The organism is Chryseobacterium sp. CFS15 (genome assembly GCF_031118795.1).
In the GTDB taxonomy this organism is placed as follows: Bacteria; Bacteroidota; Bacteroidia; order Flavobacteriales; family Weeksellaceae; genus Chryseobacterium; species Chryseobacterium indoltheticum.
In genome coordinates this window covers 346,028-403,698 of record NZ_JAVHYL010000003.1, presented here as the reverse complement: position 1 = coordinate 403,698, position 57,671 = coordinate 346,028, and the positions used below count along the sequence as shown (strand labels likewise).

56 protein-coding genes, 1 tRNA gene and 2 pseudogenes (1 of these 59 cut by a window edge) are annotated in these 57,671 nt (G+C 33.4%); 37 read left to right on the top strand and 22 right to left on the bottom strand.

Translation table 11 applies throughout. The features are described 5' to 3' along the window. Positions 1-596, top strand: partial view of a hypothetical protein gene (locus OH814_RS06905; RefSeq protein WP_308827654.1) — the 3' portion only. 7 nt of this gene lie to the left of the window's left edge; the window shows 596 of its 603 coding nt (coding positions 8-603); its start codon lies beyond the left edge, outside the window; the stop codon is at positions 594-596. Between the two features lie 357 nt (positions 597-953). Beyond that, the gene (locus OH814_RS06900; protein WP_123885476.1) at positions 954-1,331 is read left to right on the top strand and encodes a GreA/GreB family elongation factor; all 378 of its coding nucleotides are present in this window, start codon (positions 954-956) and stop codon (positions 1,329-1,331) included. 79 nt (positions 1,332-1,410) lie between these two features. On the opposite strand, the gene OH814_RS06895 is transcribed toward OH814_RS06900, so the two are convergent. From OH814_RS06895 to OH814_RS06880, 4 genes are all read right to left on the bottom strand, one after another. Beyond that, on the bottom strand, positions 1,411-1,971 hold the full coding sequence (locus tag OH814_RS06895) for a DUF417 family protein (RefSeq protein ID WP_308827653.1): 561 nt from the start codon (positions 1,969-1,971) through the stop codon (positions 1,411-1,413). Positions 1,972-2,032: 61 nt separating this feature from the next. Continuing rightward, positions 2,033-2,866: a helix-turn-helix domain-containing protein gene (locus OH814_RS06890; protein ID WP_308827652.1), complete on the bottom strand. Its 834-nt coding sequence runs from the start codon at positions 2,864-2,866 to the stop codon at positions 2,033-2,035. A gap of 43 nt (positions 2,867-2,909) precedes the next feature. Continuing rightward, positions 2,910-3,470, bottom strand: a complete 561-nt coding sequence (locus tag OH814_RS06885) for a YdcF family protein (protein ID WP_308827651.1) — start codon at positions 3,468-3,470, stop codon at positions 2,910-2,912. Further along, positions 3,470-5,017 (bottom strand): S41 family peptidase, encoded by a 1,548-nt coding sequence (locus OH814_RS06880; protein ID WP_308827650.1) that lies wholly within the window; start codon positions 5,015-5,017, stop codon positions 3,470-3,472. Before OH814_RS06880 ends, OH814_RS06885 begins: the two co-directional genes overlap by 1 nt. Before the next feature lie 323 nt (positions 5,018-5,340). Between OH814_RS06880 and OH814_RS06875 the strand changes: the two genes are divergently transcribed. Further along, positions 5,341-6,432 (top strand): MBL fold metallo-hydrolase, encoded by a 1,092-nt coding sequence (locus OH814_RS06875; protein WP_308827649.1) that lies wholly within the window; start codon positions 5,341-5,343, stop codon positions 6,430-6,432. A 1-nt stretch (position 6,433) separates the two neighbouring features. Here the strand turns inward: OH814_RS06875 and OH814_RS06870 are convergent, their stop codons facing one another. Next, a complete protein-coding gene (locus tag OH814_RS06870; RefSeq protein ID WP_076559263.1) occupies positions 6,434-6,721 on the bottom strand; it encodes a GNAT family N-acetyltransferase in 288 nt (95 codons plus the stop codon). 253 nt (positions 6,722-6,974) lie between these two features. Between OH814_RS06870 and OH814_RS06865 the strand changes: the two genes are divergently transcribed. Then, complete coding sequence (locus tag OH814_RS06865) at positions 6,975-8,159, top strand: MFS transporter (protein WP_308827648.1); 1,185 nt, start codon at positions 6,975-6,977, stop codon at positions 8,157-8,159. Between the two features lie 356 nt (positions 8,160-8,515). Here OH814_RS06865 and OH814_RS06860 read toward each other — a convergent pair whose 3' ends face one another. Then, positions 8,516-10,735, bottom strand: a complete 2,220-nt coding sequence (locus tag OH814_RS06860) for an NADP-dependent isocitrate dehydrogenase (RefSeq protein WP_308827647.1) — start codon at positions 10,733-10,735, stop codon at positions 8,516-8,518. A gap of 171 nt (positions 10,736-10,906) precedes the next feature. Here OH814_RS06860 and tpx point away from each other — a divergent pair, with 171 nt between their 5' ends. The 7 genes from tpx to OH814_RS06825 all read left to right on the top strand — a co-directional run bounded on the left by tpx (position 10,907) and on the right by OH814_RS06825 (position 19,301). Next, positions 10,907-11,404, top strand: coding sequence for a thiol peroxidase (tpx, locus tag OH814_RS06855; RefSeq protein ID WP_308827646.1), 498 nt, complete (start codon positions 10,907-10,909; stop codon positions 11,402-11,404). A gap of 87 nt (positions 11,405-11,491) precedes the next feature. After that, positions 11,492-13,828, top strand: coding sequence for an adenylate/guanylate cyclase domain-containing protein (locus OH814_RS06850; protein ID WP_308827645.1), 2,337 nt, complete (start codon positions 11,492-11,494; stop codon positions 13,826-13,828). Between the two features lie 10 nt (positions 13,829-13,838). Beyond that, positions 13,839-15,890 carry an adenylate/guanylate cyclase domain-containing protein gene (locus OH814_RS06845; protein ID WP_308827644.1) on the top strand — a complete coding sequence of 684 codons (2,052 nt, stop codon included), beginning with the start codon at positions 13,839-13,841 and terminating at the stop codon, positions 15,888-15,890. A 162-nt stretch (positions 15,891-16,052) separates the two neighbouring features. Beyond that, positions 16,053-16,637 carry an HD domain-containing protein gene (locus OH814_RS06840; protein ID WP_308827643.1) on the top strand — a complete coding sequence of 195 codons (585 nt, stop codon included), beginning with the start codon at positions 16,053-16,055 and terminating at the stop codon, positions 16,635-16,637. A 7-nt stretch (positions 16,638-16,644) separates the two neighbouring features. After that, a complete protein-coding gene (locus OH814_RS06835; RefSeq protein WP_308827642.1) occupies positions 16,645-17,526 on the top strand; it encodes a YitT family protein in 882 nt (293 codons plus the stop codon). 84 nt (positions 17,527-17,610) lie between these two features. Next, positions 17,611-17,958: a VOC family protein gene (locus OH814_RS06830; protein ID WP_308827641.1), complete on the top strand. Its 348-nt coding sequence runs from the start codon at positions 17,611-17,613 to the stop codon at positions 17,956-17,958. 131 nt (positions 17,959-18,089) lie between these two features. Continuing rightward, a complete protein-coding gene (locus OH814_RS06825) occupies positions 18,090-19,301 on the top strand; it encodes a DUF763 domain-containing protein (protein ID WP_308827640.1) in 1,212 nt (403 codons plus the stop codon). 210 nt (positions 19,302-19,511) lie between these two features. Here OH814_RS06825 and OH814_RS06820 read toward each other — a convergent pair. Next, positions 19,512-19,682: pseudogene (locus OH814_RS06820) on the bottom strand (hypothetical protein); the annotation flags it as partial. Positions 19,683-19,972: 290 nt separating this feature from the next. On the opposite strand from OH814_RS06820, the gene OH814_RS06815 reads away from it, so the two are divergent. The 17 genes from OH814_RS06815 to OH814_RS20635 all read left to right on the top strand — a co-directional run bounded on the left by OH814_RS06815 (position 19,973) and on the right by OH814_RS20635 (position 34,748). Next, positions 19,973-20,563, top strand: a complete 591-nt coding sequence (locus OH814_RS06815) for a Crp/Fnr family transcriptional regulator (protein ID WP_308827639.1) — start codon at positions 19,973-19,975, stop codon at positions 20,561-20,563. Between the two features lie 76 nt (positions 20,564-20,639). Further along, positions 20,640-21,053, top strand: a complete 414-nt coding sequence (locus tag OH814_RS06810) for a VOC family protein (RefSeq protein ID WP_279195472.1) — start codon at positions 20,640-20,642, stop codon at positions 21,051-21,053. Positions 21,054-21,086: 33 nt separating this feature from the next. Next, complete coding sequence (locus tag OH814_RS06805; protein ID WP_308827638.1) at positions 21,087-21,497, top strand: VOC family protein; 411 nt, start codon at positions 21,087-21,089, stop codon at positions 21,495-21,497. 37 nt (positions 21,498-21,534) lie between these two features. After that, positions 21,535-22,059 (top strand): DinB family protein, encoded by a 525-nt coding sequence (locus OH814_RS06800; protein ID WP_308827637.1) that lies wholly within the window; start codon positions 21,535-21,537, stop codon positions 22,057-22,059. Positions 22,060-22,062: 3 nt separating this feature from the next. Continuing rightward, positions 22,063-22,839 carry an alpha/beta hydrolase gene (locus OH814_RS06795; protein ID WP_308827636.1) on the top strand — a complete coding sequence of 259 codons (777 nt, stop codon included), beginning with the start codon at positions 22,063-22,065 and terminating at the stop codon, positions 22,837-22,839. 261 nt (positions 22,840-23,100) lie between these two features. Continuing rightward, positions 23,101-23,532: a VOC family protein gene (locus OH814_RS06790; RefSeq protein ID WP_308827635.1), complete on the top strand. Its 432-nt coding sequence runs from the start codon at positions 23,101-23,103 to the stop codon at positions 23,530-23,532. A 71-nt stretch (positions 23,533-23,603) separates the two neighbouring features. Further along, positions 23,604-24,017, top strand: coding sequence for an SRPBCC family protein (locus OH814_RS06785; RefSeq protein WP_308827634.1), 414 nt, complete (start codon positions 23,604-23,606; stop codon positions 24,015-24,017). Positions 24,018-24,051: 34 nt separating this feature from the next. After that, positions 24,052-24,291 carry a hypothetical protein gene (locus OH814_RS06780; protein WP_308827633.1) on the top strand — a complete coding sequence of 80 codons (240 nt, stop codon included), beginning with the start codon at positions 24,052-24,054 and terminating at the stop codon, positions 24,289-24,291. A 136-nt stretch (positions 24,292-24,427) separates the two neighbouring features. After that, a complete protein-coding gene (locus OH814_RS06775; RefSeq protein ID WP_308827632.1) occupies positions 24,428-25,291 on the top strand; it encodes a VOC family protein in 864 nt (287 codons plus the stop codon). A 135-nt stretch (positions 25,292-25,426) separates the two neighbouring features. Continuing rightward, positions 25,427-26,260, top strand: a complete 834-nt coding sequence (locus OH814_RS06770) for an SDR family oxidoreductase (protein ID WP_308827631.1) — start codon at positions 25,427-25,429, stop codon at positions 26,258-26,260. Between the two features lie 45 nt (positions 26,261-26,305). Next, a complete protein-coding gene (locus OH814_RS06765; protein WP_076559226.1) occupies positions 26,306-26,734 on the top strand; it encodes an ATPase in 429 nt (142 codons plus the stop codon). A 66-nt stretch (positions 26,735-26,800) separates the two neighbouring features. Continuing rightward, entirely contained in the window at positions 26,801-27,253 is a 453-nt protein-coding gene (locus OH814_RS06760) for an SRPBCC domain-containing protein (RefSeq protein WP_076559224.1), read from the top strand. Positions 27,254-27,379: 126 nt separating this feature from the next. Then, the gene (locus OH814_RS06755) at positions 27,380-27,838 is read left to right on the top strand and encodes a DoxX family protein (protein WP_308827630.1); all 459 of its coding nucleotides are present in this window, start codon (positions 27,380-27,382) and stop codon (positions 27,836-27,838) included. A gap of 121 nt (positions 27,839-27,959) precedes the next feature. After that, positions 27,960-29,387 carry an adenylosuccinate lyase gene (purB, locus tag OH814_RS06750; protein ID WP_066678116.1) on the top strand — a complete coding sequence of 476 codons (1,428 nt, stop codon included), beginning with the start codon at positions 27,960-27,962 and terminating at the stop codon, positions 29,385-29,387. Positions 29,388-29,556: 169 nt separating this feature from the next. After that, positions 29,557-30,024 (top strand): transposase, encoded by a 468-nt coding sequence (locus OH814_RS06745; RefSeq protein ID WP_308827629.1) that lies wholly within the window; start codon positions 29,557-29,559, stop codon positions 30,022-30,024. 239 nt (positions 30,025-30,263) lie between these two features. Then, on the top strand, positions 30,264-33,962 hold the full coding sequence (locus OH814_RS06740) for a phosphoribosylformylglycinamidine synthase (protein ID WP_308827628.1): 3,699 nt from the start codon (positions 30,264-30,266) through the stop codon (positions 33,960-33,962). A gap of 303 nt (positions 33,963-34,265) precedes the next feature. Further along, entirely contained in the window at positions 34,266-34,748 is a 483-nt protein-coding gene (locus OH814_RS20635; protein WP_374990562.1) for an RNA polymerase sigma factor, read from the top strand. Between the two features lie 559 nt (positions 34,749-35,307). On the opposite strand, the pseudogene OH814_RS20630 reads toward OH814_RS20635, so the two are convergent. After that, positions 35,308-35,412 (bottom strand): annotated as a pseudogene (locus OH814_RS20630) (hypothetical protein); the annotation flags it as partial. A gap of 305 nt (positions 35,413-35,717) precedes the next feature. On the opposite strand from OH814_RS20630, the gene OH814_RS06730 reads away from it, so the two are divergent. From OH814_RS06730 to OH814_RS06720, 3 genes are read left to right on the top strand one after another with little or no spacing between them, the layout of a single operon-like run. Further along, entirely contained in the window at positions 35,718-36,515 is a 798-nt protein-coding gene (locus tag OH814_RS06730) for a DUF4097 family beta strand repeat-containing protein (RefSeq protein ID WP_308827626.1), read from the top strand. After that, complete coding sequence (locus OH814_RS06725; RefSeq protein WP_308827625.1) at positions 36,512-37,234, top strand: hypothetical protein; 723 nt, start codon at positions 36,512-36,514, stop codon at positions 37,232-37,234. The genes OH814_RS06730 and OH814_RS06725 overlap by 4 nt, the downstream gene beginning before the upstream one ends. 15 nt (positions 37,235-37,249) lie before the next feature. Beyond that, positions 37,250-37,657, top strand: coding sequence for a barstar family protein (locus OH814_RS06720; RefSeq protein WP_201134786.1), 408 nt, complete (start codon positions 37,250-37,252; stop codon positions 37,655-37,657). Between the two features lie 14 nt (positions 37,658-37,671). Here the strand turns inward: OH814_RS06720 and OH814_RS06715 are convergent, their stop codons facing one another. Then, on the bottom strand, positions 37,672-38,025 hold the full coding sequence (locus OH814_RS06715; protein WP_308827624.1) for a diacylglycerol kinase family protein: 354 nt from the start codon (positions 38,023-38,025) through the stop codon (positions 37,672-37,674). A gap of 116 nt (positions 38,026-38,141) precedes the next feature. Here OH814_RS06715 and dnaN point away from each other — a divergent pair, with 116 nt between their 5' ends. After that, positions 38,142-39,272 (top strand): DNA polymerase III subunit beta, encoded by a 1,131-nt coding sequence (dnaN, locus tag OH814_RS06710; protein ID WP_076559420.1) that lies wholly within the window; start codon positions 38,142-38,144, stop codon positions 39,270-39,272. Positions 39,273-39,893: 621 nt separating this feature from the next. On the opposite strand, the gene OH814_RS06705 is transcribed toward dnaN, so the two are convergent. The 7 genes from OH814_RS06705 to OH814_RS06675 form a co-directional block, all read right to left on the bottom strand. Beyond that, a complete protein-coding gene (locus OH814_RS06705; RefSeq protein ID WP_308827623.1) occupies positions 39,894-40,679 on the bottom strand; it encodes a GLPGLI family protein in 786 nt (261 codons plus the stop codon). A gap of 115 nt (positions 40,680-40,794) precedes the next feature. Next, positions 40,795-41,142 carry a hypothetical protein gene (locus OH814_RS06700; RefSeq protein WP_123885440.1) on the bottom strand — a complete coding sequence of 116 codons (348 nt, stop codon included), beginning with the start codon at positions 41,140-41,142 and terminating at the stop codon, positions 40,795-40,797. Further along, positions 41,135-41,392: a hypothetical protein gene (locus tag OH814_RS06695; protein WP_123885439.1), complete on the bottom strand. Its 258-nt coding sequence runs from the start codon at positions 41,390-41,392 to the stop codon at positions 41,135-41,137. Before OH814_RS06695 ends, OH814_RS06700 begins: the two co-directional genes overlap by 8 nt. 125 nt (positions 41,393-41,517) lie before the next feature. Beyond that, positions 41,518-42,237 (bottom strand): ATP-binding protein, encoded by a 720-nt coding sequence (locus tag OH814_RS06690; RefSeq protein WP_308827622.1) that lies wholly within the window; start codon positions 42,235-42,237, stop codon positions 41,518-41,520. Between the two features lie 184 nt (positions 42,238-42,421). Continuing rightward, positions 42,422-42,925, bottom strand: coding sequence for a MepB family protein (locus tag OH814_RS06685; RefSeq protein ID WP_308827621.1), 504 nt, complete (start codon positions 42,923-42,925; stop codon positions 42,422-42,424). An 844-nt stretch (positions 42,926-43,769) separates the two neighbouring features. Then, positions 43,770-44,396: a class I SAM-dependent methyltransferase gene (locus tag OH814_RS06680; RefSeq protein WP_308827620.1), complete on the bottom strand. Its 627-nt coding sequence runs from the start codon at positions 44,394-44,396 to the stop codon at positions 43,770-43,772. Positions 44,397-44,454: 58 nt separating this feature from the next. After that, the gene (locus tag OH814_RS06675; RefSeq protein ID WP_308827619.1) at positions 44,455-45,186 is read right to left on the bottom strand and encodes a DNA-formamidopyrimidine glycosylase family protein; all 732 of its coding nucleotides are present in this window, start codon (positions 45,184-45,186) and stop codon (positions 44,455-44,457) included. 70 nt (positions 45,187-45,256) lie between these two features. Between OH814_RS06675 and OH814_RS06670 the strand changes: the two genes are divergently transcribed. Together OH814_RS06670 and OH814_RS06665 are read left to right on the top strand one after the other, a co-directional pair. Next, a complete protein-coding gene (locus OH814_RS06670; protein ID WP_308827697.1) occupies positions 45,257-46,612 on the top strand; it encodes a deoxyguanosinetriphosphate triphosphohydrolase in 1,356 nt (451 codons plus the stop codon). Between the two features lie 73 nt (positions 46,613-46,685). Continuing rightward, complete coding sequence (locus tag OH814_RS06665) at positions 46,686-47,624, top strand: SPFH domain-containing protein (protein ID WP_308827618.1); 939 nt, start codon at positions 46,686-46,688, stop codon at positions 47,622-47,624. Positions 47,625-47,680: 56 nt separating this feature from the next. On the opposite strand, the gene OH814_RS06660 is transcribed toward OH814_RS06665, so the two are convergent. The 4 genes from OH814_RS06660 to OH814_RS06645 form a co-directional block, all read right to left on the bottom strand. Continuing rightward, on the bottom strand, positions 47,681-48,028 hold the full coding sequence (locus tag OH814_RS06660; protein ID WP_308827617.1) for a DUF4377 domain-containing protein: 348 nt from the start codon (positions 48,026-48,028) through the stop codon (positions 47,681-47,683). A 125-nt stretch (positions 48,029-48,153) separates the two neighbouring features. After that, the gene (locus OH814_RS06655; RefSeq protein WP_076559176.1) at positions 48,154-48,498 is read right to left on the bottom strand and encodes a DUF962 domain-containing protein; all 345 of its coding nucleotides are present in this window, start codon (positions 48,496-48,498) and stop codon (positions 48,154-48,156) included. A 299-nt stretch (positions 48,499-48,797) separates the two neighbouring features. Further along, entirely contained in the window at positions 48,798-49,283 is a 486-nt protein-coding gene (locus tag OH814_RS06650; protein WP_308827616.1) for a hypothetical protein, read from the bottom strand. Between the two features lie 129 nt (positions 49,284-49,412). Beyond that, entirely contained in the window at positions 49,413-51,086 is a 1,674-nt protein-coding gene (locus OH814_RS06645; RefSeq protein WP_308827615.1) for an amino acid permease, read from the bottom strand. Positions 51,087-51,338: 252 nt separating this feature from the next. Here OH814_RS06645 and OH814_RS06640 point away from each other — a divergent pair, with 252 nt between their 5' ends. The 3 genes from OH814_RS06640 to OH814_RS06630 all read left to right on the top strand — a co-directional run bounded on the left by OH814_RS06640 (position 51,339) and on the right by OH814_RS06630 (position 56,293). After that, positions 51,339-54,302: a tetratricopeptide repeat protein gene (locus OH814_RS06640; protein ID WP_308827614.1), complete on the top strand. Its 2,964-nt coding sequence runs from the start codon at positions 51,339-51,341 to the stop codon at positions 54,300-54,302. Between the two features lie 81 nt (positions 54,303-54,383). Continuing rightward, a complete protein-coding gene (locus OH814_RS06635; protein WP_308827613.1) occupies positions 54,384-56,153 on the top strand; it encodes a TonB-dependent receptor in 1,770 nt (589 codons plus the stop codon). Positions 56,154-56,219: 66 nt separating this feature from the next. Further along, positions 56,220-56,293 (top strand) — tRNA-Arg (locus OH814_RS06630). A gap of 136 nt (positions 56,294-56,429) precedes the next feature. Here OH814_RS06630 and OH814_RS06625 read toward each other — a convergent pair. Next, positions 56,430-56,591, bottom strand: coding sequence for a hypothetical protein (locus tag OH814_RS06625; RefSeq protein WP_164462479.1), 162 nt, complete (start codon positions 56,589-56,591; stop codon positions 56,430-56,432). A gap of 240 nt (positions 56,592-56,831) precedes the next feature. Next, positions 56,832-57,392: an N-acetylmuramoyl-L-alanine amidase gene (locus tag OH814_RS06620; RefSeq protein ID WP_308827612.1), complete on the bottom strand. Its 561-nt coding sequence runs from the start codon at positions 57,390-57,392 to the stop codon at positions 56,832-56,834. Between the last annotated feature and the right edge of the window lie 279 nt (positions 57,393-57,671).

The window sequence follows — 57,671 nt, the reverse complement described above, 5'->3', positions numbered from 1 at the left end:
TAGATGACCTAAAAAACGCCTGGAATGATGATGTTTCTGATGAAACACCCGAAATCAGCATTGAACATAAAAATAAAATCAATCTTCCGCTAGAAAAAATCAGAAAAAACATGCGAATGGAATTTTGGTCAACCGTTGGAATATTAATTTTCGGCTTTGCATTAGTCTGGATATCTGTTCCTGAAGCTCCATTTAAGTTTAAATTTTATTTGACAGTATTGTTGGTTTCAATGCTAATTGTGGTTTCGTTCTTCTTCAGTAAGTTTTTTAAATTATATAATGACATCGGCAACCCGATGATGAAAACTTACGATTCACTGAAAGACCTCATGTACCAATTTGACCTTAATAAGCAGTATTATTTATCATTTATGCTTTCATTTGTTCCGTTTTTGGTTTGTGAACTGATTATTGTGATCGAGTTTCTCCCACATCGTAAACCGTTGAGTGATCTCCAGGTAGCTACCACAATTATTTCTATGCTTGCTGCTGGTCTTTTTGGTCTCTTCTTGTTAGCAAAATATTGGTACAGAATTTTTTATGGAAAATATGTTCAGCAGATAGAAAATTTATTGAAAGAATTCCAAAAGAAATAATAAAGAAAATTGTGAAAATACCTAACGAAGATGCAGCTTTTTAATATCAATTATAAGTTGTATCTTCGTGTCAATATCAATTAAATGACAACAAAGTACTTTTTTCCGGTGCAGTATTCTTCGATTACGCTTTCGTTGTCTTTGTCATATCTGCATGATGACAAATTTTTAAAAAATTCTAAAGAGTTTATTTAATATCCCTGTCAAGACTCAGGGCAGGGCATTGTTAAGTATTTAACCCAATTTATTTTTTCTGAATGTGCATTCTGCATACCTTATCACAAATTTTTTGTGAGCTATGGCTATGTCTGAGTCAATATTCGGCATTCGGAATTTTCATTTTTTAAAAATAAAATTATGTCAGAACAGATTATTTTAACCACAGGAGTATATGATTTAATAAAAGACCATTTAAGAAGAAAAAAAACAACGGCTGAAGAAGAGAAAATACTTCTTGCGCAACTGAGAAATGCAAAACAGGTATTACGCCGTGATTTACCAAAAGATATCGTAACCATCAACTGTGAAGTAAAAATAAAAGATTCTTCACATCCTCAAGAGCAAAAATTTACGATTGTTTCCGATGACAAGGCAAAAGTGAAGAAGGGGAAATATTCTGTACTTTCTGATATTGTATTGGCCATTGTAGGAAATAAAGAAGGTGAAGTTATTGATTGGCCTTTTAAGGAGGGAGACAGAAAAATCGAAATCCTTAGCGTAGAACATATCAATTAATTGAAAATAATGATATTGAAAGCTCCCAAGTTGGGAGCTTTTTTAGGTTTCGATGCCGCTGAAACCTAAAAAAATATAATCAATCCTTTTTCAAAATACTTTTCGCAGAATCTGATGCAATAATCAAACCTGCACCCAACATAATAATATCTTTAATAACTAATCTTCCCGCTCCGGATAAATAAGGAAAACCATGCTGATCTCCACCCAAATCCGGAACCCAGGTTTCTGGTGTTGTAATAAGAAAAGACAGCGTAATTATCGACATTCCGGCGGTTAAAATTCCGCTTAAAACTCCAACTTTAGGATAGAAAATTCCTAAAAGCACCAGAATTCCGATGATACAGATTACACTTCCTAGAGCGTAAGAAAAAATATAAGTATCGTTGGTTTTGTGCCATTGAATATTTTCAGGAACTACTTCGCCTTCTTTATTTTTGTGAAGTTTGTAATTATCGGTGTCAGAAACGTTTTTTTGGAGAAAAAAGCTCATAAAAGGAGAATTGGCTACAAAAGGAATAATACCTTCCGCTTCATATTGAAAAGCTTTGAGACCTCCGATCCAGGCCATTACAACAAAAATACTTATTCTTAAAAAGTGGATGAAGTTTTTATGTGAGTTTGCTAAAAGTTCCAGCATAATTTATTTTTTGACAAAGTTATGCCGAACTAAAAGCTAATAAAATGGATGATTGTGGAAGTTATTTGTATAAATCTGCCACGATAGAAATTCCTGTTTCTTTTCTGAACTGTGTTGGTGAAATTCCTACGTATTTTTTGAAATATTTGCTGAAATGAAATTCATCATTAAAATTGAGTTCCACAGCGATTTCTTTAATTGATTTTCGGGTAAGATGAATCTGTTTTTTAGCTTCCAGAATTACCCGTTCCTGAATAATCTGAGAAGGAGTTTTATTAAATTTAGATTTAATTTTCTTGCTTAAGGTATTTGAGGTTACATGCAGCAAATCCGCATAAAAAGAAAGATTTTTTTCTAAGATAAAATGTTCTTCTACAAGATTTTGAAATAATTTCAGTTCATTAAAATCATCTTTGATGATTTCCTTATCAGGAAGAAGCTTATTCTTTTCCCTGCTTGAAATCGCCAAAATTAACTGAAGATATGACTGTAAAACCGAACCTGAAAAATCTTCGTCATAATTTACTTCCTTAATTTTCAAGAAATAATCTGAAATCTCCTGATAAACTTCTTCGGTTAACGAAAAATGTGGGAAAAGATAAATGTTGTTGAAAAGTAAACCGTTACACGCCACTTCTTTTTTATGAAATTCTATACAGTAAAAGTCACCATGAAAGTTTAACACTTCAATCTCAATCTCAGTCTCACTTAAAATCTGAATATTCTGAAAAGGTGAAGTGAAAAATACCGTTTTTCCTGTAAAATTATATTCTATAAAATCAACAATGATTTTTCCGTTTCCATTAAACAAGAAAATATGATACACTGAGTCACTGAACGTATTTTTAAAATACGCCGAACTCTTTTTCTGAACGGAAAAAAATGTATTTTTCATATCCTAAAACTACAGAATTTTCTTTTAAACATTTATGAAAACTCTACTGAGTATAATAAGCTGGAAATTCTCTCAAAATAGAATACAAATCTCGCCATTCAAAATATTTCGGACTTACACTTTTTACATTCATAAAACCTTTTTCTTTAAAAAGTTTTTTTGTGCGGGTCACATGAAAATACTGCGAAACAACGATGATGCTTTTAAACTTATATTTTTGATGAAATTTTAAAGCGTTTTCAACGGTCAATCTTGTGTTATTGCCGTAATTATCCACCAGAATTACAGATTCAGGAATTGCATTGCTGATTAAAAATTCTTTCATTTTATCAGCTTCATAAAAACCTTCTTTACCTAAACCACCACTTACCAGAATTTTTTTAACACGATAATTTTTGTACAGTTCAATTCCGGTTTCCAAACGTTTTTCAAGCCTTGCAGATAGAGTTCCGTCTTCATTTACTTTATTTCCGAGAATGATGGCAATATCTGCTTTTTCACCGCTGTCAGACAATCCATCAATGATGATGTAGATGGTGTGAATTGTAAACCAAGACATAAAGAAGATGACAACAAACTTTAAATATTTAATCAAGTTTTTCATCAATCTGCAATTTTTAAACTTTCTTTCTCCTTCTTAATTTCTGCTTTCACCCAATCAAGCTGCGAATCTTTTTGATCAATAATATTCTGCATGCTTTGCTCAATTTCCACATCGGGAGTGACTCCTTTTTTTGTATTTTCAAAGGTAATATTGGGTTGTATTAAAAGTAAACCAATCGGTAAATCTATTTTAGAATTGGGGAGCTGTTGATAAGAGTAAAACCCTGCAACCGTTCCGTCATTTGCACCGCCGGTTTCTTCGCCAACTAATGTTGCTCGTTTGTCAAATTTTAATTTAGATGAAATAACGGATGATGCCGAAAAACTTCCGCCATTAATCAAAACATACACTTTCCCTTTGAAAGCATTTTCTTTAGGCTTTGTCGGCTTATTTTCTTTCATTTTATAGTAAGCAACACCATCTTTTCCTTCGTAAACATTCAATGCCTGATAAAAGAAATATCCCGGATAAGCCAGACTTTTAACAGTATATTGCAACGGATTTGACTTTCTGAAATAATTGGTTTTAAGCGGCGTTACTCTTGATGTAAGCTGTGAAGGTTTTATCAAAACAAAGGGGTCAGGAGCAAGATAAGAATAGAGTTGATTGATTTCGTACAGCGAACCACCATAATTTTCGCGAATGTCGATGATGAGGTAAGAAGATTCCGCATTTTTGATTTTTGTAAAAGATTCTTTGTAAAATTTATCTGAAAATGATCTTGAGAAACTTTTGATTTTCATATAAGCAATTGTACTATCTTTATCTAAAAACTTAAAACTTCTGTTGTAAGAACTCGTTGAAGCAACATAATCGTTGATCTTTTTTTCAGGAGTTCGTTTTTTATCAGCTTTGTCTTTTTCAATTTCTTGTTTGTTTTTGCTTTCCCGTTTTAAAATCAGAGTTTGTTTTTTATCATTGTAAAGAGTTTCAATTTTTGCACTGTCCATTATTCCTTTTTCGGCAACAAAAAAGTTAAAGAAAACATCCTTAAGATAATAAGAATAAAAAGTGGTGTTGTAACCGTCACTGCTTATCAATTCACGGTATTTCTTGAGATAGTTTGAAACAGGAACATCATTAATACTTAAAAGCTCAGTTCCCGGTTTGATGTTCTGAATAGAATCTTTGTTTTCGATAAAATACAAATGATCATTTTCTACATGATATTCAAATCTTCCAAAGAGCCCTTTCTTATTCTTTAAAACTTTAATTTCTTTTTTTGAAAATCTTTTTGCCGGAATCTTTAATGATAAATGACCTTCACGGATTTGTGCGATGACAGGTTGTAGTTTAAAATAAAACTGAGTTGGGGTTAAAGGTTTGTTGATGGTTGCTTTTAAACTGTCAAATTTAAAATCCAGTTCTTTTTTTGAAATATACCAGTTTAAATTCGGATGCATTTCCTGAAGTTTTTTGTAAGCAAAATCAACGTCATGACGTAGTTTGTCAGGAGAAATTATGTTTAATCTTTGTTCGTTATATTTCTTTACAGAAGTGCAGGAAGCAAAGCTTATAAGGAATAATGTAAATATTAAATATTTCAAAGGATATAGTTTTTGGTAAACGAATTTAAAAACTTTTAAATATAATTTGGATAATATTTCTTTTAACCGCAAAAGAATCAAAAGATTTTATTTCGTTGAAGTTCTTCAAAAGTTTACCAAACTAATATAACTATAAGTTTTCTACATTTTGTAAGCTTTTAAATTTCTATTTTTAAGATTATTCTTTTGCCTCTTTTGCGGTAAAATAATTTTTACTTATCAAAAATTAAAATAAAAAAAGTAAAATTCACTTTCATGCGTCATTGATGAAAGAGTATTAAACTTAAAGAAAGTTTTTTACATTTGAATATCAAATTTTAATGATGATTTATTTAATTATATTGATCGCCTTATTGGTTGCAGCCACATATTTTGTAATGTCTCAAGAAGTTTTTGGAGCAGCACCGAAAGGAAAACGTTTGGAAAAAATACTCAATTCTAAGAATTATAAAGATAAGCAGTTTCAGAATCAAAGTTTTACTCCACAGATTGCTGAAGGTTTTTCTATGCCAAAAGTAATGTTCGATTTTTTATTTGGTACAAAAGATCCGTTACTGAAGCCTTTACAGGCAATTCCGGCAATTCATACAGATTTAAATAGTATTTCAGCTAACGAAGATGTTTTCATTTGGATGGGGCATTCTTCTTATTTTATAAAAATCGATGGAGTTTCATTTTTGATTGATCCGGTTTTAAGTACATTTGGTTCGCCTTTTAAGTTTTTCAATAAAGCTTTTGAAGGTTCAGATTTGTTTAAACCTCAAGATATTCCGAATATTGATTATCTGGTGATTACACATGATCATTACGATCATTTAGATTTTCCGACAGTAAAAGCAATCCATGAGAAAGTAGGAAAAGCGATTATGCCTTTAGGAGTGGGAGCCCATTTTGAAAGATGGGGATATTCTGAAGATCAGATTATTGAAGAAGATTGGGGCGCAAGTGTTGCTTTAAAAGATGGTTTTAACATCACATTTACTCCGGCAAGACACTTTTCGGGAAGAAAATTCCAAAGAAATACAACGTTATGGACTTCTTATGTTCTTGAAACGCCTACAAAAAAAATATTTTTAGGCGGCGACAGCGGTTATGATACCCACTTTAAAGCAATTGGTGAAAAATACGGTCCCTTCGATTTTGCAATCATGGAAAACGGGCAATACAATCCGGCCTGGAAATACATTCATGCTTTGCCGGAAGATGTTATTCAGGCAAGTCTAGATATTCAGGCAAAAAATATTATTCCTGTTCATTCCGGGAAATTTGCTCTGGCTTTACATCCCTGGAATGAGCCATTGCAAAAAGTAACGACGCTCGGAAAAGAGAAAAATTTGCATATTCTCACTCCGAAAATCGGTGAAAAATTAGATTTAAATAATACATCGTATCATTTTGAGAATTGGTGGGAATAATCTATTCGTGCCAAATTCCTTTGTACCTTTTCGGGTGATTTTCAAGCTGTTGTCTTACGAAATCGCATTCAGGATCAATCATCAGATCTTTTTCTTCAGCAAAACTTACTAGTCTGTCTAAAAGGAGTTTGGCGTAGCCATGTCCTTCAATATCTTCATCAATTTTGGTGTAATAGACATTGAGCAGTCTTCCGGCAACGGAAATTGACATATAACCAACTTTTTTACCATCAATTAACAGATGCAATTCATCTTGGTAAGGTGTAATTTCAAATTTTATATTTTCCATAATTCTGATCCTTTTTGGTGAAACTCTTCCTTAAAATTACAAATTAAAATTTTACAAAAAGAAGATTTTAAAAATTTTCAAATAATTTATAATGATTAAAATTATTCGGAAGTTATCTTAAAGTATAGAAAAAGCAAATCACATTACATTTACGATTGAATTTAATTATATATTATTTCAGAATTATTAATCTAAAGAAACACGCTTGAACAAATAAAAAGTCGGACTTTTAGGGCTTGAAAATTTCATGCGGATGTTAAAAGAGAAAAATAAATTTATTGCAACGATTCTGGCTTTTGCAATGATTCCGATGTCGGGTTTGGCAACAGATATTTATCTGCCTTCAATGCCTAGTATGGCGACCGAACTTCACCAACCTGAAAGCAATATTCAGCTTACTTTATCGATATTTTTGATAAGTTATGGCATCACGCAGTTCTTTGCAGGAAGTATTGTTGATTCTTTCGGACGATACAGAATTTCAATGGCTTCTCTGGCTTTATTTATTGTCTCTTTCCTGATTACTGCGACGACTCAAAATATCTTTGTAATCTATGCAATGCGTGTTTTGCAGGGGATTTTGTCAGGGTTTGCAGTGGTTTCTAAGCGTGCTTTTTTTGTGGACGTTTATGAAGGAGATGAGCGGAAACATTATCTCAGTATCATGACGATTGTATGGTCAGTAGGTCCGATCATTGCGCCGTTTATCGGAGGTTATTTACAGAAAATTTTCGGTTGGCAATCTAATTTCTACGTTTTAGCGGGATATAGTTTGGTTCTTTTAATTTTTGAATTGATTTTTTCAGGGGAAACTTTAAAGAAAAGAAATCCTTTCAATGTTGAGTTCTTGATGAAAGAATACGACTCGATGTTTAAAGCGAAAGATTTTTTCTACGGAATGGTGATGTGCGGATTGAGTTACTCGATGATTATGTTTTTCAATTTGTGTGGCTCTTTCATTATCGAACATAAAATGGGCTATTCTGAAGTTGTTGCCGGATACGTTTCTCTGATTCTTGGTTTTGCCTGGATGGCGGGAGGTTTTTTAGGAAAAGCATTAATCAATAAAGCATTTTTACCTAAAATTAGAAATGCCAATTTTATTCAATTGCTGTTGATTGTTTTGATGTTTATTGCATCTTATTTTTCAAATAATATTTACAGTTTGGTTGCTTTTGCATTCGTCATTCACGTAACTGCAGGATTTATTTTTAATAATTATTTCTCATACTGCATCGGAAGATTTCCCAATTCAGCCGGACTTGCAGGTGGAATGACCGGTGGGGTAGTGTTTATCATCACTTCTGCCATAAGTTATGGAATTGTAGCGCTCATCAAACCTCAGGTTCAGCTTGAAGTCGCAGAAGGATATTTTGTTTTGGGAATTTTAGGTTTATTTATTTTGAGTATGATTAAATGGAGAAAAGCGCATGTTTGATTAATTATGAATTATGAATTATGATTATGAATTATGAATTATGAATTATGAATTATGAATTATGAATTATGAATTATGAATTATGAATTATGAATTATTTTTTGGATAAACTTCAGTATTTTATACTAATCAATATCAATAGGAGCGGGCTTTAGCCCGCTTTATTTTTGTATATAACTATTGGCTTTAGCCAAAACTTAAAAATATTTCGCTATTACTACACTTAGATTCCTCCGGAATGACAAACTAAACGCATATTTTTTGCGCAATTAGTGAAAAACATTTGCGCAATTTGTGTTTAAAAAAACAAAAAAGCTCCTTAAAAAAGGAGCTTTCAATTTATATTAAATCAAGAATTAAATTCCGTCAATAATTTCATTTAAAACAGTACTTGGTCTCATTGCCTCATACGTTTTATATGTGTCGGTTTTGAAGTAGCCGTCAATGTTTTGAGGCTTACCTTGAGCACCGATCAATTCAGCATTGATTACCTCTTCATTTTCCTGCATTGCTTCTGCAACCGGAGCAAATTGTTCAGCCAATTCTGCATCTGCAGTTTGGTTTGCCAATGCTTCTGCCCAATACATTGCCAAATAGAAATGAGAACCTCTGTTATCGATTTGTCCAACTTTTCTTGCAGGAGATTTATCAGTCGCTAAGAATTTAGCATTTGCTTCATCTAATGCATCTGCTAAAACCTGAGATTTTGTATTCCCTTGAGTTTGTGCTAAATGCTCTAAAGAAGCCTGTAAAGCTAAGAATTCACCTAAAGAATCCCATCTTAAATAACCTTCTTCTAAGAATTGCTCAACGTGTTTTGGAGCAGAACCTCCGGCTCCTGTTTCGAATAAACCACCACCATTCATCAATGGAACGATAGAAAGCATTTTTGCAGAAGTTCCAAGTTCAAGAATTGGGAAAAGGTCAGTTAAATAATCTCTCAATACGTTTCCTGAAACAGAAATAGTATCTTTTCCTTCTCTTGCTCTCTTTAACGTTTCTGTCATTGCGTCTTTTACATCAAGAATTTTAATGTCAAGTCCGTTTGTATCATGATCAGCTAAATATTTTTCAACTTTTTTGATCATTTCTCTGTCGTGAGCTCTTCCTTTATCTAACCAGAAAATAGCAGGAGTATCAGAAAGTCTTGCTCTGTTTACCGCTAATTTTACCCAGTCTTGGATTGGAGCATCTTTAGTCTGACACATTCTGAAGATATCACCAGCTTCAACTTTCTGAGAAAGAAGAACGTTTCCAGCTTCGTCCTGAACTTCAACTGTTCCTTCAGCAGAAGCCTGGAAAGTTTTGTCGTGAGAACCGTATTCTTCAGCTTTTTGAGCCATCAAACCTACGTTAGGAACAGAACCCATTGTTGTAGGATCTAATTTTCCGTGCGCTTTCATATCATCAATTACAGACTGATAGAAACCTGCGTAAGAACGGTCAGGAATGATACAAACTGTATCTTCTTCGTTTCCGTCTTTGTTCCACATTTTTCCTCCGCCTCTTACCAAAGCAGCCATAGAAGCATCAACGATAATATCTGAAGGAACGTGGAAATTCGTAATTCCTTTATCAGAATTTACCATTGCCACTCTTGGTCCGTTTGCTAAAGCAGCTTCAATATCAGCTTTAATATCCGCTTCCTGAGCATTTCCTTTTATTTTATCGAAAAGATCAGCAAGACCGTTGTTTGGGTTTACATCTAAAGACTTAAATGTTTCAGCATATTTAGTGAAAACATCTTTAAAGAAAGTCTCAACGATAGCTCCGAAAACGATTGGATCTGAGATTTTCATCATTGTCGCTTTCAGGTGAGCAGAAAGAAGTACGTTTCTGTTTTTAGCTTCTTCGATAGCTTCCTGAACGAAAGATTTCAAAGAATTTAAGTTCATTACAGAAGAATCGATCACTTCTCCAGCCTGAAGACCTGCGAAATCTTTTAATAAAGTTTCAGCACCATCATTTCCTTTGAAAACGATCTTATATTTTGTAGCATTTTCTAGAGTAGTCGAAGTTTCAGTTCCGTAGAAATCTCCGCTGTTCATGTGAGCAACGTCAGTTTTGCTGTCTGAAGCCCAGTTACCCATTCTGTGAGGGTTTGCTTTTGCGTAGTTTTTAACAGCTTTTGGAGCACGTCTGTCAGAATTTCCTTCTCTAAGAACAGGGTTTACAGCACTTCCTAATACTTTAGCATACTTAGCTTTGATTGCTTTTTCCTCGTCATTTTTAGGTTCTGCAGGATAGTTTGGAACTGCGAAACCTTTAGCTTGCAATTCAGCAATAGCTGCATCTAACTGAGGTGCAGAAGCTGAAATATTTGGTAATTTGATAATGTTTGCATCCGGTTGAGTTGCCAATTCTCCTAATTGAGCTAAAGCATCAACGGTTTTCTGATCATCTTTCAAAAATTCTGGGAAGTTGGCTAAGATTCTTCCTGCCAAAGAAATATCCGGAACTGCGATCTCAATGTTTGCTGATTTTGTAAAAGCTTTTACAATCGGTAAAAACGAGTGTGTAGCCAACATTGGAGCTTCATCCGTAAGGGTGTAATAGATTTTTGATTTTTCTGACATTATACTGTTATTTATTATTTAAATTTTTAGTTTCACAAATTTAGTTAAATTTTAATTTTTTCCACTTTAATAATCAATGAGTTTTTTCACTTTAAGAATTATTTAACCTTTATTTCAAACAAATTCATCGGGAATTTGAATAAATTTGATAAAAATTTAAATAAATAAACTATGTCTACAATTACATTTAGAGGAAACCCAATAAATACGATAGGAAATCTTCCCGAAGTAGGAAAAGATGCACAGGAATTTACAATGGTTTCTGGAGATTTGTCTGAAAAAAACCTTGCTGATTATACAGGGAAAAGAGTTGTTCTGAACATTTTTCCAAGTATTGATACAGGAATTTGTGCGGCTTCTGCAAGAAAATTCAACGAAGAAGCTTCAAATCTTGATAATACAGTTGTAATTAATGTTTCAAGAGATTTGCCTTTTGCATTGTCAAGATTTTGTGCAGCTGAAGGTTTAAATAATGTTGAAACGTTATCAGATTTCAGAGGTAATTTTGGTGAAGATTATGGCGTTACGCTTTCTGATTCTCCTTTGAAAGGGCTTTTAAGCAGAGCAGTTGTTGTTTTGGATGAAAAAGCTAAAGTAATCTATACTGAGCAAGTTCCTGAAATCGGGCAAGAGCCTAATTACGAAGCTGCTATTGCATCTTTGAAGTAAATAAAAATATTTCTCAGTAATTTGAATCATTCTGTTATTTAATAGAATGATTTTTCTATTTTTGTGGATGAACGCAATAACCAGCCATTGAAGAATAAATTTACCTCTTTTGCTATAATCTGTTTTCTCTTTTACGGGAACACCGTTTTCAAAGCGCAGGAATCTGTTGAAATAAACAGTCTGAAAAGTCAGCTAAAATTGAATAAATCTGACAAAGAGAGAGCAAAAATCTTTGATGATTTAGGCAATATTTATTACCAGAATAAAAATATTGATAGTGCCATTTCGTATTCCAAATTAGGGTTACCTTTTTATTTAAAAAACAATAATGTTGAGCAGATAGGAAGAACAAATTTGTTTATAGGTAATTTATATTTACATAAAAATGATTTAGTTACCGGCGAAAAATATTTGTTGGAAGCAGAAAAATATCTCCATAAAACTGAAAACTACGAGAAGAGGGCGGTTCTCAATTTTCTGTTGGCACGAGTGAATGCTGTTAATAAAAAAAGTGATATTGCTACAAAATATTACAATGAAATTTTAAAATATAATAAAGAAGGCAGAAAAATAGACAAGAACATTGTAATGGAATCTTACCAAGGTCTTTTTGCCAACAATTTTATACAACAAGAATACGCAGACAGTTATACAGCTTTATATACGTACATCGATTTTGTTAAAAAAAACTATCCTGAAAATTTATATCCCGCCTACAGAAGTGCTGGGACATTTTTCTTAACCAGCAGAGATAATAAAAAAGCGTTGGAGTATTTCCAAAAAGGTTTGGAAGTTTCCCAAAAGAGTCATAATGATTTGCAGACAGCAGAAGCAAAAATTTTTATGGCTAATATTTATTCTGAAATGAATAAACTGGAAGTAGCAAAAAAATATCTGAATGAGGCTAAAAGTTATTACGAGGCTAAAAATTTGAAAGATAATTTACCGTTGGTCTATTACTATTTCTCAGATATTTATTCTAAAGAAAAAGATTTTGTAAAAGCTGAGGAATATGCAGCTAAAGGAATGAAATTGAGTAGTGAAAAAGACCCGATGTATCAGTATTACAAAAACCATGAAGGATTTATTGGGTTAAAAAAGATAATGGAAGATAGCTTAGCTCTAAAAAATGATCCGTCAAAACTTTCAGCATTAGAATCCAAAACAAAAGAGCAGGAAAAAAATCTTGAATATTTTACTCAATTGAAGACTTATGTTTCTCCGGAAATTTTTATTCAGAATTATGAAGTTTTACATCGTGCGTATGCTTTCCTTGGGGATTACACTCAGTCTTATTCGTACCTGAAAAAGATGTATGACAAGAAAGAAGAAACGTATGGAATGGACAAAATGAAAGCTCTTTCTTCTGTACAATCGGAAACGGAAGTCGCCAACGAAAGAACCCGCATAAAATTAGAAGAAGAAACCAAACGCATACAACTCCAGAAAGAGATAGAATTAAAAGCACTCCGTTTTGAATATGAAAAAAAACAGGCTGCGGCAAAAACGGAAGAAGAAAGAAAAAGATTAGCGCTTGAAGAAGATCTAAGACGAAAAGAAATTCAGATTAAATTTGATGAAGAGCAAAAAGCTGTAGCTTTAAAATATTCCCAGGAAAAAAATATCGCAAAAATCAATCAGGAAAAAAAAGATGCCATTGCCAAAGCAGATTTGGAAAGTTCTAAAACCCAGAAAAATATGTGGGCCATTGGAGCTGGTTTATCTTTATTGTTATTGGGTTTTGCAGGGTTTTCTTACAACCAAAAACGTAAAGACAACAAAAAAATCGCTGAAGAAAAACAAAAATCAGATGATTTATTGCTGAATATCCTTCCGTTTGAAGTTGCTGAAGAATTAAAGGAAAAAGGGAAAACAAGCGCAAAACATTTCGATGAAGTTTCTGTTTTGTTTACCGATTTTGTCAACTTTACTGCGAATTCCGAAAGAATCGGTGTGCAGGAAGTTTTGAATGAACTGAATATCTGCTTTACAGAGTTCGACAGAATCATGGAGAAATACAATTTAGAAAAGATAAAAACCATTGGCGATGCGTATTTAGCGGTGAGCGGATTGCCTGTTTCTAATGATCAACATGCAAAAAATGCAGTCAGTGCAAGTTTAGAAATTCTTTCTTATATTCAACATCGCAAACAGCACAATCCAAATGCTTTAAATATCAGGATTGGAATTCATTCCGGGGCGGTGATTGCAGGAATTGTAGGAGTGAAAAAATTCGCTTACGATATTTGGGGCGATACTGTAAATACGGCTGCAAGAATGGAGCAAAATAGCGCACCTGGAAGAGTAAATATCTCTGAAGCAACTTATCAGTTAATAAAAGAAAGCTTTAGTTTTGAGTATCGTGGGAAAATCGAAACCAAAGGTAAAGGCGCAATGGACATGTATTTCGTCAATCAAATTTAATTTTATCAGTGTGAAAAAAAATCTACTCTTTAAATTTCTATTTTTTGCATTCATTGTGTTGCAAACATTTTCTTTTGCTCAAAATTCTCGTGAGAAACCGAGAGTTTTTACCAATAAAGAAATTAAAGCTGGTGCTTCAATCGATGAAGCCAGTAAATTTTTCGCAGGTGATAATCCGGCCTTTGCCTCTGCAGAATTCGATGATTCTTCATGGGAAAATGTTAATTTTAATTCTAGAAAAGTTTATTCATGGAATCCTACAAATTATAACTTAAAAAAAGATGTTAAAAAAGATCAGATTTATTGGGTTCGGTATTATTTTAAGGTAGATTCTGCATCGGTCAATCAATCTTTATGTTTTAAAATTCAGCAACTCGGCGCTTCAGAAGTTTATTTAAACGGTAAAAAGATTGAAAGCATTGGCAAAATCGGAGACGAAAAATCAAGAGAATTCAGGATTAAAAACAGAATCCCCGAATTGTTTACTTTAGATAATACCAAAGTAAATGTTTTAGCGATACGGTTTTTACCAATTGCTGCAGGCAAAAAGAAGACCATTACTTTAGTGCCTTTTGCAATTGGTGTGGAGCTTGCTTCGGCTAATGAATTTATCAGAGACAAAATTGAAGAAGTGCAGTATTTCAATTTTTACACCATGCTGATTTGCGGAATATTTGGTGCATTAGGATTTATTCATCTCCTGTTGTTTATTTTCTACAGAAAAGCAATTTACAATCTTTATTTTTCTACATACAATTTTTCTATTTCTTTGATGAGTTATATGATTTTGCTTTTGTCAGAAATAAAAAATCCTTTAGATATCGACTCTTATACGTTTTTTGCATTTCTTTCGGTAATGGCATTTGGTACTTCGCTCACAGGATTTGTCAATACATTATTTGGAAGAACCAAAAAAAGACTGAAAGTAATGTTGATTATTTCGGCGTGTATTTTTATTCTTTATTATTTCAGTGCAGCTTCTGCGGCCAGTTTTGCATTTTTTTACCTTTGCTTTGTTGCTTTTGAATCTTTTTATTTAATAATCAGAGCAATGATCAGAAGAGAAAAATCTGCATTTATCGTTGGTGGAGGGGTTTTGGTATTCTTTCTTTTTATTGTAATGGTCATTATCTTCATGTTTTTAAATAAACTGAATACCATTGATATGGGCGAAATAATGGGCGATGATTTTATGGGATATGTCATGATTTTTATTTTCATAAGTTTTCCTATTTCAATCTCGGCCTATTTAGCATGGCAGTTTGCATCAACCAATTTAAGTCTTGTGAAACAGCTGGATGAAGTCAACCGACTTTCTGATATCAATATAAAACAGGAGCAGGAAAAACAGCAGATTCTTCAGGATCAAAATGATCTACTTGAAAAACAGGTTGACGAAAGAACTTTTGAATTGCAAAAAGAAAAGCAAAAAACCGAAAACTTACTCCTCAATATTCTTCCGCACGAAGTTGCCGAAGAATTAAAGGAAAACGGAAGCTCTGAAGCTAAATATTATGATGAAGTAAGTGTTTTATTTACCGATTTTGTTAATTTTACCCAAAGTTCCGAGAAAATGGGAGCCGAAAAAATGTTGGTCGAATTGAACGAATGTTTTACCGCTTTCGATTTAATTATGGAAAAGCATGGTTTAGAGAAAATAAAAACCATTGGTGATGCGTATTTGGCGGTTTGTGGATTACCTATGAAAAATGAATGTCACGCTTACAAAACGGTATTGGTAGCTTTGGATATTATTGATTTTATTGAAGAAAGAAAGAAAACTCATCCTGATGTTTTAGATATCAGAATCGGGATCAATTCAGGTTCTTTAATTGCCGGAATTGTTGGGGTGAAAAAGTTCGCATACGACATTTGGGGGGATACTGTAAACACGGCTGCAAGAATGGAACAAAACAGCCAGAAAGGAAAAATAAATATTTCAGAATCTACATATCAGCTGGTAAAAGACAAAATAGTCTGCGAATACAGAGGTAAAATTCATACCAAAGGAAAAGGCGATATGGATATGTATTTTGCCCTTGAAACTAAAAAAGATTTATAAATAATTTAAATTACTAGTCTAAAACTCTGCAATCTTTGCTCAGTAGAACGCCTTTGCGAACTTAAAAAATAGTTAGTAGTTTTAAAAAAAATCTTTGCGAACTTTGACTTTGCGTTAAAAGTTGCACTAAAAACAAATTAAAAAACATTTTCTATTTTAAATATGGAATACGAAAAATTAAATAAAATTATATTAAAAAGGCTCAGAGAAAATCTTCCCGAGCATCTGTCTTATCACAGCGTAATGCACGTAAAAGACGTTATCGATTCTGTAGAAAAAATTGCCAAATCTGAAGGAGTTAATGATGAAGATCTGGTATTGCTAAAAACGGCTGCATTATTTCACGATACAGGATTTTTATTTGGATCAAAAAATCATGAAGAAAAGTCTTGTGAAATTGCTGCGGAATATCTTTTAGAATACGGCTTTTCGCAAGATCAGTTAGATAAAATAAACGGAATGATCATGGCGACAAAAATTCCTCAGACTCCGAAAAATCATTTAGAACAAATTGTTGCCGATGCCGATTTAGACTATCTTGGTCGAGACGATTTTTTTGTGATCGGAGACAAATTGTTCGAAGAACTTTCTATGTTTGGAATCGTAAATTCTGAGCGCGACTGGAATTTATTACAGGAAAAGTTTTTAGAAAGCCATCATTATTTCACAGAAACAGCCATCAACAGCAGAAATCAAAAAAAACAGGATAACCTGGATATTATCAAAACAAAACTAAAAAACAACTGATCACTTTATGAGCTCAGCTTCTACTAAACATGGCCCGCTATTTACTTTATCAGATATTATTTATCTGGTTTTAGGAGTTATTTCTGCGAGTTTTGCTTTAAAATCTTTCCTCGTTCCTAATCACTTTTTAGATGGTGGTGTTACCGGTGTTTCACTTTTACTTCACGAAGTTTACCATTGGAATCTCGGAGTCATTCTATTGGTTTTAAACTTACCATTTATCATTCTGGCGTACTTCCAAATCGGAAAACACTTTGCGATCAGAAGTTTTTTAACGATTTTACTAATCATCATCGCCATTTTTTTCGTCCCTTTTCCGGAAGTGACCCATGACAAATTATTGGTCGCTGTGTTTGGCGGATTTTTCATGGGAATTGGAATCGGTTTATCTATGCGAGGTGGCGGAACTTTCGACGGAATGGAAGTTTTAGCCTTATTAACGTTCAAAAAAAGCAGTTTTAGCATTACCGAAATTATTTTAGGAATGAATGTGATCATCTTTATCATCGCAACCGTTTTTCTTAAATTTGAAATTGCTTTGTATGCAATTATGACGTACCTCGTGGCTAGTCAGATTACCAAATATGTAATTGAAGGAATCGAAGCTTACACTGGCGTAACCATTGTTTCTGCAAACAGTGAAGAAATCAAAAAAGCTTTGGTTTTAACAATGAACAGAGGAATCACAGTTTACAAAGGCGAAAGAGGTTTTATGAAAGAATCTTTCGAACAAAGCGCCGAGGCCGATATTATTTTCACGATTGTCACCAGATTGGAAGTTAGAAAACTGCAGAATATCGTTCGTTCTATCGATCCAAAAGCATTTATTTTTACACAGACCGTAAGAGAACCTCAAGGAGGAATTGTAAAGGAAATTATAAAGCATTAAAATTTTAAATAAATAATTATATTGCCTTTTGAAATTGTATTTTTCACAAGGCTTTTTTTATTTTTAAATCTAAATTTTAAGAAAATGGTAAAAAGAATTGTTGCTAATATAAAGGCAGAAGATTTATCTAAAGCTGATGTATTTTATCATGATATTTTAGGTCTCGAAACATTGATGAATCACGGCTGGATCAAAACTTTTGGCAATAACGAAGAAGCAAAAGTTCAGATAAGTTTTGCAACTCAAGGCGGAAATGACACCGAAGTTCCAGATCTTTCGATCGAAGTTGATAATGTAGATGAAATATATGAAAAGATGAACAATTCAGGATTTGAAATCACTTACCAATTGACCGACGAAGATTGGGGTGTTCGAAGATTCTTTGTGATAGACCCGTTCGGAAAACTCATTAATATTCTTTCACATCAGTAATTTTAATATTATTCTGTTGATTTAGTTAATTAAAAATCTTTGCATGAAAAAATAAAAATGTTAAAGCCTTATGTATTTCAATTGTAAGGTTTTAATTTTGCCTATCAACTATCAACTATCAACTATAACAAATGAAACGTTCCGGAACCGCAACTTTACCCCTTCACTACGGAAAAGTACCGCCTTGGCTTTATGAAAGAATGGCTGTACTCGGACTTTCTATTGTTGAAGTAATGCTTGCAGATTACGGGAAAAATGAAGTTCTTCGAAGATTAGCAGATCCGTTTTGGTTTCAAAGTTTTGGTGCTGTGATGGGAATGGATTGGCATTCTTCCGGAATTACAACATCTGTAATGGGAGCTTTAAAACGCAGCATCAACCCAAATTCCAAAGAACTCGGAATTTATATTTGTGGCGGAAAAGGTAGGTTTTCAAAAGAAACACCTAATGAACTTCTCGTTATTGCCGATAAAACCGGATTAGATGGAAACGAATTAGTTCGTGCCAGTAAACTTTCTGCAAAAGTCGATAATACGGCTATTCAGGATGGTTATCAGTTGTACCTTCATAATTTTATTCTTTCAGATGAAGGAAATTGGGCAGTTGTACAACAGGGAATGAATGATGCAGACGGAACTGCAAGAAGATATCATTGGCATTCGGAAAATATGGAATCTTTTGTCGACGAACCTCACAAAGGAATTCAGGGAATTAACCGTGGAAATATTCTGAATCTGACAGCTCACGAAGCTCAGGAAAGCCGCAAAGGAATTTTAGAAATTTCCCATACCAATTCAGAAAAAATCATGCAGGATTTCGCCAATTTGATTTTACCTGCGCATCATGATGTTCGTGCTTCTGATGTTGATTTGAAAAAACTCGGAACGCTTTTGTACATGACAAGAGAAAACCAGCCTGAAAACTTTGAAGAATTGCTTTTATTGAAAGGTGTAGGACCGCGAACTTTACAGAGCCTTGCTTTAGTAAGCGAAGTTATTCACGGTTCGCCTTCAAGGTTCAGAGATCCTGCAAGATTTTCTTTTGCGCACGGTGGAAAAGATGGGCATCCGTTTCCTGTTCCCATTAATGTTTACGATGAAACCATCAATATTCTTCAGAAAGGAATCGAAAAATCTAAATTGGGTAATTCTGATAAACTGCAATCCATCAATAAACTTCATACAATTATTGCAGAAGCCGAGAAAAATTTTACTCCGAACTTTGACATTAACGAAGTTATTGAAGAAGAACGTCAAAACTCCTGGAGATTTGGTGGTAAAACAGTATTCGGTGATGCTGAAAAACCTTCAAAACCTAAACCGATTCAGCTTTCTTTGTTTTAAATTTACTTGCTAAGAGTGGTTTCAAAACAGGGCAGTAAATCCTAAAATGCCCCTCCGAAAGGCTCCTGCACACTAGTAAGAAACTTTCGGCAACTCTTGAAACCTTCTTTCACCCCTGCGACAGACTTGCGGGAACCCACGAAAAGGCAAAACACCCTAGTAAGAAGCTTTCGGGAAATCTTTAAAATATTTTCAAAATATCATTGAATCAATAACTTTTCCTGGAACTTGTGACTGTCCGAAACGGATATTGAATTTGGAAACGTCTTCGTTATCCACTTCAATACGCTCTATTTTATCTAATTTTTTAATCAAAGACTGCGCAAAAGAAGCTTTTGTAGCACTTGCACGGAATTTGTTGATGTTATCTTCCATCTGCTTAAATTAACCTTAAATGATTTCAAAAATCAGTATCTAATTAGCATCTAGTTTGTCATTCCGAAGGAATCTCAACTATTTTAAAATTAATTCTTTGCTTAGATTCCTATGGAATGACAAAATGGGCATTTAGATTTAATAAGTTTTTTCACCAGAATTGGTAAATTAATGTATTAAAATACTTTGTAATTAATTAAAAATCTAGGATTACAATATTTAAATTCAGGTAATCCAAAAATAACACTTCCAATTCCAATAAAAATTTTAATTTTAAAATCTTAAATATTTATTGGATGACCAACAAAGCCTTTGACGTTTACCGCGATTTTCCTTTCTTTTTTCAGGAAGAGCTTGAGGAAATTATTCAGGCGCACGAAAAAGTAATTTTTCAAAAAGGGGAAACTATTCTGCAGGAAGGCAAAATGGCTAATGAATATTATATTTTAGAAAAAGGTTTGGCGCGTTCTTTTGTCAATGATTTCAACGGAAATGATGTGACGACAAACTTTTTTACAGAAAACGAAATTATCATCGATGTTTCTTCACTTTTTCAAAGAATTCCTACGCAGGAAAACATTGTTTGTATCACCGATTGTGAATGTTGGAAGATGGATTTTGATGTTTTTCAGGAACTATTTCATAAGATTCCGAATCTCAGAGAATGGGGAAGAGCTTGGATGTCTCAGCAGCTTTTTTTATGCAAACAGCGCTCGGTTGAGATGTTTATACTTTCTGCAACCAAACGTTATCTTCATCTTTTAGAGCAAAAATCTCAAGTCGTACAATTTGCACCACTTAAGCAGATAGCCTCATATCTTGGTGTTACTGACACTTCACTGAGCAGAATCCGCAAAGAACTGGTATCCCATCCGAAGAAAAATTAAATCTTGTCTTATGGCAAGTTGATTTTCAGAGTGACTTGGTAATTTTGGTTAAAAGTTTAACATCAAAAATTACAAAATGGAAATCAATCAAATTTACGTAAACCTTCCTGTAAAAGATGTTCAGAAAACAAGAGAATTCTGGACAAAACTTGGGTTTTCTATCAACGAACAATTTTCTGATGAAAAAGCAATCTGTGTAATCATGAAACAAGATCATATTTACACCATGTTTTTAAAAGAAGAGTTTTTCCAAACTTTCACAGATAGACCTGTTGCAAAGGGAGATACTACTCAAACGCTTCTTGCAGTTGGTGTAAACAGTCGTGAAGAAGTTGATCAAATGGTGAAGACTGCTACAGAAAATGGAGGTTCCAAATACAGTGAGCCAAGAGATTATGGCTGGATGTATCAGAAAACTTTTGCAGATTTAGACGGTCATCAGTGGGAAGTACTTTTTTCAGATATGTCTCAGCTTCCTGCAGAATTTTAAATTTCAGATTTAACCTAAATAAAAAATTACAAAATGAAAGTCAATCAAATTTATGTGAATCTTCCGGTGAAAGATATTCAGAAAACAAAAGAATTCTGGACTAAAATTGGATTCTCCATTAACGAGCAGTTTTCAGACGATAAAGCAGTTTGTGTTGTGTTGAATGACACTATTTACGTCATGTTTTTAACGGAAGAATATTTTCAGACTTTTTCAGAAAGACCTGTTCCAAAAGGCGATACAACACAAGTTCTGGTTGCAATTGGTTTAAACAGTCGTGAGGAAGTTGATCAGGTTGTTAATGCAGCCGTAGCGAACGGAGCTTATCAACATGAAGAACCACAAGATTACGGATGGATGTATCAAAATTCTTTTTGGGACATCAATGGACACGGATGGAATGTGACGTTTGCTGATATATCTCAAATGCCTTCGCAGCCTTAAGCACAATTTTAATCAACCTTAACCTTAACCTTAAATTATGGACACACCAAAATCATCAAAATTAGAAATTATAATTCCTGCATTTCGAGGTCACAGTCAGAGTTTTCTGATGGTTCTTGATGGAATTTCAGAGGAAGATGCGCTGAAAAGAATTGAAGGCAGAACAAACCATATCGTTTGGATGGTAGGTAATTTTCTCGATATGCGCTATGCAATGGGAAGCGTGCTCGGATTAAATGAAGAATTCGAGTTTAAAGATTTTTTCTTTCAGGGAAAAGCGTTAGATACAAACTTAGAATATCCATCTTTACAGCAATTGAAAGATTCTTTTCATAAAATCTCACCGCTTGTTTACAATAAATTATTGGAAGCTTCAGACGAAGATTTAGAGAAAGCATTTCCGATGGGAATGAACATTGATTTTTTTCCTGAAACAGTTCTGAATTTTGTTGGAATGTGCATTGGTCGTGAAGATTATCTGTGCGGACAGATCGGATTGATGCGCAGAATTCTTGGGTACGAAGGAATGAAATATGATTTCGATAAAGATTTAAAATATTAACCGATGAATCCGGTTGAAAAAGGGCATAAACACGTCAACGGAATTCAGGTGTATTATGAAATCTACGGTTCCGGAAAACCTTTAGTCTTGATTCATGGAGGCGGAGGTTCTATTTTATATGATTATAAAGAAATTATCTCAAGACTTGAAAACAAATTTCAGCTAATCGGAATCGATCTTCAAAACCATGGAAGGACAGATCATCGCGATATTCCTGAAACTTTCGAAAAGGATGCAGATGATGTTGCAGCACTTTTGAAAGAATTAAATATTGAAAAAGCTTCTTTTTGGGGTTTCAGTAATGGCGGAAGTACAGTGATGCAGCTCGCTCATCGTCACCCGAAAATAATTGATAAATTGATTGTCGCATCAGCATTTTATAAAAAAAGCGGAATGATAGATGGATTTTTCGAAAGCATGATTGATGTAACGTTAGAATCAATGCCTGAACCACTTAAAATTAATTTTTTAAACTTAAACCATGATGTCACGAAACTCAAAAATATGTTTGATAAAGACAGCAAAAGAATGCAAACTTTCGAAGATTGGGACGAGAAAATTTTAACATCAATAAAAGCTCCTATCTTGTTTATTTCAGGGGATAAAGACATTATAAAACCTGAACATGTTGTTGAAATGTGGCGATTATTAGATGGTTCACAATTAATGATTCTTCCTGCAACTCACGGTTCGTATATGATGGCGGATTTTGGAGGAAATGTAGATAAAAATTTAATTGACTTTACAGCTAATGAGGTCGATAAATTTTTAAACCAATAATTCATTGAAGGTTAGATGAGATTCTTCCTTCGTCAGAATGACAAAGTACACGTTCATTCTTCGCTGAGTGAAATCGAAGATTCGACGAAGTCAAACGCCTTTGCTTCTATAATTTCATTGATTTTAAAGGAACCGGCGAATTTCATTTGCGAACGAAAGATATTCTCAATCATTTCAAGAAAATCTTTGCGCTTTTTTGCGTTTAAAAAAGAGATTACTTCTCACAATAACAATAAAACTAACTTTTTAAAAATAAAAATCATGGCAAAATTAAATCCGTACCTGAATTTTGACGGTACAGCAGAAAAAGCATTTACATTTTACAAATCTGTTTTTGGCGGAGAATTCGTTGGAGAAATCCATAAAATGGGCAATGCTCCCGGAACTGAAAATTTATCAGACGAAGAAAAAAACAGAGTAATGCACATTGCTCTTCCCATTGGCGGAGATCTTTTGATGGCTTCAGATATTATACCGTCATTCGGACAGAAATTAACCGTTGGAAATAATAATTATGTTTCAATTTTCCCTGATTCCAGAGAAGATGCAGAGAGAATTTTTAAAGGACTTTCAGAAGGTGGAAATATTGAAATGCCGCTTGAAGACCAGTTTTGGGGAGATTATTTCGGAAGCTTTCAGGATCAGTTCGGTGTTCATTGGATGATTAATTATAACGAAGAATACACAAAATAGTTTTATATTTAATTAATGAAAGGGTAGATGTTAATTTACCCTTATTTTACACCATAAAAACAAAATATTAAATGGACAAAGTTAAAATTGACATTACGATCTTGGCGCCGGTAGAAAAAGTCTGGGATTATTTTAATGATCCAAAACACATTACCAAATGGAATTTTGCACACGAAAGCTGGTTTTGTCCGAGTTCTGAAAATGATTTGAAACCGGGCGGGAAATTCAATAACCGAATGGAGGCAAAAGACGGAAGCTTCGGATTTGATTTTATAGGAATTTATGACGAAGTGATTCCGAATGAAAGAATAAAATATCACATCGAAGATGGAAGAAACGTAGAAGTTGTTTTTGAGAAAATAGACGAAAATACCACTAAAGTAACCGAGATTTTCGATCCTGAAAAACAAAATTCAGTTGAAATGCAGCGTGAAGGATGGTACGCGATTCTCAACAATTTTCATAAATATGTAGAAAATAACTAACAATTTTTTTTGCAATATGATCAACTTAATAATTATGGCAAAGTGTTTAAACTCTATTTGTGCTGTTAATTATGTTGCGAATGGAGATTTTTTGAAGGGGATTATAGCGATGCCAGCAAGAAGGGCTCTTGAAAAAGAAAAGATTGATTCTTTAGAAAAACTGTCACTTTATTCTGAGCAGGAAATCATGCAGCTTCACGGTTTTGGAAAAAATGCGATGGAGAAATTAAAGTGTTATATGCAGGAAAATCAGATTTCTTTTAAAAATAATTAAAAACTAAAACATAAGGTTTGCCATTGCCAGCGAAGCAATCTTTAAACATAAATACATCACATATTTTTCTTAACATAATACAGAATAAATATTAAACAAGTCGTGTTTGAACTCAATCAATTCTAAATTTAAAATAATGAATAACAATATTTTCCCATGCCTTTGGTATGATGGTGATGCAAAAGAATCAGCTGAATTTTATTGCAAAATATTTGACGGAAAAATTACTGCAGATACTCCGGTAGTCTTAAATCTAGAACTTTTCGGACAAAAATTAATGCTTTTAAATGGCGGCCCGCATTTTGAAAAAAATGCTTCCGTTTCGTTTATGGTCATGTGTGAAACCGAAGATGAAGTCCAGAAATATTGGGATCAATTAGAAGACGGAGGGATTGTTTTGATGGCATTAGATTCTTACCCTTGGAGTAAAAAATATGGTTGGGTTCGCGATAAATTCGGAGTAACATGGCAATTATATTTAGGTGAAAAGAAAAGCGAGCAAAGAATTATTCCGACTTTAATGTTTATCCATCAAAATAATGGGAAAGCCATGGAAGCGATGGAATTGTACACCAAAATTTTCCCCAATTCAAAGATAGAAAGTGTTCTGAAATATGGAGAAGGGGTAAATGATGAAAATCACGAAGTTCCGGAAAATGTACAGCATGCCCATTTTGAAATTGACGGTTATTCAATGTTTTGCATGGATAATTCATACGATCACAAATTTGATTTTAATGAAGGCATTTCTATGGTTATCATGACAGATAATCAGGAAACAACTGACCATCTTTGGAGCTCTCTCACTGCAGATGGAGGTAGAGAAAGTATGTGTGGTTGGCTGAAAGATAAATTCGGAATGAGCTGGCAAATTGTACCCAAAAGATTAATTGAGCTGATGAGTGATTCTGATCAGCAAAAAGCCCAAAATGTAGTACAGGCTATGATGAAGATGCAAAAAATTGTAATTAAAGATTTAGAAGAAGCTTATCATTCTTAAAATTTGCTGGAATTCAGGTGGTGGAGGCTGGAAGTCTTTTTAAGTCAGAAACAACTTCCAACATCCAGCTTCGATCATCCAACTTTTCTTTTCGGCTTGTGATTTGATGAGGTTTATTTACAAAAAGATTTGCTTATGAAGACGCAGAACAAGTCAAAATCACTTTCCAAAGTACCTAAAGACGGTTTGTATCCTGAGATTATCAGGCAAAATTATTTAGGAAGTAAAAAATTACTTAATAAAAAAGCCATTATTTCCGGTGGCGACAGCGGAATCGGTCAGGCAGTAGCCGTTCATTTTGCAAGAGAAGGAGCCGATGTTGCTGTCATTTATAAAGAAAGTGTAAAAGATGCCAGAGAAACCCAAAGATTGGTTGAAAAAGAGGGTCAGGAATGTATTCTTTTCAAAGGTGATATTTCTAAAAAAGCATTTAGAAAAAATACTTTAGAAAAAATCAGCAAACATTGGAAAAATGTTGATATTCTGGTCAATAATGCCGGAATTCAGTTTCCGAAAGGTGAGATCGAAAAAATTTCGGATGATCAGATTAATGAAACATTTAAGGTCAATATTATTTCAATGATTTCTTTTACAAGAGACTGTTTGAAGGTAATGAATAAAGGCGCACGAATCATCTGTACCACTTCGGTAACTGCCTATCGCGGAAGCGATCATCTCATCGATTATTCGGCAACAAAAGGTGCAATAGCTACATTTGTCCGGTCATTGGCCACAAATCTTGCTGAGCGTAAAATCTTAGTCAACGGTGTTGCTCCGGGCCCGATTTGGACTCCGTTAGTGAAAGAAACTTTTGAAGATATTGCTTCGTTCGGAAAAGATACACCTTTAAAAAGAGCCGGTCAGCCTTCAGAAGTTGCACCTGCGTATGTTTTTCTGGCTTCGGAAGATTCCAGTTTTATCACGGGCGAAATTATTCACATCAATGGCGGTGATTTTGTCGGTGGATAAATAATTTTACCTAAACCTAAACCTAAACTAAATATACATTAAATTATGGAAACTTTAGAATTCGAAATTAAAATTAATGCAGCTCCGGAAAAAATATGGACCGTTTTGTGGGATGATTTGAGTTACAGACAATGGACTTCAGCGTTTTCTAAAGGCTCATTTTATCTCGGGACTTGGGATGAAGGCAGCATCATTAAATTTTTTGATCCGAACAATAACGGAATGTACAGTCGTGTTGTAAAGAATGATCCCAATAAAGAGATGATTTTTCTGCATTTGGGCGAAATTTATGATGGCGTAGAAACTCCACAAGATTGGGGAGACGCCACAGAATCTTATATTTTAGAGGAAACAGAAGAAGAAACTATATTGAAAGTAGCGATTAAATCGTCACCGGAATTCAAAGATTTTTTTGAAGAAAAATTCCCGGCTGCACTTCAAAATGTAAAGAATCTGGCTGAAAATCAACTTTAGATGATTGATTATTTGCAAAGACACAAATGATTTTAACCAAATTGCACACATCAAAAAATCATTATTATGGAAAATTTATCGTACGACATTATTATCAATGCTCCAAAACAAAAAATATGGGATGTCTTGTGGACACCAGAAACGTACAGTGAATGGACGAAATATTTCAATCCTAAGTCGATTTCAATCATGAAATCAGATTGGCAAGTTGGCGGAAAAACGTATTTTACAAATACAGAAGGTGAAGGAATGGTCTCCACGATCGATAGTCTGGAAAAGCCCGATCAGATTGTTTTTAAACATTTAGGAATGGTTGATAAAGAAGGAAATGAAGATACTCAAAGCAAAGAAGTGATGGAGTGGAACGGTTCTTTCGAAAAATATTTCCTAATTTCTCTTGATGACGGAACTGTAAAACTTCAAGCAGAAGTTCAGGCCGAAAGCGAATGGAAAGATCATATGAACGAAGGCTTTACCAAAGGTTTACAGATTGTTAAAGATCTTGCCGAATCGAATTAATAGGATTTGTATACGTTATATCAGGAGGTTTTTTACAGAAAACCTCTTTTTTTATTTAACTTTAAAAAAATATTCTCAATCATTTGTGAAAATAAGTGATATATGCGAGAATTTAAAACAATTAATATGAAATTACTGGGAATCCTTTTTATTACATTTGCTTTAGCTTTAGTCGGAACAAAAATCTTTGAGGGAAATTGGAATCTTCTATTTTCCGGAAATCTCGGAATGGCAGTTTTTATGATTTTGACAGGTTTTGCCCATTTTAAATTCCAAAAAGGAATGACTTTAATGATTCCTAAATTTATTCCGGCAAAAATGTTTTGGGTCTATTTTACAGGTCTAATTGAAATTCTGGCGGCAATTGGCTTAATGATTCCTTCAATTCGGGAGCTTACTTCAATTTTGTTGATTATCTTTTTAATTTTAGTGTTTATTGCTAATGTTTATTCATCACGAAAGAAAGTCAATCTTTTTAAAGCAGATTATTCTGGTCCCGGAATGGCTTATTTATATAAAGAAAGAATTCCAATGCAGATTATTTTAATCGCCTGGACTTGGTATTTCGGAATTTATCTGAACTGAAAATGAGCTTTAAATCGGTTAAAACAAGTCTATTTTAAACAAAATTTAAAACCGACATTACGATTTTCATCTCTCAACGAAAATCCTTATTTTTGCATATCTAAAAAGTAAAAGTAAAGAAATGAATTCCTACAAAAATCCATTGGAAGAGCGCTACTCCAGTGAAGAAATGTTATTTAACTTTTCTCATAACAATAAATTCCAGAATTGGAGAAAGCTTTGGATTGCCCTTGCTGAAATCGAAAAAGACTTAGGTCTTGAGATTACGGACGAGCAAATTGCTGAGTTGAAAGCCAATGTTGATAATATCGATTACGATAAAGCAGCAGAATACGAGAAAAAATTCCGTCATGATGTAATGGCTCACGTTCACGCTTATGGTGACGTTGCGCCTTCAGCAAAAGGAATTATTCACTTAGGAGCAACTTCGGCGTTTGTAGGAGATAATACAGATTTAATTCAAATCCGTGACGGACTTTTAATTTTAAAGAAAAAGTTGGTTAACGTAATGAAAAATCTTTCTGATTTTGCTATTCAATATAAAGATTTACCAACTCTAGGATTCACTCATTTCCAGCCTGCTCAGTTAACGACTGTTGGAAAAAGAGCTACACTTTGGTTGCAAAGTTTGGTTCTGGACATCGAAGAATTAGATTTCTTCTTAGAAACATTAAGATTCAGAGGAGTAAAAGGAACGACAGGAACTGCAGCAAGTTTCCTTGAGCTTTTCAACGGTGATTATTCTAAAGTAAAACATTTAGATAAAGAATTGTCAAAAAGATTCGGTTTTGAGAAAGTTTTCGGAGTTTCCGGACAGACTTACGACAGAAAAATCGATGCGAAAGTGGTTGCCTTATTAGGAAATATCGCTCAATCTGCACATAAATTCACCAACGATTTACGTCTTCTTCAGAATTTGAAAGAAATTGAAGAACCATTCGAGAAAAACCAAATCGGTTCATCTGCAATGGCTTACAAGCGTAATCCAATGAGAAGCGAAAGAATCGGTGCATTGGCAAAATACGTAATGTCTTTAACGACAAGTTCTGCGATGGTTGCTTCAACGCAATGGTTTGAAAGAACTTTAGATGATTCTGCGAACAAGAGATTAACCATTCCACAAGCGTTTTTGGCGGTTGATGCGATTCTATTGATTTGGAACAACATCATGAACGGAATCGTGGTATATCCGAACAGAATCAACAAGCATATTATGGAAGAACTTCCTTTCATGGCGACAGAATACATCATCATGGAAGAGGTAAAAGCTGGTGGTGATCGTCAGGAAATTCACGAAGTGATCAGAGTTCATTCGATGGAAGCTTCTAAAAAAGTGAAAGAAGAAGGTAAAGAAAACGATTTGATCGAAAGAATCTTAAATGACGATTCATTAAAGCTTGATAAGTCAAAATTAAAAGAAGTTTTAGATCCTAAAAACTTTATCGGGTTTGCACCAATTCAGACGGAGGAATTCATTGCCAATGAAGTTCAGCCGATCATTGATGCCAATAAAGACCTGATTGGTTTGGAGGCTGATCTTAAAGTATAAATGATATGCAGTCTTTTCGGCTGCATTTTTTACTTTAATCTATTATTCTATAGAAAGTGTTATAATCATCATTCCGTAGGAATGTAATCTGTGTAGTAGCAAATAATATTGAACCAATCTGCATTCCGTAGGAATGCTATCTTTTTAAGAAAGATGAAAAATAAATGATATGCCCAATACTTACACACAGATTTATATCCAAGTAGTTTTTGCTACAAAAGGACGTGATATAAAAATAAAGCCTAACGTTAGGGATGAGATTGAAAAATACATTTGTGGCATATTTTTAAACAAAAAACAAAAAGTATTGGCTATTTATGCAAATTCGGATCATTTACATATATTTTTCAGTTATAAAAATTTGCAAATTACAATTCCTGAATTGATAAAAACAGTAAAGATAGAATCTACTAACTTTATCAATGAAAAAAGATTGTGTTTAGGGAAATTTTATTGGCAAGAAGGTTACGGCGCATTTTCATATGCGAAAAGTCAAAAAGATAAAGTTGTAAATTATGTTTTGAACCAAGAAAAACATCATTCCAAGAAAAGTTTCAAGGAAGAATATCTAGAGATGCTGAATGCTTTTGAAATAGAGTTTAAAAATGAATATTTGTTTGAATTTTATGATGATTAAGAGATTGCATTCCTACGGAATGCCCCAAAATCCAGCAACTATTTCTACACAGATACGATTCCTACGGAATCGACTTTGAAAAAATTGAAAAATAAAACATTCCATAGGAATGAAATCTGTGTAGAAGCAGATTAACAAGTAAAATTTGCATTCCGTAGGAATGCTATTAAAATATGATAGCAAATTCTAATTGATTTGCCTTACAGAATAAAAATAATCTAATAAATATCTGGCATCTAATGTCTAATAACAAAAGAATTTTCGTAGAAAAAAGAGGAATTTTCGATGTAGAAAGTCCAAAAATTTTTGATGAAGTAAAAGCGGTGGTTCCGTCTATCCAAAGCGTAAAAGTGTATAACGTTTACGATATTTTTGGATTAAACGATGGTGAATTCGAAAAAGTGGTAAACAGCACTTTCGTAGATCCGGTTACTGATATTTTAATCGAAGAAAACCCTGCACAGGGAATTTATTTCGCATTAGAATTTTTACCGGGACAATACGATCAGCGTGCTGATTCTGCGCAACAGTGTATTGCTTTACTGACTGAAAATGAGAAGTCTAAAGTAAGAAGCGGTAAACTGATCGAATTCGAAGGAGTTTCTGAATCCGATTTAGTTAAAATCAAAGACCTTTTAATCAATAAAGTGGAATCTCAGGAGAAAGATTTATCAACTTTAAATATTCCTGCGGAAGAAACGCCGTCAAAAGTAATTGTTCACGAAGGTTTTATCAATTTTGATGATGCCCAGCTTGAGGAATTCTTTAACAATCACGGTTTTGCTTTAGGTTTGGATGATTTGAAATTCATTCAGGAATATTTTAAAACTGAACAAAGAAATCCTACAGAAACGGAACTGAAAGTTTTAGATACATATTGGAGTGACCACTGTCGTCATACAACGTTTGAAACAGAGTTGTCAAATATTGAATTTGAAGGACAGTTTAAACATACATTGGAAACTATTTTCAATGACTATATCGAAAAAAGAAAATTCTTAGGACGTGAATTGAAACCAATCTCTTTAATGGATTTGGCGACCGTTTGCGGAAGATATTTTAGTAAAACCGGAAAGCTTGATAACTTGGTGGTTTCAGACGAAATCAACGCTTGTACCATCCAGATCGAAGCTGAATACGACGGTAAAAAAGAACCTTGGTATTTATTATTTAAAAATGAAACACACAATCACCCGACAGAAATTGAACCTTTCGGAGGTGCTTCAACGTGTTTAGGTGGCGCGATTAGAGACCCTCTGTCTGGACGTTCTTTCGTTTTCCAGGCGATGAGATTAACGGGTGCTGCAGATGTTTTAGAACCGGTTGATAAAACTTTACCGGGTAAATTGCCTCAAAAAATAATCACAAAACAAGCTGCAAACGGGTATTCTTCTTACGGTAACCAAATCGGTTTGGCAACTACAATGGTTTCTGAAATCTACGACGAAGGCTACAAAGCGAAAAGAATGGAAGTTGGTTTCGTTGCCGGAGCAGTTCCTGTGGATTGGGTAAGACGTGAAAAGCCTGAAGCTGGCGATTCTATCATCATTTTAGGTGGTGCAACGGGTCGTGATGGTGTTGGTGGAGCAAGTGGAAGTTCTAAAGAACAAGACGAAACTTCTATCCATACGATGAGTTCTGAAGTTCAGAAAGGAAATGCGGTTGAAGAGCGTAAAATTCAGAGATTATTCAGAAATCCTGAAGTGACGAGATTAATTAAAAAATCTAATGATTTCGGAGCGGGTGGAGTTTCTGTTGCAATCGGCGAAATTGCTGATTCTTTGGAAGTTAACTTGGATGTTTTACCATTAAAATATGAAGGTTTGAACGGAACCGAATTGGCTATTTCTGAATCTCAGGAAAGAATGGCAGTTGTGGTTGAACCAAAAGATAAAGAACAGTTTATCAAGTTCTGTGAAGCTGAAAACATTGTGGCTGTTGAAGTTGCAAAAGTGACAGATTCAGGAAGAATGCAGATGTTCTGGAAAGGCGATAAAATTGTAGACCTTTCAAGAGAGTTTTTGGATACAAACGGTTGTTCTAAAAGTCAGGAAGTTAAGATTACACATCTTAATGAAATAAAAGAAGAAGGACAGGTTTTTAACGAAGAAAATTTCTTGAAAATCTTAGCAGATAAAAACGTTGCTTCTCAAAAAGGATTGTTGGAAATGTTCGATTCATCGATTGGTGCGACTACAGTTGCGATGCCTTTAGGTGGGAAATATCAGCAGACTTTGATGGAAGGAAGCGTTCAGACGTTGCCGATTTTAGGAGCAAAAGACATCGAAACGGTTTCTTTGGCGAGTTGGGGATTTGATGCTGAAATTTCAAAGCAAAACTCATTGTTGGGAGCTTCTTATGCAGTGGTTGAAAGTGTTGCAAAAATCGTTGCGATGGGTGGCGATTATAAAAATATCAGATTCAGTTTTCAGGAATATTTTGAGAAATTAGGACAAAATCCAGAAAAGTGGGGAAAACCATTAGCGTCTCTTTTAGGAGCTTATGATGCTCAAATCAATTTCGGTTTAGCAGCAATCGGAGGGAAAGATTCTATGAGTGGAACGTATCAGGATTTGAATGTTCCGCCAACGTTGATTTCATTCGCTTGCGCTAATGGAGAAAAGAAAAATATCATCTCTCCGGAATTTAAACAGGCAGGAAATAAACTGTATTTCTTCAATCATATTCCACAGGAAAACGGACTTCCAAACTATGATAAATTGAAAGATGTTTACGAGCTTATTTTCGAAAATATCAAAGCTGGAAAAATTGTTTCTGTGAAGACAATTAAAGAAGGTGGAGTTGCAATTGCTTTAGCAAAAATGAGTTTCGGAAACAGATTGGGAGCTGAAATAAATGTTGCTGACGAGAGTGTTTTATTAGCTAAAAATATCGGAAGTTTAATCATCGAATCTACGGAAGAATTAAGTTCTGTTGAACTTCAATTAATTGGTGAAGTTAAAAATTCAAATATTTTGAAAATCAGTAATTTGGATTTTAAAATCGAAAAATTACTTGAAGCCAATACGAAAACTTTTGAAAATCTTTTCTCAACGGTTGAAAAAGAAAAAATAGTGGTTGAATTAGATTCCAAACTGAACTCAATCAACCCAAGAAATATCATTATCAAAAAACACAGTATTGCTCAACCAAGAGTTTTTGCGCCAGTTTTCCCGGGAACAAATTGTGAGTATGATACACTGAATGCATTCCAAAAAGAAGGTGCAATGGTAAGCAGTTTACCTTTGATAAATATCAATCATCAGTTGCTTGACGAAAGTATCGATGCGTGGGTGGAAGAAATTAAACAGTCACAAATTTTAGCATTCTCCGGAGGGTTTTCTGCGGGTGACGAACCGGACGGTTCTGCTAAGTTTATCGTGAATGTTTTAAAGAATGAAAAGATGAGAAATGCCGTTCACGAATTGCTTGACAGAGATGGGATGATCATCGGAATCTGTAATGGTTTTCAGGCTTTAGTTAAGTCAGGATTGTTGCCTTACGGAAGAATTAAAGACTTAGATGAAAATTCTCCGACGTTGGCTCATAATGCAATCAGAAGACACATTTCTCAAATGGTTAACGTTAAAGTTCTGAATGATGAATCGCCTTGGTTGAAAGGAATGAAAGATCAGGTTTTCACCATTCCGATTTCTCACGGTGAAGGTCGTTTTATGGCTTCAGAAGAAGAAATTCAGAAGTTGTATGAAAATGGACAGATTGCCACTCAATATTTAGATTTAGATGGAAACATCGCTCACGGAATGCCGTTCAATCCAAATAATTCATTGTTTGGAATTGAAGGAATTACGAGTCCGTGTGGAAAAATCTACGGTAGAATGGGTCACCCTGAACGTTTTGCAGAAGGATTGATGAAAAATATTCCAACTGCGAATTATCACAATATCTTTAAAAACGGAGTTGAATATTTCAAGTAGGCTTTAAGTGTCTGGCGATTAGCTTTTGGATTTCGAACTAAAATCTAAAGGATTCAAAAAAAGGTTAGGTTTGGTGTTAGGAATAATAAAAAAGCAATTAATAATAAATGAAAAATGACTGTCAACAATGGCAGTCATTTTTTTTGTGCAAAAATTTAAAATAAATTGCAACATTAACGATGTGATTGCGTCTATTAAGTAGAAAGAATAAACCGGAACCAATTTTTGAAAACAACAGCAGTAAATATCAGTGACAAGGAATTGTTGGAGCTATGCGGTTCTGGCAATAATTCCGGATATTCTGTGCTTTATCAACGGTATTCTAAAGCTGCTTTCAACTCTATTTTTCGTCTTGTTAATGATAGGGAAGAAGCGGAAGATATACTTCAAGAGGTTTTTGTCAAAGCATTTTCAGAAATAAAATCCTTGAAAAATACCGATAGTTTTGGAGGTTGGGTTAAACGGATTGCGATCAATCATGCACTCAATTTTTTACGGAAAAAGAAAATATATTTTGCGGAAATTGAAGATGATAAAATGTTGGATACAAAGGATGATGAACTTGAAGAAAAGCTGGATTTAGAATTCAGGATAGAAGAACTTCAAAATGTTATTGCAGAACTTCCTTTACAGATCAGAACGATTGTTAATCTTTTTCTGTTTGAAAATATGCCACAGGAGGAAATTGCAAAAGAATTGACGGATATGATCTCTGACAGTTGTATTTTCAATGTGTGCAGACAAAGCTTCAACTGCTGCCAATCGTACATTTGTATTTTCGTCTGAAAGTGCTTTTTCAGATAAAATAGCAATCATTTTTTCATCTGAAGGCGAAAAATTGTTTATCAGAGAAATACCTTCCAATCTTGAGCTTGCAGAATATTCATCAGCCATTAATTCTAAAGCTTTAGCATTCTCAAGACCATATTCGTTTGCTGAGTTATTATTCTGAACTAAATTTTTCGTTTCTGCTATACTTTTTGAATGATTTAAATTATTCTTCTCAAAAACATCGGAGCTATTTTTCTGCTTTGTCGTCATTATTTTTGCAGTTTGCAATTCATTTTTGGGCTTTATAATTTCAACTAAATTTTCATCTTCAGTTTTAGTTTTTTCCTGAATGACAATAGTCGATTTTTTATTTTCTTTTTGGTTCCATAAAGCAAAGCTTCCAACACTGAAAATAATAACTATAGAAGCAGCTGCAATCCACTTTTTCCAAGTAAACAACGGAATTGTTTTTTCTGAAATAGCAGGCTCGTTCAGTTTTGACATTATTTTGTCAAACGTATCTTCTGGAACTTTGAGCGTATCGAATTCTTCACGATGATCTTCAATATATTTTTTAAGCGAATCTTTCATTTTGACATTTTTGAGTTAGTTTTTCAAAAATTTTCTTTTTAGCACGGTGATAATAACTTCTTACCGTGCCTGGCGGAATATTTAATTTTTCTTAATCAGGACGATCCGTTTGTGCAAAAAGAACTTATTGCCATTTTAGCTCAGAAAAATCCATCCAAATTAAATAGTGAAGTAAGTGCGAAGTTGAGGGAACTTACTCTAAATCCTACTACAGCGGCTTTCGTGAAAGATGAAGCCTATGCTGTTTTAATGCAATATTAAAAGCTTTTATATAAAAATCAATAAATTATTTAACAAATTAAACATTATGAAATCGCCATTATTAGGAAACAAAAACACGTGTGAAGGTATAGCGATAACATAGGACAATTAAAAAACAATAAAAATCTACATATGAAAAAGATATATTTAATCATGTTTGCCATGATGACAGTTTCTTTCCATGCACAGGAAAACATCGAGCAAACCAATTCTGTAAAAGAAAACTCTAAAACATTTAAGGTTAAAAAGAATAATGGTAAACTTCTCATCAATCTTGGAAAAGTAACGGTTGAAGGTTATAATGGAAACGAAATTGTTTTTTCGCTGGAAGGTGAAGTTCCTGAAGTGGATAAACGTGCAGAAGGACTTCAGTCGATTAATGCTTTGGGGCTTGTAGATAACACAGGACTTGGGATAAATGTCAACGAAAAAGATGGCATATTGGAAGTTAATCCGTTAAAAAAGATTTCTTTTCCCGAGATCAAAATATTGGTGCCCGAAAATGTTATTGTTTCCTTTAAACATCAATCGCAATACGGCGGAAAAGTCGTCTTCAGAAATATGCAGAACGAAATTGAAGTCTCTGCAACCTACAATAGTATTAAACTGGAAAATATTACCGGCCCTGCTGTCGTAAAATCTATTTATGGAGATGTGGAAGCGGTATTTAAACAAAACGTAAAAGGCCCTTTGTCGATTATTTCTGTTTACGGATTTGCTGATGTTACACTTCCTAAATCGGTAAAAGCTAATCTTAAAACCACAACTTCTTACGGCGAAATTTATATGTCTCCGGATCTTAAAATTGATATTGAAAAGAAACAGGGTTTAGCAAGTCAAGGCGATGAATTGATTGGAAAAGTGAATGGAGGCGGTACCAATATCGAAGTGCGTTCCGATTACAGTAAAATTTATTTAAGAGCAAAATGAGAGCGCTGTTAATTCTTGCAGCGAGTTTCGTTTTGGGTCTTACTGCAGCGCAAACAGCCATTAATAAAAGTTTTCCTACCGATAAAAGTCAAAAATTATCATTGAAATTTGATTATCCGCAATTGATTAAAATCAGTACTTGGGATAAATCTGAAGTTCAAATTTTGGGAACGGTTAACATTAATGAGAATGAAAATAATAATGCTTTTCAGATAAAAGAATCGAAAGACGGTAATTCTCTCGTTATTGAAGGCAAAATGTCTGAAATGAAAAATATTCCGCATCGTATCACGGTTCAAAAGGGAAGTCAGAAATTGATTTTTAAAAGCCGTGAAGAATATCAAAAATATTGTAAAGAAAACAATGTAACGTTTAGTTCAATGACTAACGGTGTTGATATCGATATTCAGTTGGAAATAAAAGTTCCGAAATCTTTAACCACACAAATAGAATCTCAATATGGTTTGGTTGAAGTGAAAGATTTTGGTGGAACAATCAATGTGAATGCGATATACGGTGGAATTGATGCCACGATTTTGGATAGAAATGTTGGGAAGCTTTCTGCAGAAACCCATTTTGGACAAATTTATTCTAATTTGGATGCCAAATTCACAGGAAAAGATTCCGATGATTTTCGTACTTTAGTTACGACAACATTTGGAAACGGACCGCAATATATTTTGGAGTCTAAATACGGGAATATTTATCTGAGAAAATAATATCCATAATTAAAAATGAAAAACAAAATTCATCATAAAAAAATGACTGTCATCAATGGCGGTCATTTTTCAGATTTAGAAGGTTTCTACGAAGAAATTTCTACTGTTTTTATGAAAGATACAGATTGGAAAGTGGGAACTTTGGATGGTTTTGATGATATACTTTACGGTGGTTTTGGTGTATTTGAAAACAATGAAGAATTAGAAATCGTTTGGAAGGAATCTCAAAAATCAAAGGAAGATTTAGGTTTCGATTTAACTAAAGAATTCTATGAAAATAAAATAAGACAAGGAAAGCCTTTTAATGTGAAATTAATTCAGGAAAGATTGGATGCATTGATTGAGGGAAACGGACAAACTCTTTTTGATATTTTAATTGAAATTATAGAATCGCACAAGAATATTACGCTGATTTTAGAGTAATCTTTACGGTTTAATTAAAAAATATATTTCCAATACACCAAAATTCCAACAATAACCGAAGCAACAGCCATTAAAGTAACGGCTCCCGCAGAAATATCTTTAATAAAACCAATTCTTTTATCAAATTCAGGTTGCATGATATCACAGATTTTCTCGATTGCAGTGTTGAAAATCTCAGCCGATAAAACTCCAAAGGAAACTATTAAAACTAAAACAGTATCTATTGTTGAAAGTTTCAGATAAAAAATCAAAAAAATGTTGATCAGTAAAGCAATAACTTCCAGCTGAAAATTTCTTTCAGATCTAAACATGAAAAAAATACCTCGAAAAGCATTCAGAAAACTTTTATGAATCGGAGGTTTGCGCATAGCTTTTGATTTTTCACAAAGATAAATTTATTTTGATGGTTGTTAATAACTCTCAGGATTATTCTTTTCTATCTGTTTTCTATTTGTTATATTTGTGGAAACTTATTTTTAAATCTATGAAATTTATTATTTCAAGTGGTGAACTGCAGAAGGCTTTGCAAACTGTAAGTGGCGTAATATCAAGTTCTCAGTCGAGACCGATTTTAGAAAACTATCTTTTTGAACTAAACGAAAACAACGTTACCATTACTGCATCTGATGGCGAAACAACGCTTATTACTTCTTTGGAAGTGAAGTCTGATGATTCTGGTAGATTTGCGGTTCCAGCTAAGATTTTTCAAGATTTTATTAAAACGTATGGCGAGCAGCCTCTTACTTTAGCGGTAAAAGATAACGCTGAAGGTACAGGAAGTTTGCTTGAAATTTTAGATGAAAAAGATAATTTTGCTGTAGCATTAGATAATGCAGACGATTATCCTGAAATTCCGGAATTTGATGCTTCCCAAAGTATCACAATGCCTGCAGGAGTTTTGTCTGAAGCGTTAACCAACACCCTTTTTGCAACAAGTAACGATTCTCTTCGTCCGGTAATGACGGGAGTTTTGTTCCAGTTTGGAGAAAACGAAACTAATTTTGTTTCTACAGATTCTCACAGATTGGTGGTGTACAAAAGAACAGATTTGATGAATGCCGAGCCAATGGAATTTATCATGCCTAAAAAACCTTTGAATATTTTCAAAAATATTTTAGCAAGCTCAAACGAAGATATCACAATCGACTTCAACGAGAATATGGCCAAATTTACTTTTGGTAAACATATTTGGATCTGTAGACTAATCGATGGGAAATATCCTAACTATACAGCGGTAATTCCTAAAGAGAACCCAAATGTTTTGACGATCAACAGAAACCTTTTATTGGGTGCAATTAAAAGAGCGTCGATCATGTCTAATAAATCAACCAATCAGGTGAGATTCAAATTATCTGCAAATATTCTTCACCTTCACGCAGAAGATACAGAATATGCGAACAAAGCAGATATGCAGATTCCTTGTGATTATAACGGTGAAGATATCAATATTGGTTTCAGTTCTAAATTCTTAACAGAAATGTTGGGTATTTTAGGAGCAGACGATATTACAATGAAAATGTCTCAGCCAAACAGACCGGGAATTATCGAGCCGCTTGACGGACTTGAAGAAAACGAAAATATCTTAATGCTTTCAATGCCTGTAATCGGATTGTAAGATTAAAAAAATATAAGTAAAAAGGATTTCAAATTTTTGAAATCCTTTTTTTTGTTTTATTATGCGGTATTTTTGTATTTAAAAACTGATTTAGTCTTAAAAAACACCAAAAAAATAATTGTGTTAATTATTGGAGAAGGCTGTAAGGTGTTGAAATGCAATAGATTGTACTTGATTGCCTCTTCGGAGTGATTGAACGCCTCTACGAAACGCTTGATTGCCTCTTCGAAGTGGTTGATTGGCTCTTCGAAATGGTTGAACGGCTCTTCGAAATGGTTGGTTGTCCCTTCGTAATGGTTTATTCTCTATTCTTACAACTTCAACAGCCTAACGAAGTTTTTGATTGTTTAAACTGAATCATTGAAGCTTAATCCGAAGAAGTTGATGCGTGCATGGAAGTGTATTCTTGGAAATTTTTGGTTGTTGGTTTTTTTTATATGAAATTAGATCTAGCCTAAAATCCCAATTTTGCTCTTCGTCTGGAATTTTGAAACCCATGCTGCAGACTTGTGAGTTTCAACAACGAGTTTATCAAGAATATTACCAAAATATTGTACTGATATTTTTTTTCTGAATCACTAAACCCCGCATTTTGACAATACAATTTTAGCAGAATTTTTCTCAATAGTTTATTTTATGATTTAACTCAATAGGATTATTTTTTAGCAAAATACTATTCTGTATTTCTTTATTTTTTACAGAAATATCCACTGTATTACCTTTCGGATCGGTAAATGTAGCTGTTTTCCAACCTTTTGAATTTATATCAAATGGATCATTAAAATATGATTTGGCAAGTGCTTCATATTTTTTCCAATCAATTTTTACTGTTTTTTTTCTTGCGTCAAAAATACTCCCGCCTTTTTTGACTTCTATCAAATTAAATGAATATTCATTGTTTGAATCTTGAATAGAAACAATCAATCCGGGTAAACCATTGAAAATATATGGACCATCACTGAAAGGTAATTCTGAAGTAAACCAAGCAATCCAGTTTCTTCCTCCATAATTTGTTTCTGCTTTTTGAGATTTATATTTTCCAATGAGTTTCTGTTCGGAAGTAATATTCCAATTTAATATTTCCTCGACTGGAAGAAGATAATCTGTTCCCAGATAAGTAATTACTTTTTCAATTCTTTTTTGAGCAAGATTCTTTTTGACATAGAGTTTGTTTTCAACACCCATATTATACCTTCCGTTTCCATTATTCAACTTTATTGAATCGTTTTTTTTGTCTAGTGAATCTCTAAAAATTGAAATATTATTTTTTAGATCCAAGATCATATTCTCGGAATAAACCTCATCCTGTTTTTCTGAATTCAATTTGTATTTTGTTTCGTAAATAAAACTTATTTTTTGCGAGAAGCAAAATGATGAAATTCCAAGAAAGATTAATATGTATTTCATTTGTGATGAGTGTTTGTTTAAAATTTCTGTTAACGAGGAGGGGATTTTTAGCACAAATGTTTCATAGAAGCACTTCAGTCCGATATTGCCAAGCCGATGTTATTGCCATTTTTTTTTATTTCTGATTTCGTTTGTCATAAATACTTGGGTTCAAAACCTTTTCTAAATCGTCAATTTTGAGTAAGTCTTCAATGGTTTGTTGAATACAATCTCTTGTCAATTCCTTTACAAACAAGTCAGGTGGTTTTTGATAAAGCCCGCTTAAGTTTTGTCCTGTTTTCTTATCTTCGTCAATTGCTGTTTGAAAAAACTTATAAGTCCAAACATTAATTCCATAATGTCGTCCGTCTTCCAAGTCTACACGAATGTTACAAAATTCATTTTCAATATCCCAGTCATTCGGGTCAACTTCTTCAAACTCCAGCCACAGCTGAAAATTAATTTTTGTCAATTGCTTATTCATAGATTGTCGCTCCTTTTAAAATGTCAGCAAATGTTGACCAATCTGGTTTGTCCGCATTTACGTTTAGTTTCATATTGTCGTAATAACCTTGAATGTCTTCTGTATATGAACTAAACGCCTCTAAAAAGTCAGGTAAAGTTTTATTTTTCCAACTTTCAGGATTGTCCAAAAAGTTGTTGCGTAATAATTCAAGATACTTAATGAAAGTTTGTCTGTCTGTTACTTTGAAGTCGTTAAGTGTGTCTTTCATAAAATTGGCTATAACATTTGGCTTCACGCATTGCGTCAATCCAAACTAATTACGCTAAAGTAATATAATTATCTAGTTCAGGACAATTTTAAATCAACATAAAAAGAAAAATCTTTATCTCAATCTTATAGAAGTATTGAATTTTTGGCTTCCAGCTTCTCAATCAAATTTCCTTTCACCACCGTAAAAGTATAATCCTTCGCTTCTGCAAACGAAATTTCATACTTTCTTTCAATATTTCTTAAGTCTTCAGGAAACTGAGATAAAAGATGGTCGTAATATTCATCAAGAAAACCTTTTGAAGGCATCGTGTAATTGATCTTTAACTGAAAACGTCTGATAATGGCGGTATCAATAATTTCTGCATGATTGGTAGCGCACAATAAAAGTGCATTTTCGGGATAATAATCAATCAGTTGAATCAAAGTATTAACGAGTCTTCTCATTTCGCCAACATCTTTATCATCGCTTCCACGGGCTTTTCCGATTTGGTCGAGTTCGTCCAGAAAAAGGACCGATCTTTCTCTCGCAGCCTTATCGAAGATCATTTTGATGTTTTGAGAAGTTTCCCCAATTCTTGATGAAACAATGTTGCTTAGATTTAAAATAATAATACTCTTTCCTAAAGCATTGGCGATTGCTTTTGCAGTCATTGTTTTTCCGCAGCCTGAGCTTCCTTCCAGAAGTATTTTATTATTGACGGGAAGTCCGTATTCCTGAAGTTCTTTGATGTAAGTGTGTTCTTTGATGAGCTGTACAAATTGTTGCTGATTTTGAGGTTCAAGATAAACTTCATCCAGCGTTACAGCTTCCTTATCTTGAATAATGAGATTGTACAGATTCATATTTCTTGAACATTAATAGTAAGCTGCAAAGATAATTGATTTAGAATTTTCAAGCCAGTTTAAATGTATTTGAAAAACAATTTCTTCTTTTTATTTACTTAAAATCTTGCAAATTAGGCGAGATTTATTTTAAAGCATTTTAAATCTGCTCAATCCGAAAAATCTGCTAGAGAAATTGTAATTTTTACTGAGTTTTAGATTTTAAAATAGATTCAAACTTGTCGACATAATTCTCATCTGCAAAATCTATAAAAAACTGACTCTGCCAATGTTGAGTTTTCGTTGCCTGTTTGTTTTGTGTAATATCCCAATTCGGATAAACTCTGAAACCCCTTTTTCCATCTTTGGAATATGATCTGAGAATTTGATTTTTAATCAAACTATCTTTTGTAAAAAGGAAAAACCCGAAATTTTCGGATGTTTCAGTTAAGATTAAGTAAAAGTTTGAAGGATCTTCAGAAGTAAAAGGCTCTGTTTCTTTAGAAATAGAATTTCTTTTCCATAAAGTGACAAACTGACCAATTTTTGTCGGTGTTACTTTGGCTTTTCTGAATTTAATCTGAAAGGAGTTGAGTTGAAAATTACATCCGAAATATTCTTTGCATTCCTGCTCCTGATGTAAATTGGAAATGACCAGACTGAGATTAGAAAATAGTAATTCTTGAAGTTTCTCGAGTGGTGCAATCATAGTTTTATGTTTTCGGCTCTTCTACTCCGGTTGAGTAGAAGAGCGACAGTTTTAAACTGTAAACATAAAAAAATATTAATTGAAATTTGTTAAATAGAGGAATGTTTTAATTAAAACTAGTTCCCTTCTCTTCTAGCAGTTACAAAATAAGAAGTAACAAGAATTGCACATGTTGCGATACCAATGTAAGCGATCATAATTTTTAAATTTTTAATTTATTTATTTTTTATTGCGAATTTTATAATGCAATATTACGACTTTCAAATGATGTGCCAAATTGAATTGTTATGATGTTTATCAGGGTTTTATGTATCTGTGGATGTGATTTTTAAATTTTTAAGGTTTCTTGATTATTAAATTTGCGTTAAATTTAGTTGTTTTTAAATTGTATTATAATTAAAAAATTATCAATTTATTAATGTTTCTGTATTTCTTATTTTCATATTGACAATATCAAGTGAATAGGAAGTGATGCATAGCAATTGTTAAAATCGTCTTTACTGATGATCAATTGTCCATCAATTTTTTTTATTTCGTTGTAATTGTATGAGTAGGATAGAGGAGTTTCTATGTTAATAGAATGTGAAACTTCAGCAGATAGGAATCAATGAGATTTTTTGCGAAAATATGTAAAGTAGTGTTTGACTTTGATTTACGTTCCGTTAGAATTTCGGTCAAAAGGAGTTCCCGATTAGAAAGCAATTGATTTGATGCAGTCTAAAATTGTATTTATGCTGAAGATTAATACCAAAAATTGACATGATGAATGGTAGTGTCTTCACCAAACTTCTAAAAAATAAGATTAAATAATCTTTGTGGTCGGTTGGTCTGATTAAAAACTATATTATTTTTTCTTTCCCAAAAATCGAATGACGGAGCCCGTTCCGTTATGAAAAAGACCTTCCTTAAGTTCTATTTCAGTTTCTGATAGTTCTATAATATCGTAATCTGGGAAATCTGCTTTGATTTCTTCAATAGAAAATAAAGATTCTATATCTTTTGGACCGCCAACTTTTTCATCTTTTAATATAAAGTCAAGATGTTTTTTACTGAAAGCTTCAAAAATAATATAACCTTCTTTACGTAAATAGGTATCTAGTAGTTTATGGATTGAAGATTTCAAATTTGCGGGAAAATGTGCATAGATCAATGCAATTGCATCAAACTGCTCTTTTCGAAAATTCAGTGTTTGCAATTCCCCAACATGATAATCTATCCTTACATTATTGATTTCTGCCAACTGCAAAGCCTTGTTTTTTCCTTCAGCGCTGATATCAAATGCGTAAACCTCCCATCCGAGCTGAGCAGCAAAAACGGCATTTCTTCCTTCACCTTCTGCTGGAAAAAGAATAGAGCCTGTTTCCAGTTTTTGAAGTTGATCTTTTAGGTAGTTGTTGGGTTGGGTTCCGTAGGCAAATTCGTCATTGCTATATCTTTCGTTCCATCGGTCAAGCCATTTAGTGTCGGTCATTTCAAGAGATTAATGTTCTATAAAGTTAGAAAATTTCTAGCTCTTAAAAACATGACTTTTAATACAATTTCTGGTCATTCTCACAGAAAAAGCTGGTTCGTTTACTTTTTCCGGTATCTTTTTTAATGACTTCAGCGCCACATATCGGACAGTTTTTCTGATGATAAATCTGAAAATTTTTGCTCAGAACATTAGCTTTCTTCCACCTTTTAAAATCGAAACTGTAGTTTCTGGCTTCTTCAATAATTTCTTTCAGTTTCTTTGATGGTAATTTGCTAATTAGGCTTTCGGGATGAATTCTGGCTCTGAATAAAGCTTCATTTTTAATAATATTTCCGACACCTGAGAAAATATCCTGATTCATCAAAGCATCACAAATCATCATTTTAGGATTGTCAAGCAAAGTTTTTTCGGTTTTTTCGGGATCCAATTTTCTGCTCATTATATCAGCTTCCCAATTGATTTTATTTAAATAGCTTTCATCCACAATTTTTACTATACAAGTATAAAAGTACATTCCGCCATCTTTAAATTTTAACCCAAGTTTTAGGGTATCAATATCTTTCCTTTCATATAAACTGTAAGAGCCAAACATCATCAGATGAATTTTAAATATAATTTTATCGAAAATCAAGTATGTCTGTTTTCCGAAAGTTTTTATTTCTCTTAAAATTTCTCCTTTTACTTCGGATTCTTTTGGAATTTCGCTTCCGTCAACATCTATTACTTTTTCACCCACAAATTTTTGCAGATCTTCTTTCATCAGAACAATAGTAGGACCTTCAGGCATCGTATAGTTTTCAACAAAAGTTCAAATATTATTCCTTTAAAAGTAAAAATTGAATTAATTTTGGAAAATGATGAATTTGAACCAGATTTTTACCAGTCAACGTACCGGAAACAATCCAAATACAATTGCTTCAAGAACAGATTTTCAGAGAGATTTTGATCGTATTATTTTCTCTTCAGCTTTCAGAAGACTACAAAATAAAACACAGGTTTTCCCGCTCCCGGGAAGTGTTTTTGTACACAATAGATTGACGCACTCTTTAGAAGTTTCTTCTGTGGGAAGAAGTTTGGGAAGTGTGATCGGTGAGTTTATTGCGGAGCATTATAAAAGTGACCTTACAGAAGAATCAAAGAATTTTTATAATCATAATTTAGGAAATGTAATTGCTGCAGCATGTCTTTGTCATGATGTGGGAAATCCTGCTTTCGGACATTCGGGAGAAGATGCAATTGCCAGTTATTTTGACCGAAATGAAAATGATCTTAAACCTAAATTCAACGAAAAAGAATGGGCTGATCTGGTCAATTTCGAAGGAAATGCCAATGCGATTCGGGTTTTAGCACAACAGCAAAACGGGAAAGATGCCGGTGGAACTCAGTTGACGTTTGCCACTTTGGCGAGCATTGCAAAATACCCTTGTGAAGCAATTGCCAAGAAAAAAGGAATTATACACAGAAAGAAATTCGGTTTTTTTCAGAATGAAAAAGAGATTTTTCTTGAAATAGCAAGAGGCACAAACTTAATCTCAGAAAGCGAAGAACCTTATATTTTCAAAAGACATCCTTTCGTTTGGTTGGTAGAAGCCGCTGATGATATTTGCTACAATATTATCGATATGGAAGATGCACACAGATTGGGCATTGTTTCAACGGCGGATTGTACAAACTTGTTTTTTGAGCTGGTAAAATCAGAAACTGATGATGTTGACAGAGTAAAAAGAAAGCTTGATTCTATCGGAAATGACAACGAAAAAATTTCGTATTTAAGAGCAAAAGTTATTAATGCTTTGATTAATAAATCGATCTCAATGTACAAGCAAAATTTTGATAAAATCCTTGAAGGAAACCTTGACAAAGCATTGCTTGATATTTATAAAAGTGAAAATAAGGCTTTACAGGATATTGAAAGCTTTTCGGTAGAGAAAATATACAATCATAAAGCAGTTGTGGAGATTGAAAATGCTGGCTACAACGTAATGTACGAATTGCTTGATCATTTTATTCCGTCAATTTTAAAGTCTGAAGATAAAATTAAATCTTATGATACAAAAGCTTTAAAACTAATTCCGAAACAGTTTATTTACGAAGAAGGAAGTGATTACCAGAAAGTTCTTGGTGTCATTGATTTTGTTTCTGGAATGACCGATAATTATGCAACAGATCTTTACCGAAAAATAAAAGGTATTGATATCGGAATGACGATGTAGAATTACTCATTTTAATTTGATTTATACTGTGGAATATTGTATCTTATCAACTAATTATTAAAATAAAAACTATATGGTGTATTTGGGTATTTTGGTCTTTTTTGGACTGGTCACATTATTTGCCTCTTTCTTTACGGTAAAACAGGAGTCTGCGGCTGTTGTAGAAAGATTAGGGAAGTTTTTGAAAGTTAGCCATGCTGGTTTACATTTGAAGATTCCTTTTTTGGATCAGATCTCAAAACGTCTGAATCTTAGAATTCAGCAGCTTGATGTTATTATTGATACTAAAACTTTAGATAATGTTTTTATCAAAATGAAAGTTTCTGTGCAGTATCAGGTAATCAGAGAAAATGTAAAAGATGCATATTATCGTTTGGAAAATCCTGAAAATCAGATCACTTCTTATGTATTTGATGTAGTAAGAGCAGAAGTTCCGAAAACGAAATTAGATGATGTTTTCGTAAGAAAAGATGATATTGCAATTGCTGTAAAAAGTGAATTACAGGAAGCGATGCAGAGTTATGGATATGATATTATCAAAGCTTTGGTAACTGATATTGATCCGGATGAACAGGTAAAACATGCTATGAACAGAATCAACGCTGCGGAACGTGAAAAAACCGCTGCAGAATACGAATCTGAAGCACAAAGAATAAGAATTGTTGCTGTAGCAAAAGCTGAAGCAGAATCTAAAAAACTTCAGGGACAAGGGATTGCAGACCAAAGAAGAGAAATCGCAAAAGGTCTGGAAGAATCTGTGAAAATGCTGAATGCAGCCAATATCAATGCGCAGGAAGCTTCTGCATTAATCGTGGTTACACAGCATTATGATACTTTGAATTCTATTGGTGCTAATAATAGAAGTAATTTGGTTTTACTGCCCAATTCTCCTACAGCAGCGAGTACTATGTTGAATGATCTGGTAGTCTCTATGGCGGCAACTCAAAAAATGGAGGAATATTCTAAACCTCAAATGCCTAATCCTACTCAAAATAGAGGACATCAGGAATAGAATAAGCATTCTAAAATACAAATCCCTTTCAAAAAGTAATTGAAAGGGATTTTTTGTTATTTCTTGGTTTTAGAAACCTGTTTTACTAGAGTATATTTGATTGAGGAACCATCCATTGGCGGGTTTTCAATTTTCTCTGTTTTCACTTTTAAAATATATTCATATCCCGGTTCGTAAGTGAAACCCTCAATGTTGGTGTAGAAATTCTCCCAACTGTCAGATTCTTTTTCTTTTACCTGAAGACATTTCATAGGTGCTACTCCTGTACAATCTGCTGTTTCGGGACCTACAATAAATGTTTTTTCATTGCCTGATGTCGAGTTTGGCATCGGTTTACATTGCGATAAGATTAAAAAAGATAATATTGTAAAAGTTCCTTTTAGAAAGAGAGTTACATTTTTCATAAGTTCATATATTTTGAGGTTGCATTGCAAGTTTGATGCCGAAGAAATTTCTAAATAGATACAAGATATAGAAGTAAATTAATAGGCTTCATAAGATTAGACTTTAAAATTATATCATTAAATATTTAATACTTCTCACCTTTTGTTAAGTCAGAATTATTTCCATTAAATTTTTGTTTCCCTATTAAAAGCTCAAAAAATAGTTTAAAATCAGACAATAAAGACCAAAGCGGATATTTGAAAGTGGCTGGTTTGTTTCTTTCAATAAAAGCATGACTCAGCCATGCAAAACCATATCCGAAAATTGGAATATACCAAAGAAATCGTTCTTTACCGGTATATAATACAAATCCTATGACGATAAATACACATAAGATTCCAAGAAAATGAAAAATCCTTGTTCCGAGTTTTTTATGTTCGCCAAGGTAAAACTCATAGAATTCGTCGTATGTTTTTATTCTTTCAGACATGGCTTGATAGTTTAAAGTTCTTAAAGAACGTTAGCAATAATTTCGCCAAATAGTACTGTGTTAAAAAAGAGTAATTTGATTATTTACATTACATTTTTAAACATTAAGAAAATTAAAGGTTTAAGAATGATTAAGAACCAATAAATTGATTTAAGAAGTATGTTTGATGGCTCACCTTGCTGAATTTCAATAAATCAAAATGATATTGTCCGTAAAACTTAATTACTGTAATGATTCAAAAAACAATAAAAATTTTTGAGTACCTTTTGCGTTGAAAATTAATATGATTTACTAAAATTTCAGTAATTTAAAGTTCCAATCATAAAAGTTTTAGAAGCGTTAAGAGCTTGCGATGCTTGCGTTAATTCTTTTACGACACCTTTATTTTTGATATAATTAGAATGAATAAAATAGGTGTCTTTATTATCTCTTGTAATAAAACCGGTGTGAAAATCTAGACCAACAATATAAACCTGATTTTTATTTTCACTTAAAATATATTTCTCTAAATCTTCTCTGCTAGAAAAATATTTAATGTTTTTACAAAGCTTTTTGATCATTACCGATGAAGCTTGCTGTGCTAAATATGTTCTGTTGATATCAAAACCGAAATCAGTAAGCGTATTGGTTACAAAATATCCGCAGGCAATCGTGCTTTTCTGGGGTTCTCTCGATGTTCCGTTGAATGACCAAGGCGTACCCATCCAGTAATTGGGAACGTCATAGTTGATAAACTTAAACAGATAACTTTTCTTTTCTTCCGCAGTCTTTTTATTAATCGACATTAAAAATTCTTTGTAAGGAATCTTATTTATTTATAACTTCTCTGAAATTACATCATTGTCCGATTCAACTTTAGATTTGTTGCATCCGATAATGATTAAACATAGCAGACAAAAAAGATATTTCATCTTTTAATTGGTATTTCTCAATTTGCTATTCTGATATCCGTAACAGAAATATATTACTAAACCGATAGCGAACCATATTCCGAAATAAAACCAGTTTTCATGGCTCATTCCTGTAAGAAGATATAAGCAAGAGCTTAAACCAATCAATGGAATTAGTGACAAATCTTTAATAAATGTTAAAACACAAAGCCCAAGATTGATCAAGATGAAAAAGAAAATCGAAGCTTTGAATTCGCCTTCTTTAGGATCAGACCATTCCATTAAATGATCAAAAAAGTCCGGCTGGAAATAATGGAATCCCACCAATGAACCAATGAAAATAACAGGGAAAATAATTTTCCCATTAATATAAGGAAGGTGAAATCTACCTTTAATTTTTTCTTTTGGTGCAAGCATTAAAACTCCTGCACAAACCAATACAAAGGCGAAAATAGTTCCGATACTTGTAAAATCTAATATGAAACTTTTGTCGGTAAAAATGATAGGAACTCCCACCACAATACCGGTAACGATCGTTGCAAAGGATGGAGTTTTATATTTTGGGTGCACATCCTGAAATTTTTTAGGCATCAATCCGTCACGGCTCATCGCGTACCAGATTCTAGGCTGTCCCATCTGGAAAACCAATAATACGGTAGTAATTGCTACAATTGCTACGAAAGAAACGGTAAGCTCCATCCATGCAACATTGGCATTTGTTTTTTCAAATATAAACGAAAGCGGATCGCCGATACCGTCAAATTTTCTATAATCTACCATTCCCGTTAACACTAAAGTCAGGGCAATATAAATAACGGTACAAAGGACAAGAGAAATAATCATCCCTTTGGGTAAGGTTTTCTGCGGATCTTTTGTTTCTTCAGAAAGTACGCTCAATGCGTCAAATCCAATATATGCAAAGAAAACTCCTGAAACGGCACTCATTACTCCGGCAAAACCATTCGGCATAAAAGAAGAAGTTCCGGTTTCCAGACTTACGGGAGTCCAGTTTTCGGTATTGATGTATGAAAAGCCGACTAAAATAACCAACACAATAACGGCAAGCTTTAAGATAACTAAAGAATTGTTGAAGTTCTTGCTTTCTTTCACGCCACGATAACAAAGCCAGGTAATTAATCCGTTAATAACCAATGCTGGAATATCTACGATAAATTTTAAACTTCCTAATAATGGTGCATTTGTCCAAGCATTGATCAATTCTTTGTTTTCAGAACCATTTGTAAAAGCTTTTTTGGCTTCAGTATAGCTGCAAGTGAGATAATCTGGAATATGCATGCCGAGTCGCTCTAGAAAACTGGTAAAATAATCAGACCATGAGAAAGCAACATAGATATTTCCGAAAGAATATTCCATAATCAAAGCCCAGCCAATTACCCATGCAATCAATTCACCAAAACTGGCGTAAGCATAGGTGTAAGCAGAACCCGCTGTAGGAATTCTACTCGCAAATTCAGCGTAGCATAAAGCAGTAAAACCGCAGGCAAAACCACAAATCAAATAGAGAATAATCACACCGGGACCGCCTCTGAAAACGGCTTCGCCTAAACTACTGAAGCTTCCTGCTCCAATAATAGCTGCAATACCAAAAAATACAATGTCCCAAGTTCCCAGAACTCTTAAAAGATTTGTCGATGTGTCTGTCTCTGAATAGGTTTTCCTTTTGAAAAGTTGATTCATTCAATGTTTATATAAAGTTGAAAAAAACAAATGTAATTATTTCTGTGAAATAATTAATATTTTCTTAATATTTCTTCTTCAAAAGTTAATAAATATTAAAAAATAATCCACATACTAACATTATGTAAAAAGACTTGTTTATACAATATCTTTTCGATATTTTCGTTGATAATTTGTGGATAAAATCTTATCTCAAAATTAAAACATTTGGTCTTATTTTTGAAGGCTTACCCATTTTTAAATTTGATATTAATGAAATCAAAAAAAATACTTTTAGCGGCTGCTGTTTTCTATTTCGGAGTTTCGGAAGCGCAACAGTCTCAATACTTTACCCAGAAGGAAAACTATAGGTTTAATCTGGCTCAGAATCTTTATCAGACCAAAATATACAATGCTTCTCAATACGAATATGCAAGACAGTATTTCTACAATCAGAATCTTGAACAGTCGAAAAAAGAAGCTGCCCAGTTTTTTGATAATGTAATAGGAGTTATTCTTCAGAAAAATCATGCAGAAGACGGATTGACGGCTTTCATGAAAGAATATCCTAATTCAGCCTATTTTGCACAGGCTAATTTACCTTTGGCAGATTATTATTTAGCTAAAAAAGATTTTGAGGAAGCTTTAAAAACCTTAAAGAAAGTCAATCAATATCAATTGACCAAGGAAGAAAATACACAGTATATTCTGAAATTGGGATATGCTAAATTTATGATGGGCGATTCTAAAGGTGCGATTGATGCACTGGAAGAGGCTCACAAAACTGCTGATGAATCTCAGAAAGGCGATATCGCTTATATGTTGGGACATTTGTATTATTCAAAGAGACAGAATGATCAGGCGTTTCAGTATTTTGATTCTGTAAAAGATCAGCCTAAATATTCAAAATTAGTGCGTCCGTATTATGTGCAGATGTATTACAACGATAAAGATTATGATAAAGCTATTTCGGAAGGAAATGCTTTGTTGAATGAAGATATTTCAGATTCTTATAAAGCAGAAGTACATAAAATCATTGGTGAATCTTATTTCATGAAAAATGATTACAACTCTGCTTATCCACACTTGAAAGATTATTTAAGTGTTCAGCAAAACCCTTCTGAAAACGATTTGTACGAAATGGGATTTGTAGCGGCTCAGCTTAAAAAGTATGATGAAGCGGTTTCTTATTACAACCAATTGCTGAACAGTAATTCGGCTCTGGCTCAGAATGCTTATTATCAATTGGGGAATGCTTATTTAGCTGTTGAGAAAAAGCAGGAAGCACTTTCGGCATTCCGTTCGTCTTATCAGATGGATTATGATAAAAGTGTAAAAAAACTTGCACATGAACAGTACGCAAAATTAAGTTACGACATAGGTAACCCTTTTGAAAGCCCTACAACGGTTATTCAGGATTATATTACCATTAATAATAATGATGCAAAAACGGCAGAAATGAGATCCCTTTTGGTGAAATCTTATCTGTATTCCGGGAACTTTAAAGAAACGTTGAATGCGATTGATAAATTGCCAAATTCAACTCCTGAAACCGATAAAGTAGATCAGGAAGTCTCTTACCTTTTGGGAACGGAAGAATTCAATAAAGGTAATTTTGACGAAGCTGAAAAATATTTCCTCAGAAGTTTAGAATTCGATTTAAATAAAGAATTTCACAGCAGAGCTTTGTATTGGCTCGGTCAGGTATATTATCAGAAAGGTAATTATCCTTCAGCAATTGTGCGTTACGAAAAATTGGCTAACGAAACTTTCCCTGAAAAACAACAGCTTTCTTACGATTTGGGATATGCTTATTTTAAATCTAAAAAATTTGATCAGGCGGAACAATATTTTACACAATATTTAAAAAATCCGAAACCTGAGTTTAAGAATGATGCAGAACTTCGTTTAGCAGATATTAATTATGCTAACAATGATTTGGATCAGGCGATCGCGATTTACGATAAAAATGAAGATGCAACAGACTATACTTTATACCAAAAAGCTTTGGCTTTAGGGTTTAAAGATGATCAGGCTGCAAAAATCAGCAACCTAAAATCATTGATTTCAAAATATCCTGCTTCCGAATATATTGATGATGCACAATACGAAATTGGTGTTGCTTACGCCGCTCAAAATGATTTTACCAATTCAAATGATTTTTTTGGAAAAGTAATTAAATCTTCTTCAGATAAAGATTTAATAGCGAATGCTTCAATTTACAGAGCACAGAATTACATTGATCAAAATCAAAGTGATAAAGCATTATCTGAATTAAAATCTTTGGGTGAACAATACAAAAACACAGCGTATGCACAGAAAATTGTTCAGGCTGCAAAACCTGTTTTCACTAAAAATGGGGATGTTTCTGGTTATGCTGATTTCGCAAGAAATATAGGCGTAAATATCGACGCTTCTGAAATTGATGAAATCAACTTATCAACAGGTAAACAGTATTTCACTAAGAAAGACTACAAAAATGCAATCTCATATTACGAGAAATATTTAACTCAAAATCCAACAGGAGAAGGTCTTTATCAGGCTAAATACGAGTTGGGTGAAAGTTATTACCAGACCAATAATCCTACAAAAGCATTATTGGTTTTACAGGAAATTGCAAATGTTCAGAATGATTATCAGGACGATGCAGCAACCCGAGTTTCTCAAATTTACATTGCACAAGGAAATTCTGCTGAGGCTAAAAAATACTTAGAAAACATCAGAAACTCTTCAAATATTAACGTTAAAAATTACGCGAATGTTGAGTTGATGAAGATGTATGCGGAAGAAAAAGATTTCTCACAAGCTGAAAAATTAGCCGATGCCGTAATCGCCAATAACAAAAACTCTGCAGCGGTAATTGAAACTGCAAAAGTGATCAAGGCGAGAAGTCTGATGAATTCAGGAAAAGATAAAGATGCACAAGCAGCCTATACAGCTCTTGAAAAATCTTCAAACACTGAAGTTGCGGCTGAAGCTTTCTATGCAAAAGCATTTTATCAAAACAAAGCGAAAGCTTATAAATCTTCTAACGAAACGATCTTTAAAATTGCTAATAATTACGCATCAGAAGACTATTGGGGTGCGAAAGCATTGGTATTGATGGCGAAAAATTATATCGGACTGAAAGATAATTATCAAGCAAGTTATACTTGCGACCAGATTATCTCAAACTATGCAGATTTCCCTGAAATTGTTGCAGAAGCGAAGGAAGTAAAAAAACAAATTAAGAAATAAATGTACTGTCGTATTCATGTAAAATTTATTCATGCAATTTGATCATTAATACTTTTTACTTTATACATTAATACAATATATATGAACAAGAAAATTCAAATACTATCTATATTATTTCTAGGAATTTCGTCTGTGGCGTTTTCTCAGATCAAAGAAGAAAAGCTTATTCTTAATAAGAAAAGAGAACCGGAAGTAAAGAAAATCGAGAAAAAGAAAACTTCTGTAGTGATAGAGAAAAACTATCCGCCCGAAGAGAAATCAGCAAATCCTGTAAAATATACAATTACTGATGTTCCTGCAGTTTCAGATTTTAAAACTTCTACCATTCAGGGTGAAGATGTGACTCCGAAGTTTGACGGAACGGCTCAAAATAACTATTTCCAATTCGGAATGGGGAATTACGGAAAGATTTTAGCCGATGCCAATATTTCTACAACGCTTGAAAATAAGCTGGAAGTAGGTGCCGATGTTCATGTTTTATCGACGAACGGACTGAAAAAAGTGTATCCTTGGGATTCTAAGCAAAGCTCAGCAACATTGGGCGCTTTCTTAAATTCTTACGGTGAAAAAGGAAAAATAAATGTTAATGCTGAATATGGCTTAAATAACTATAATTATTATGGGATTTATGCCGTAAATCCTTCAGCTGACGTAGATTTACAACAAAAAGTAAATCAGTTTAAGGTGAACGGTTACTATGATTTTTATTCTAATGAAATCCTGAATGATGTAAGAGTAAAATCTTCATTTCTGAGCGATCATTTTGATGCAAAAGAAAATCAGGCTTCCATTTTAGCTAATCTTTCTAAGCATGCTGTAAAGCTTTCAGACAACGGAATTGTAATGAATGCTGATTTAGGATTAGGTTTAGAAACTGTAAAAACTGATTTTAAAATCAGGGATGAAAATTCGGCAACGTTTTTTAACGCAAGTTTAGCTCCAAAAGTAACCTTTGCAAAAGGTGAATCTTACTTAATGTTGGGTTCTTCATTTAATTTTTTAAATGCAAGAAATTCTAATTTGATTTTAGCAGAAGAACTTAAAAATAATAAAACATATTGGTTCCCACAGGCTGAATTTCAGGTGGCTGCTTCCAAAGAATTCAAATTCTACGGTGGAGTTGACGGTGGTTTAAAACTAAATACGTATGCTGAATTGTTGCAGGAAAATCCATTCTTGGTTTCTGACCAAATGTTGAAACCAACTGAAACACAGTATCATTTTTATGCAGGTTTGAGAGGAGATATCGACGAAACTTTTAAATATGATGTTTCTGCAGGATTTGGAAAAATGAAAAACATTATGTTCTTCGGAGCCAATAATCTTTTCACCAATGAATTTACTTTAGACAGGCCCGGTTACGATTTTGCCAATACTTTCTCGGCGATATATGACGATGGAAATGTAAGTGATATTAAAGGAAGTTTACAATATTTTCCTTTAGAAAACTTAATTGTAGATGCTGATGTAAGATTTTTAAAATATGATTTAAAGAATTATGAAAATATTTATAATGTTCCGTTAGTTACGGGAAGTATCGGTGCAAAATACACGATGTTTGAGAAAAAATTGTCTTTAGGCTTTAAAGGAATTTTCGCAACAGACAGAACGATAAACTCGTATATGCTTGAAGGAGTGGGAAGTCCGTCTATGATTTTCCAGTCGACTGAAGATACGAATGATAAAGTTGGTGGATATGCTGATTTAAACTTATCTGCAGAGTACAAAATTCACAAAAATTTCAGTATTTTTGCACTCGGAAACAATCTTCTAAGCTCAAAATACCAAACGTATAAAGGCTATAAAGTTCTTGGTGCGCAGGTAGTGGGAGGTGTTAAAATCACGTTTTAGAGTGGGAGAGTGGTAGAGTTACAGAAACTCTGAAACCCTACCACTCTCAGACACTAAAACATAAATGGCTTCGTAGTTCAACTGGATAGAATATCGGATTTCGGCTCCGAGGGTTGGGGGTTCGAATCCCTTCGAAGTCACTTTTAAATGAACAATCTGCTGTATTACAGTGGATTGTTTTTATTTACGAGCTCTTATTGCAATAATGCTATAACAAAAAATCTTATCATAAAAAAAACGCTCCAAAATGGAGCGTTTTTTTTAACAATAAATGACTTACATCGAATCATCAGGACATTTGAAATCATTGCTGCAAGTTGCACAAATTACAACACCATTGCAATAATACATGCAGAATTCTGGTTCTGGTAATGGCTTAATTCCACCTCCTGAAATACCTTTTAATTGATCTTTGCTTAGTTTTTTTAAGTTTTTCATATCTTTTATATTTAAAAATTGATGATACTGTAAATATAATTAAAATATGGAATATAATATACTTTACTAAATATTTTTTTTAATGAAAATCTTAATCAAAACATTATATTATTCTATTGTTAATTATTCTAAATGGGAATGAACTTCTTTGACAACCCTGAGTCTAACTTTTTTGAATTTTCTAAGTATAAATTCTTTTAAATATCCACTTCGCATCTATAAAGTTTCACAACAACGTTTTCAGAGTATTCTCTCGTCATACTTTTTCAGGATTTCTGCTACTTTTTTCATCAGTTCTTCTTTATTTGCCTGATACGAGTTCATATCTTTACTATTAGAGATAAAACATATTTCCCAAAGCACAGAAACACCAGCACCTAAATGCAGAATTCCTATACGTGAATGTTGGCTTAGATTATCCGGTTTCACACCGCGGTTTGGAATACGCAAAACCTTTGCAGCTATCTTACAAATTTCATCCGCCATTTTGTAAGAGAGAGAATTTTTATTATTAAAATCTGTTGCTGTGATGTAGCATTCAGTACCGCTTGCAAGAGAAGCTGCAGAATTAAAATGGATATCTAACAAAACAGATCCTTTACCGGGTTTTATCCTGCTTTGGTATTGAGAATTTGTCTCCCAGTCTTCATCGATAATCAGGTCTTCAGCTTTACTTCTACGAGCAATGTTATTTCTGGCTTCCTTTGTAAGGTCGGCTTCACGATATCCATTTTTTACAGCACCGGAATCCTGATTATTGTGTCCTGCAGAAGGAAAAATTTTTAAAGGTGATAAGATCATGGTAATAGTTTTGTGATACTAATTTACCAAGAATTTACGGTCTGTCAAAAATTTGAAACACGATTATATGGAGTAATAGTAAAATAGTGTCTAATTATTGAGGTTTTTAAATGAACTTTATCACTTATTTGTATTGTTTAAATTATTTTGTTAAAAGTCTAATTAATAACTGTTTATCGCTATAGATTAAGTGATTATTTACGAATTTTTACGTCAATATTTATAAATGGCTCCAACGCTTTCTTGCAAACGATATTTTATGATTATATATTTGTTACA

Bases quoted from the DNA above. Each gene is read 5' to 3' on its own strand.
- OH814_RS06675 (WP_308827619.1), bottom strand. From the start codon at position 45,186: ATGCCTGAAGGTCCTACTATTGTTCTGATGAAAGAAGATCTGCAAAAA.
- OH814_RS06790 (WP_308827635.1), top strand. From the start codon at position 23,101: ATGGCAAAATTAAATCCGTACCTGAATTTTGACGGTACAGCAGAAAAA.
- OH814_RS06810 (WP_279195472.1), top strand. From the start codon at position 20,640: ATGGAAATCAATCAAATTTACGTAAACCTTCCTGTAAAAGATGTTCAG.
- OH814_RS06640 (WP_308827614.1), top strand. From the start codon at position 51,339: ATGAAATCAAAAAAAATACTTTTAGCGGCTGCTGTTTTCTATTTCGGA.
- OH814_RS06645 (WP_308827615.1), bottom strand. From the start codon at position 51,086: ATGAATCAACTTTTCAAAAGGAAAACCTATTCAGAGACAGACACATCG.
- OH814_RS06870 (WP_076559263.1), bottom strand. From the start codon at position 6,721: ATGGAAAATATAAAATTTGAAATTACACCTTACCAAGATGAATTGCAT.
- OH814_RS06740 (WP_308827628.1), top strand. From the start codon at position 30,264: ATGTCTAATAACAAAAGAATTTTCGTAGAAAAAAGAGGAATTTTCGAT.
- OH814_RS06835 (WP_308827642.1), top strand. From the start codon at position 16,645: ATGAGCTCAGCTTCTACTAAACATGGCCCGCTATTTACTTTATCAGAT.
- OH814_RS06620 (WP_308827612.1), bottom strand. From the start codon at position 57,392: ATGATCTTATCACCTTTAAAAATTTTTCCTTCTGCAGGACACAATAAT.
- OH814_RS06890 (WP_308827652.1), bottom strand. From the start codon at position 2,866: ATGAAAAATACATTTTTTTCCGTTCAGAAAAAGAGTTCGGCGTATTTT.
- purB (WP_066678116.1), top strand. From the start codon at position 27,960: ATGAATTCCTACAAAAATCCATTGGAAGAGCGCTACTCCAGTGAAGAA.
- OH814_RS06780 (WP_308827633.1), top strand. From the start codon at position 24,052: ATGGCAAAGTGTTTAAACTCTATTTGTGCTGTTAATTATGTTGCGAAT.
- OH814_RS06805 (WP_308827638.1), top strand. From the start codon at position 21,087: ATGAAAGTCAATCAAATTTATGTGAATCTTCCGGTGAAAGATATTCAG.
- OH814_RS06705 (WP_308827623.1), bottom strand. From the start codon at position 40,679: ATGAAATACATATTAATCTTTCTTGGAATTTCATCATTTTGCTTCTCG.
- OH814_RS06885 (WP_308827651.1), bottom strand. From the start codon at position 3,470: ATGAAAAACTTGATTAAATATTTAAAGTTTGTTGTCATCTTCTTTATG.
- OH814_RS06625 (WP_164462479.1), bottom strand. From the start codon at position 56,591: ATGAAAAACTTAAAAAAACTAAGCAAAGATCAATTAAAAGGTATTTCA.
- OH814_RS06720 (WP_201134786.1), top strand. From the start codon at position 37,250: ATGAAAAACAAAATTCATCATAAAAAAATGACTGTCATCAATGGCGGT.
- OH814_RS06700 (WP_123885440.1), bottom strand. From the start codon at position 41,142: ATGAATAAGCAATTGACAAAAATTAATTTTCAGCTGTGGCTGGAGTTT.
- OH814_RS06785 (WP_308827634.1), top strand. From the start codon at position 23,604: ATGGACAAAGTTAAAATTGACATTACGATCTTGGCGCCGGTAGAAAAA.
- OH814_RS06665 (WP_308827618.1), top strand. From the start codon at position 46,686: ATGGTGTATTTGGGTATTTTGGTCTTTTTTGGACTGGTCACATTATTT.
- OH814_RS06755 (WP_308827630.1), top strand. From the start codon at position 27,380: ATGAAATTACTGGGAATCCTTTTTATTACATTTGCTTTAGCTTTAGTC.
- OH814_RS06815 (WP_308827639.1), top strand. From the start codon at position 19,973: ATGACCAACAAAGCCTTTGACGTTTACCGCGATTTTCCTTTCTTTTTT.
- OH814_RS06900 (WP_123885476.1), top strand. From the start codon at position 954: ATGTCAGAACAGATTATTTTAACCACAGGAGTATATGATTTAATAAAA.
- OH814_RS06725 (WP_308827625.1), top strand. From the start codon at position 36,512: ATGAGAGCGCTGTTAATTCTTGCAGCGAGTTTCGTTTTGGGTCTTACT.
- OH814_RS06795 (WP_308827636.1), top strand. From the start codon at position 22,063: ATGAATCCGGTTGAAAAAGGGCATAAACACGTCAACGGAATTCAGGTG.
- OH814_RS06770 (WP_308827631.1), top strand. From the start codon at position 25,427: ATGAAGACGCAGAACAAGTCAAAATCACTTTCCAAAGTACCTAAAGAC.
- OH814_RS06650 (WP_308827616.1), bottom strand. From the start codon at position 49,283: ATGTCGATTAATAAAAAGACTGCGGAAGAAAAGAAAAGTTATCTGTTT.
- OH814_RS06685 (WP_308827621.1), bottom strand. From the start codon at position 42,925: ATGATTGCACCACTCGAGAAACTTCAAGAATTACTATTTTCTAATCTC.
- OH814_RS06695 (WP_123885439.1), bottom strand. From the start codon at position 41,392: ATGAAAGACACACTTAACGACTTCAAAGTAACAGACAGACAAACTTTC.
- OH814_RS06765 (WP_076559226.1), top strand. From the start codon at position 26,306: ATGGAAACTTTAGAATTCGAAATTAAAATTAATGCAGCTCCGGAAAAA.
- OH814_RS06690 (WP_308827622.1), bottom strand. From the start codon at position 42,237: ATGAATCTGTACAATCTCATTATTCAAGATAAGGAAGCTGTAACGCTG.
- OH814_RS06715 (WP_308827624.1), bottom strand. From the start codon at position 38,025: ATGCGCAAACCTCCGATTCATAAAAGTTTTCTGAATGCTTTTCGAGGT.
- OH814_RS06830 (WP_308827641.1), top strand. From the start codon at position 17,611: ATGGTAAAAAGAATTGTTGCTAATATAAAGGCAGAAGATTTATCTAAA.
- OH814_RS06840 (WP_308827643.1), top strand. From the start codon at position 16,053: ATGGAATACGAAAAATTAAATAAAATTATATTAAAAAGGCTCAGAGAA.
- dnaN (WP_076559420.1), top strand. From the start codon at position 38,142: ATGAAATTTATTATTTCAAGTGGTGAACTGCAGAAGGCTTTGCAAACT.
- OH814_RS06680 (WP_308827620.1), bottom strand. From the start codon at position 44,396: ATGACCGACACTAAATGGCTTGACCGATGGAACGAAAGATATAGCAAT.
- OH814_RS06670 (WP_308827697.1), top strand. From the start codon at position 45,257: ATGAATTTGAACCAGATTTTTACCAGTCAACGTACCGGAAACAATCCA.
- OH814_RS06760 (WP_076559224.1), top strand. From the start codon at position 26,801: ATGGAAAATTTATCGTACGACATTATTATCAATGCTCCAAAACAAAAA.
- OH814_RS06860 (WP_308827647.1), bottom strand. From the start codon at position 10,735: ATGTCAGAAAAATCAAAAATCTATTACACCCTTACGGATGAAGCTCCA.
- OH814_RS06775 (WP_308827632.1), top strand. From the start codon at position 24,428: ATGAATAACAATATTTTCCCATGCCTTTGGTATGATGGTGATGCAAAA.
- OH814_RS06865 (WP_308827648.1), top strand. From the start codon at position 6,975: ATGTTAAAAGAGAAAAATAAATTTATTGCAACGATTCTGGCTTTTGCA.
- OH814_RS06660 (WP_308827617.1), bottom strand. From the start codon at position 48,028: ATGAAAAATGTAACTCTCTTTCTAAAAGGAACTTTTACAATATTATCT.
- OH814_RS06635 (WP_308827613.1), top strand. From the start codon at position 54,384: ATGAACAAGAAAATTCAAATACTATCTATATTATTTCTAGGAATTTCG.
- OH814_RS06745 (WP_308827629.1), top strand. From the start codon at position 29,557: ATGCCCAATACTTACACACAGATTTATATCCAAGTAGTTTTTGCTACA.
- tpx (WP_308827646.1), top strand. From the start codon at position 10,907: ATGTCTACAATTACATTTAGAGGAAACCCAATAAATACGATAGGAAAT.
- OH814_RS06730 (WP_308827626.1), top strand. From the start codon at position 35,718: ATGAAAAAGATATATTTAATCATGTTTGCCATGATGACAGTTTCTTTC.
- OH814_RS06655 (WP_076559176.1), bottom strand. From the start codon at position 48,498: ATGTCTGAAAGAATAAAAACATACGACGAATTCTATGAGTTTTACCTT.
- OH814_RS06895 (WP_308827653.1), bottom strand. From the start codon at position 1,971: ATGCTGGAACTTTTAGCAAACTCACATAAAAACTTCATCCACTTTTTA.
- OH814_RS06800 (WP_308827637.1), top strand. From the start codon at position 21,535: ATGGACACACCAAAATCATCAAAATTAGAAATTATAATTCCTGCATTT.
- OH814_RS06825 (WP_308827640.1), top strand. From the start codon at position 18,090: ATGAAACGTTCCGGAACCGCAACTTTACCCCTTCACTACGGAAAAGTA.
- OH814_RS06875 (WP_308827649.1), top strand. From the start codon at position 5,341: ATGATTTATTTAATTATATTGATCGCCTTATTGGTTGCAGCCACATAT.